A 56,818-nucleotide genomic window follows, 5' to 3' on the forward strand; every position below is an offset into this window, starting at 1 on the left:
AGAACCCCAGATAGCTGTCCCATAGCAGTGCACCGGCAATCAGTGTGACCACCATCATCAACGGGAGTTCACGGCGAATAATCCCTGAACTGATGGATAAGGGTTTTAAAATCGCAGTCAGGCCCAGAATTAACGCAATATTGGCAATATTTGAACCCAACACGTTGCCGACGGCAGTATCAGTTTTGCCTGCCAGGGCTGCAGTGGCGGAAACCATCATTTCCGGGGCAGAGGAGCCCATTGCCAGAATCGTCATCCCGATAATCAGCGGGGCGACCCCCAGGTTTTTTGCCAAGGCTGCTGATCCAAAGACAAGACGATCTGCACTCCATACCAGTAACGCGAGTCCGATACAGAGCAACACGATGGCTTCAAGCATTATTATCCCTTATTTCATTTTTTCTGTGAGCGATTTTTAAGAGAGCAATTTTGACGTTTCACTGACGAAAATGGAAGGAAAAGCCTTGAGTATTTACGGCTCTGGTTGTGATCTTCGTGTGGGAATGGCGGACTTCCGCCGAAAATTACTGAAGTAAAAAATGAATTACGTCGGGTATTGGTTCTATTCAGGTCAGTTATGATATAAAAAACACGGTTCATAAAATGAGTTGTTGAACGGCAAGTGCAGCCAGTCCGACCGTTGGGCTGAAAAATCACAACGTTCTGACAGCCGTTGCCTTGAGTTGGCCGGGGATTCTACCTATGATCAACCCGACTCAGATAACTATTTAATAATATTCATTTATGCCTGTATTGCGGCTGATCCCGGATGGATTATCTCAGCAGGTGATTGGGAAGGTTATGACAGCAACCGAAGCGCTAATTCGAATTGATCACCTGACGTTCTCACGGGGTGAGCGCAACATCTTTGATGATGTGTCGCTGACTGTCCCGAAGGGGAAGATTACCGCCATTATGGGGCCGTCAGGAATCGGTAAAACGACACTGCTTCGTCTGATCGGTGGGCAACTGATGCCGGATCAGGGCGGAGTCTGGTTTGAAGACCAGAACATCCCTTCTTTATCGCGCCGTGCGCTGTATCAGGTACGCAAGCGGATGAGTATGCTGTTTCAGTCAGGCGCCTTATTTACCGATATGACGGTGTTTGACAATGTGGCATTTCCGCTGCGGGAGCACACCGACTTACCGGAAGATCTGCTGCGCACGCTGGTCTTGCTCAAGCTGGAAGCGGTCGGACTGCGCGGTGCCGCCAACCTGATGCCGAATGAGTTGTCCGGCGGGATGGCGCGTCGGGCGGCACTGGCAAGAGCCATAGCTCTGGACCCAGATCTCATTATGTATGACGAGCCTTTTGTCGGACAGGATCCCATTACCATGGGTGTTTTGGTGAAGCTGATCCACAGCCTGAACCATGCTCTGGGCATTACCTCTGTGATTGTGTCGCACGATGTGCCGGAGGTGATGAGCATTGCTGATCATGTGTATCTGCTGTCGGGCGGAAAGATCATCGGTAGCGGAACCCCGGACGAGCTGAATTCAAACCCGGATCCCAGAGTCCGGCAGTTTCTGGATGGCAATGCGGATGGCCCCGTTCCTTTCAAGTTTCCTGCTCAGTCACTGGAGCAGGATTTGTTCAGTCAGCCGGTCTCTTAACTGCGTGATGAACACGACATCGCAAATAAAGGTATTTTCATAATATGTTAACGGATTTTGTTGCTCGGCTGGGACATCGTTCACTGTCCCGCTGCCGGACCATGGGACGGGCAACCTTGTTGCTGTTTGGTGCGCTGGTGAGTAAGCCGCAGCCTGCCAAAATGTTTCCGCTGCTGATGAAACAGCTCTATACCGTTGGTGTGCTGTCCGTCGCAATCATTATGGTTTCCGGTTTATTTATCGGGATGGTGCTCAGCCTGCAGGGGTATATCGTCCTGGTGGATTTTGGTGCCGAAACCAGCCTGGGTCAGATGGTGGCTTTGTCTTTGCTGCGTGAGCTGGGACCTGTGGTCACCGCGCTGTTGTTTGCCGGCCGTGCCGGTTCGGCACTGACCGCTGAAATTGGTCTGATGAAAGCCACGGAGCAGATTTCCAGCATGGAAATGATGGCTGTCGACCCGCTGCGCCGTGTAGTTGCGCCGCGTTTCTGGGCCGGGGTAATTTCAATGCCGCTGCTGGCAATGCTGTTTATTGCCATCGGTATCTGGGGCGGCCAGTTGGTTGGTGTGAGCTGGAAAGGCATCGATCACGGCAGTTTCTGGTCTGTGATGCAGTCTTCCGTCGAATTGGGGTACGACATTGGCAACAGCCTGATCAAATCAATCTGTTTTGCGATAACCGTGACCTGGATTGCGGTGTTTAACGGGTTTGATGCCATACCGACATCTGAAGGGATCAGCCGGGCAACGACCCGGACCGTCGTGAATTCTTCACTGGCGGTACTAGGATTGGATTTTGTGCTGACAGCACTCATGTTTGGGAATTAATCATGCAACAGAACAGACAATTAGAATTATGGGTCGGCACCTTTGTCCTGGCAGGGATTGTTGCTTTGCTGGTGTTGATTTTTCAGGTCGCTGATGTGAAAAATCTGGGCGGCTCAGAAACGTATAACCTGAAGGCCCGGTTTGACAATATTGGCGGCCTGAAAGTGCGCTCTCCTGTGAAAGTGGGTGGGGTCACGATTGGCACCGTCAGTGATATTACGCTGGATACGACAACTTATGTTCCTGTCGTGACACTGGCGATTGATAAAAAGTTCGGTTACTTCCCAGAAACCAGTTCGGCTGCCATTCTTACATCAGGGCTGCTTGGAGAGCAGTATCTGGGAATGACGCCGGGCTTTGTTGATGAAGGCATTGTAATGCTGGAAGACGGCGACATCATTGAAGATACCAAATCCGCCCTGGTGCTGGAGGAGATGATTGGCCAGGTACTTTACAGCATTGGTAAAGATGGCGATGACTAAGGAATTCACAATGAAAGTATTCAAAATCTTCTGGCTTGCGATTCTTGCCAGTCTGCCGTTGTTTGCGAGTGCGGCGCTGGTTGATAAAACCGATCCGTATCGGATGATGGAAACCGTATCACAGCAGACATTTTCCCGTCTGAAAGCAGAGCAGGCGCAGATTCAGCGAAACCCTGAGCACCTGCGTACCGTGGTTCGCCAGGAACTGCTCCCTTACATCAATACCCGTTATGCTGCTTACAAGGTTCTTGGGCCGCAGTTGAAGCAGACCAGTAAAGAGCAGCGGAATGAGTTTGTGAATGCATTTACTGATTATCTGGTTGCTTCTTATGCACAGGTGCTGACGCAGTACACGGATCAGGAGATTCGGATCGAACCGGCCAAGAAAATACCGGCCAGCAGTTCGATCGTATCGATTCGCGTGGATATCCTGGATCCTCAGCGCCCGCCTATTCGTCTGAATTTTAAATTACGTAAGAATAAGCAAAGCAACGAGTGGCAGGGTTATGACATGGTGGCAGAGGGTGTCAGCATGATCACGACGCAGCAAAGTGAGTGGAGTGGCCGGTTGCGGACTGAAGGAATCGACAAAGTGACCCGGGATCTTCGGGCGATTTCAGCTAAGCCAATCAAGCCAGAGGGAAAATGAGCATGAATCATGGATCCGTCCATTGGCAAGTGCTGGAAAATGGCCATTATCGCTTGTCAGGGGCGCTGGAACGTGACACAGTGCCAGCCTTTTGGCAGCAAAGACGTGAATGGATGCCACAAGATGCTAAGGTCACGATCGATCTGTCTGACCTGTCTCGGGTAGACTCTGCAGGCATGGTGATGTTGCTGCACCTGCAAAGGGAACTCAGTCAGGCAGGACGTCACCTGGTGTTGCAAGGAGTGCCGGAACAATTGTTAACGCTGCTCCGCCTTAGTCATGTCGACACGGTGCTGGCTGCCTGTATGGAAGTGTAGTTGAGGATAGCTTGTGGAAACATCTGAAATTAAACAAATTCTTGAGAATGCATTGGCGCTGGACGAAGTCATTGTGAACGGCGAAGGCAGCCACTATCAGGTGATTGCTGTTGGCGCGATGTTTGAAGGGATGAGCCGGGTGAAAAAACAGCAGGCGGTTTATGCCCCCCTGATGTCGCATATCGCCAGTAATGCCATCCACGCCTTGTCCATTAAAGCTTACACTCCGGAAGAGTGGGCGCGCGACAAGAAGCTGATGTCTTTGTAAGAGAAAACCAATGCAGAAGTTTCGAATTCAGGGCAATGGCCCTTTACGCGGCGAAGTCGCGATATCAGGTGCTAAGAATGCAGCCCTGCCTATTTTATTTGCTTCGCTGTTAGCGGAGGAGCCGGTAGAAGTCGGCAACGTTCCTAAGCTGAAAGATATCGACACCACGATGGAGCTGCTGAGCCGTCTGGGTGCTAAAGTGGAACGCAATGGTTCTGTTTATGTCGATGCCAGCAATATTACTGAATATTGTGCGCCATATGATCTGGTGAAAACCATGCGCGCTTCTATCTGGGCGCTGGGCCCGCTGGTTGCTCGCTTTGGTCGGGGCCAGGTGTCTCTGCCGGGTGGTTGTGCCATTGGTGCACGTCCGGTGGATCTGCACATCCACGGGCTGGAGCAACTGGGCGCTAAAATCACCCTGGAAGAAGGTTACGTCAAAGCAGAAGTTGACGGCCGTCTGAAAGGCGCACATATCGTGATGGATAAAATCAGTGTCGGTGCGACCGTTACGATTATGTCGGCGGCGACGCTGGCTACCGGTAAAACCGTCATCGAAAATGCGGCCCGTGAGCCGGAAATCGTTGATACGGCTAATTTCCTAAATGCTATGGGTGCCAAAATCACCGGTGCAGGTTCCGACACTGTCGTCATTGAAGGTGTTGAACGTCTGGGTGGCGGTTATCATGAAGTGCTGCCAGATCGCATCGAAACCGGAACATTCCTGGTTGCTGCGGCTATCTCTGGTGGAAAAGTGGTCTGCCGTAATACCCGTCCGTCTCTGCTGGAAGCAGCACTGGCGAAACTGGAAGAAGCTGGCGCCCTGATTGAAACCGGTGAAGACTGGATCAGTCTGGATATGACCGATCGTGAACTGAAAGCTGTGAATATCCGCACTGCACCGCACCCGGGCTTTCCGACCGATATGCAGGCTCAGTTCTCATTGCTGAACCTGGTGGCGAAAGGCACAGGGATCATCACGGAAACGATTTTTGAAAACCGCTTCATGCATATTCCGGAACTGATCCGGATGGGTGCACACGCTGAGATCGAAGGAAACACCGTGATCTGTGGTGAAACTGAAGGTCTGAGCGGGGCACAGGTTATGGCGACGGATCTGCGGGCTTCAGCCAGCCTGGTGATTGCCGGCAACATTGCCAAAGGCGAAACCATCGTTGATCGGATTTATCATATCGACCGCGGTTATGAGCGGATTGAAGAGAAATTGCGTGGTCTGGGCATGCAGATCGAACGTTTCAGCGAATAAGTTACGTATCTTAATTTTCCAGGCACGGCACGCTGTGCCTGGACACTTCTGCTTCATACCTTGAACACTTGCTGCCGCAGTATTCTCTTCACTTTTCTGCTTATCTGTCCGGCTCGTCGCCAATCAAAACCTTGAGCTTTTTAGGCTTACCGTTGCGCAGGACCGTCATTTCGACATAAGTCCCGGGGCGTAGTTCGGTGACAATATCCAGGACATTTCGCATGTCAGTCACTGGTTTATCGCCGATTTCCACCAGAATATCCTGGACCTTGAAGCCGGCCTTGTAAGCAGGCCCGTTGGGATCCATGCCCATCACGATAATCCCGCTGACCTGATCGGCATCATAAAGACGTGCCATCACCGGATTGATTTCCCGCCCGTCAATCCCGAGGTAGCCGCGGATCACCCGGCCGTCGGCAATCAGCTTGTTCATAATTTTCTGGGTCAGTTTGAACGGAATTGCAAAGGAGATCCCATAGGTTTCAATATCTGTCGCCTGCTGGAATGAAGCTGTATTGATTCCGACCAGTTCCCCGCGGGTATTGACCAGCGCACCGCCTGAGTTACCGTCATTGATGGCAGCATCGGTCTGCAGGAAGTCCTGGCGGCCGTAAAAGCTCATCCCGGATCGTCCGGTGGCCGAGATAATACCGTAAGTGGTGGTTTGGCCAAGGTTGTACGGGTTTCCGATCGCCAGCACCACGTCACCGACAGAAGGCATATAATCCGGATTGAGCGGAATGACGGGCAGGTTTTCCGCCTGAATCTTCAGTACGGCGATATCCGTGCGTTTGTCTTTCCCAATCAGCTGGGCGGTAAAAATCCGGCTGTCCTGCAGCGCGACAATCACCTGATCGGCTTCAGCGACGACATGATAATTCGTCACGATGTAGCCTTTTTCACTCATAATGACCCCGGAGCCCAGCCCCTGAGTACTGAGTTGCAGACGGTCTTCAGCGTTGTAGCGGCGGTTATAGATATTGACGACTGCTGGCGAGGCCCGGCGGACGGCATAGCTGAACGAAATTTGCTGAGGAACGGTGACCTGGCCGTTCAGTGCGGCTGTCGGGGAAAACATCTGGCTGCGCAGGCCCGGGAAAGCAAGTAGCAGTACTCCAGCCGTCAGTACGCCCAGTAAGGCGGATCGACCTAAAAATGCCAGCATTGATGCTCTCCTGATTGACCTGCACTTTGCTTTGATTGCAAAAAGTTAAAAAACCGCTTGAGAATAGCATTTACATCCAGTTTTCAACAAGTCGAAGCAGGCTGGAGTTGCGAGAAATGTAGAAATGTGAAAAGTCCGGGCAAAGGCCCGGACTGATGCTGAGTGCGGATGATTCATCGGATGATGAGGTAGAGCTCGTTATCGCCGCGTCTGATCTCCAGAGCCAGAACGGAAGGCTGTTTATCGAGTGCCTTACGCAGTTCTCCCAGATTCCGGATCGGCTGTCGGTTCAGACCGATAATGATGTCATCTTCTTTGAGTCCGTAGCGTGCAGCCATCGACTGAGGGTCGATGCGGGTGACTTTAACGCCTTTCACTTTGTCTGCAGACGTCGTGTTACTGAATTCAGCACCTTGCAGGCTTTGGTGCAGGTGGTCTGCTTTCAGGTTCGCCATTTCGGCTTCTTGCAGGGTGACATCAAAGGTCATCTCGTCCCCGTCCCGCAGAACGCCGAGTTTCACTTTTTTACCGGCACCAATGGTCGCAATTTTGGCGCGCAGTTCCCCAAAAGTACGAATTGCTTTGTCATTCACAGAAACAATAATATCACCAGCTTTCAGACCGGCTTTTTCAGCGGCGGAGCCTGGCATCACCTGATTGACGAAGGCGCCATGGTTTGTTTCGTAGCCAAAGGCTTCGGCAAGCTCGGAGGTGAGTTCTCCCCCCTGAACACCCAGTACGCCACGTTTGACTTCACCATATTCAAGGATCTGGCTGGTCAGGTTTTTCACCATGTTGACCGGAATAGCAAAACCAATACCGACGTTCCCGCCGTTCGGGCCGAGAATCGCAGTATTGATGCCAATCAGCTCACCATTCAGGTTCACCAGCGCGCCACCGGAGTTACCGCTGTTGATGGCAGCATCTGTCTGAATGAAGTTCTCGAAGTTCTCAATGTTCAGGCCGCTTCGCCCCAGGGCGGAAATAATCCCCGAAGTGACGGTCTGGCCCAGTCCGAACGGGTTTCCGATTGCGACAGAGAAATCACCGACGCGCAGCTTATCTGAGTCTGCCATTTTGATGGCTTTCAGATTTTTGGTGTTTTCCAGCCGAAGTAGGGCAATATCTGACATTTCGTCGCTGCCGATGAGTTCGGCTTTCAGTTCCCGGCCATCATGGAGCTGAACCATGATTTTATCCGCACCGTCAATCACGTGATGGTTGGTAACCACATATCCTTTATTTGCATCAATGATGACTCCCGAACCCAGGCCACGGAACGGACGTTCCTGCAACTGCTCGCTGGGAGCATTGGGCCCGAAGAAGTAGCGGAAGGGCTCAGGGATCTGTTGTTTGGAAACATGCTTGCCTTCGACGGCTATACTGACCACGGCTGGGGTGACTTGCTCCAGCATCGGGGCCAGGCTGGGTAGCTGCTGATCATTGACAGCCAGAGGAAGAGCGGCAGAGGCTGTGACAGGGGACATCACTGCGCTAATACTGAACGCCAGCGCACTCAATACAAGTAAAGGCTTTTTCATCGTGACTCAACTCCGGTTTAACAAGTGCTTATTACGACTGGTAAAATCGGGCAAAGTTCCGAGAATTATCAAGATTGAAACAAAATGTGAATCTCAGACTCTGACCGTGGCGTCTCAGACGTACGACACGGTCAGGCAGACAATCAGGACTCAGCTCGCTTTCGCTGGCTCTTCCAGCGCGCGTTCTTCAGCTTTCAACAGGCCCGATGCACCATTGGCATAATCACGTGGCTGTTGGGTTGATTCCTGTTCTTCCTGGCTGACCGGCTCAGAGGCTTCCGCCACAGCGGTCAGTGTGCTGATCCGTTGTGAGAAAGGGTTGTCCTGTTCAGGCAGGTTCGGCATCAGCTCGGCAGACGTTTTGGCCATGTGCTCGTAAAGTTTGCTGTAATCTTTTGCCAGATTGTCGAGCAGGTCGGAACTGCGGGCAAAATGATCGATAAGCTCCTGACGGTATTGCTCCAGCTGATACTTGGTTTTATCCAGTTCTTTCTGTAACTCTTTTTGCTGTTTCAGGTTTTTATTCCCCAAACGGGCGGCAAAGGCACCGACCAGCGCGCCTGCGACAAAAATCAAAATCGCGTAGATCCAAGCCATGAAAAACTCCTTGTGACTGTGAGTACAACAGGTAGACCTGTTTTTTTTATCTAATAAGCACATCTGCTTATTAGGGGGTTATTTAGTTACTATACATGCACATGAAGTGTCGTGGTACTATCTACGACTAAAGATGGAAATATTCAGAGGCATGGGTTGTGCTGAAAACCGATGCCTCCCAGCGACTGAGCAGGATGAGGATGACTCCGGAACAACGCTATCAAAACGATCTGAAAACCCCCGGCTTTTTGCCTGACGCCGCTCAGGCGATGGCGGTGGCTCACCTCAATGATCTTTATCATCGGATGCTGGCACCCAAGCCCGAATCAGAGAAGCCGACTTTACTCGGGCGCTTGTTCAAGCGTCAGACGCAGGAGCCAGTCAAACCAGTCAAAGGTTTGTATTTCTGGGGCGGGGTCGGTCGAGGCAAAACTTATCTGGTTGATACTTTCTTCGACTGTTTGCCGACAGAGCGCAAAATGCGGATGCACTTTCATCGATTCATGCACCGGGTCCATAAGGAAATGCAGTCTCTGGGTCACCAGACTGATCCGCTGGAAATTGTTGCGGACCGTTTTAAGCTGGAAACAGACATCATTTGTTTTGATGAGTTTTTTGTTTCAGATATCACGGATGCGATGATTCTGGGCACCCTGTTCCAGGCACTGTTCCGTCGCGGTATTACGCTGGTGGCAACGTCAAATATTCCGCCGGATGAGCTGTATCGTAATGGTTTGCAGCGTGCTCGTTTTCTGCCTGCGATTGATCTCATTAAAGAGCATTGTGAGATTGTCAATGTCGACTCCGGTGTGGATTATCGTCTCCGTACCCTGGAACAGGCTGAGATTTATCACTGGCCACTGGATGCAAGTGCGGCAGAGAACATGAAGCACTACTTTGTGCAGCTGTCGGTGGAGCCCCGTCGTGATGGCGGTGAGATCATTATTCATGACCGGCCGATTGCGACGTGCCATGAGGCTGAAGGCGTGGTTCATTTTACTTTTGATGCATTGTGTCGGGGCGCGCGCAGCCAGAGCGATTACATGGAAATTGCGCAGATGTATCACAGCGTACTGCTTTCAGATGTGCCGGTACTGACGGAAAAAGATGATGATGCGTCCCGCCGTTTTATTGCCATGGTTGATGAATTTTATGAGCGGCATGTCAAACTGATCATCTCCGCTGAAACCAGCATGGAGAAGCTGTACCAGAGCGGCCGTCTGAGTTTTGAGTTTAAGCGCTGCTGTTCCCGCTTAATTGAAATGCAGAGTCATGAGTATCTGGCACGACCGCATCTCGCTTAGCTGAATTTGCCGATTGATGCATAGGGGAAAAGACAGAACTTTTTTTGAAAAAAAGGTGATTTTTTCCCCATGCTTCCGTATAATCCTGCGACCCACCGTACCTGTGACGGCGTTATGCCGGGAGTGCCAACCACTCGAAGGGGTGATGACTGGGCTCTTTATACAGAGAGAGCGCTTTGCGTTCTTAGAAAGTGAAACTATTTAAATTTGGGTAAGAATTAGCATGAAAACTTTCGTTGCTAAACCAGAAACTGTAAAACGTGACTGGTATGTTGTAGACGCTGAAGGTAAAACACTGGGTCGTCTGGCAACAGAAATCGCATCTCGTCTGCGCGGTAAGCACAAGCCTGAGTATACTCCTCACGTTGACACTGGTGACTACATCGTTGTTATCAACGCTGAGAAAGTTGCAGTAACTGGCGCGAAGCGTACTGACAAGATGTACCATCGTCACACTGGTTACATCGGCGGTCTGAAAACTATCAGCTTTGACAAGCTGCTGGACAAAAAGCCAGAAGCTATCATTGAAATCGCTGTTAAAGGCATGCTTCCTAAAGGTCCTCTAGGCCGTGCTATGTACCGTAAACTGAAAGTTTACGCAGGTAGTGAGCACAACCACGCTGCACAGCAGCCACAAGTTCTAGACATCTAATTGGGGAAGATGACAATGGCAGAGAATCAATACTACGGCACTGGCCGCCGCAAAAGCTCAGCTGCTCGTGTTTTCATCAAACCGGGTACTGGCAACATCGTAATCAACAAGCGCAGCATCGAAGAATACTTCGGTCGTGAAACTGCTCGCATGGTTGTTCGTCAGCCACTGGAGCTGGTTGAAATGACTGAGAAGCTGGACCTGTACATCACTGTGAAAGGTGGTGGTATCACTGGTCAGTCTGGTGCGATCCGTCACGGTATCACTCGCGCTCTGATGGAGTACGATGAGACTCTACGTCCTGCTCTGCGTGCCGCTGGCTACGTGACTCGTGACGCTCGTCGCGTTGAACGTAAGAAAGTTGGTCTGCGTAAAGCACGTCGTCGTCCACAGTTCTCTAAGCGTTAATTCAACGCACCAGACTTCTGTCTGGTTACTGTGTACCGCAAAGCCCAGCCATTGGCTGGGCTTTTTGCATTTATTGTCAAAATTATTGAAAAACTGGCACGATTTTTTGCATTTTTTGCTCTTGACGAAAACGCAAATTATGCCCACAAATCTCTCACATTTGCGGTGTTTACCTTGTCTTAAAGTAGGGTTTTCTTTATCATTTGCCGCGATAAATAGCAGCATGAAAATTCTTAATCAATAAGCTGTTGAGTCTTTCCGTAGAAAGTTAGCCGTAAGCTCCAGGGACGCAGAAGGAAACTATAATCCTGAGCGGGAGCACATGGGAGAATGTTGGATGAGCAAAGCGCCAGTAAGTAACGGCCGACGCCGCTTCCTGACTGCGACGACCTCGGTTGTTGGAGGCTTAGGTGCAGTCGCTGTCGCCGTACCCTTTATCAAATCATGGAATCCGAGCGCCAAAGCCAAGGCCGCCGGTGCACCAGTTGAAGTTGATATCAGTAAACTCGAAGAAGGCCAGATGATCCGCGTAGAGTGGCGAGGCAAACCGGTGTGGGTAGTACGCCGGAGCCAGGCTATTCTGGATGAACTGCCGACTCACGACGACCGACTGCGTGATCCGCAGGCCGCTGAACCTCAGCAGCCTGCCTACGCCACGAACGAATACCGTTCACGTAAACCTGAAATCTTTATTGCCGTTGGTATTTGTACCCACCTTGGCTGTTCGCCAACTTATCTGCCAGACACGTTCAGTGAGCAGGTGAGTGGTGTTCCTGCCGGCTTCTTCTGCCCATGCCACGGCTCTAAATTCGACTTGGCTGGTCGGGTTTTCCAGGGCGTGCCTGCGCCGCTGAATCTGGTGGTTCCAAAGCACATGTTCCTGAACGACAACACTATTTTAGTGGGTCAAGATGAGGAGTCGGCATAATGGAAGCTTTTCTGGGTTGGATTGAAAAACGTCTGCCAGTGATGAATGCTTATAAAAAGCATATGTCTGAATACCCGATGCCGAAGAACTTCAACTTCTGGTATCTGTTTGGCTCGCTGGCCATGCTTGTACTGGTGAACCAGATCCTGACGGGGATCTGGCTGACCATGAACTATGTACCATCCGGTGATGGTGCTTTTGCCTCAGTTGAATACATCATGCGTGATGTCGATTACGGTTGGCTGCTGCGTTACATGCACTCGACCGGTGCATCAGCATTCTTCATCGTGGTTTATCTGCACATGTTCCGTGGTCTGATCTACGGTTCCTATAAAAAACCGCGTGAACTGCTGTGGCTGTTCGGTATGCTGATTTTCCTGGCACTGATGGCGGAAGCTTTCATGGGTTACCTGCTGCCATGGGGACAGATGTCTTACTGGGGTGCTCAGGTTATCATTTCTCTGTTTGGCGCAATCCCTGTGATTGGTGACGATCTGACCCTGTGGATCCGTGGTGACTACGTGATCTCTGGTGCGACACTGAACCGTTTCTTTGCGCTGCACGTGATTGCATTGCCTATCGTTCTGCTACTGCTGATCGTGCTGCACATTCTGGCGCTGCACGAAGTGGGTTCAAACAACCCGGACGGTATTGAAACCAAACTGCCAAAAGGCAGCAAGGGTGACAATTACTCACCGAGCTTTAAGTTCCACGAGTACTACACCAAGAAATACGACATTATTGACTCTGTGCCTTTCCACCCTTATGGGACGGTGAAGGACATGGTGGGCGTGGCGATTTTTGCCTTCCTGTTCAGTTATGTGATTTTCTTTAACCCTGAAATGGGCGGCTATTTCCTTGAGCCACCTAACTTTGAAGCGGCGAACCCGCTGAAGACGCCTGAACACATTGCACCTGTATGGTACTTCACGCCTTTCTATGCGATTTTGCGTGCGGTTCCGGATAAGTTGGTGGGTGTAATCGCGATGGGTCTGTCGATTGCAATGCTGTTTGTGTTGCCATGGCTGGATCGCTGTAAAGTGCGTTCTTACCGTTACCGCAGCAAGCTGCATCTTGCAAACATCGTTCAGTTCACTATCTGCTTCATTGCATTGGGTATTTTGGGTGCGTTGCCTGCGACGCCTGTATACACCCTGATGGCGCAGATCTTCAGTTTCGGTTACTTCATGTTCTTTGTTCTGCTGTTCTTCTACAGCAAGAATGAAGCAACCAAACCGCTACCAGAGAGGGTCACATACAAATGAAAAAGCTGATGGTTATGCTGCTTGCTCTGTTGCCGTCTCTGGCGATTGCGGCTGGCGGTCACAGTGTTCACCTGGATGCGGCAAATAATGATTTGTCGGATAAGGCTTCGCTGCAACGCGGTGCCCGTACCTTTGTTAACTATTGTTTCGGTTGTCACGCGACTCAGTATCAGCGCTACCAGCGTGTTGCCGAGGATCTGGATATTCCGCTGGAACTGATGAAAGAAAACCTGATTTTCGATCAGAATGCGAAGATTGGTTCTCTGATGACCAACGCGATTTCTAAAGATTACGCGGCCGCTTCATTCGGTGCACCAGCACCGGATTTGACACTGGTTGCCCGGGTTCGTGGTTCAGACTGGCTTTATACGTATCTGCGTTCATTCTATGCCGATCCAAACCGTCCGTTTGGTGTGAACAACCTGGTTTTCCCAAGCGTTGGTATGCCACATGTTCTGGAAGAGCTGCAGGGCACGCCACGACAAGTGTTTGAAACCCGTACGATTGACGGTCAGGAAGTCCAGGAGTTTGTCGGCCTGGAATCGGATGGCAACGGTGAGCTGAATACTGAAGAGTATGATGCGGTCGTGCGTGATCTGGTGAACTTCCTGGAGTACTCAGCAGAACCGATGAAGCTGGAACGCCAGCGCATGGGTCTGTGGGTGATGGGCTTTATCGTGATCTTCTTCGTTCTGACGTTGCTGCTGAAGAAAGAATATTGGCGCGATGTCCATTGATCGGGTAATCTAGTGCGTTAAGAAACTCGCAATGGGGGCAAGTGCCCCCGTTGCTTTTTGTGTATATGAGTATACTGGAGGGGTTGATGGCTGTAGCTGCCAATAAACGCTCTGTGATGACGCTGTATTCTGATGCTTCGGATATGTATAGCCATCAGGTGCGTATTGTACTTGCAGAAAAAGGCGTAAGTGTTGAGATTGAGCTGGTTGACCCAGACAACTTGCCTGAGGATCTGCTAGACCTGAATCCATACAATTCTGTTCCAACCCTGGTGGACCGTGAACTGGCTCTGTATCAGGCTGGTATCATCATGGAATACCTGGATGAGCGTTTTCCTCACCCACCTCTGATGCCAGTATATCCGGTTGCTCGTGGTAACAGCCGCCTGATGATGTATCGCATTGAGCGTAACTGGTATTCACTGGCTGAGAAGATCGAAAAAGGCTCAGCGGATGAAGCTGAGAAAGCCCGTAAACAACTGCGTGAAGAGCTGCTGGCTCTGTCGCCAGTGTTTGCTGAATTCCCATATTTCATGAGCGAAGAGTTCAGTCTGGTTGACTGCTACCTGGCACCACTGTTGTGGCGTTTGCCAGCGATGGGCATCGATTTGATCGGCCCTGGCTCTAAAGAAGTGAAAGCCTATATGAGTCGTGTATTTGAACGTGATTCATTCCTGGCGTCTCTGACTGAAGCTGAGCGCGAAATGCGCCTGGCAGGTCAGTAATGGATATGGCGGAGATGACCCCGCGCCGTCCTTATCTGGTGCGGGCTTTCTACGACTGGCTGGTGGATAATGATTTGACTCCCCATCTGGTTGTTGATGCAATGCTGCCAGGGGTGCAGGTTCCACAGGAGTTTGTCAGCAATGGTCAGATCGTCCTGAACCTGGCACCTCGCGCGGTGGGTAATCTCGAGCTGGGTGATGAAGTGATTCGCTTCAATGCCCGTTTCGGGGGACGGCCTCAAGTTGTGGCCGTGCCTCTGGCTGCAGTCATGGCGTTGTATGCACGTGAGAATGGTGCAGGCACGATGTTTGAGCCTGAACCGGCATACGAGCTGTCTTCCAGTGAGTCTGAAATTGCTGAAGTGATCGCCGAGGAAGAGCAACTGTCGGCTGTGACCAGCGATGGCATCGATCACGAAGAGTCTGTTTCGCCTGCGGAAGAAGCCCCACGTCCCCGTGGCCGCCCAAGCCTTCGGGTTGTGAAGTAGTTTTTCACATCTGTCAGCCATGAAAAAAGCAGTGCCTCCGAGGAAGCACTGCTTTTTTTATATCTTCATTTCGGAATCAGCGACCTGCTGGTTGCGATACATGAAGTTTAGTCTGTGTACTCAAAGGCTTTGATGACATGCTTCACGCCGTCAATATTTCGGGCGATATCAGCCGCGGTTTGTCCCTGCTCACGGGTGACAAACCCAAGCAGATACACGCGTTGGTTTTCCGTCGCGACGGTCACGGCGCTGTTTCTTAATTTTTTACTGGCGATCAGCTGGGCTTTGACTTTAGTGGTCAGCCAGCTGTCTCTGCCGACATCGGCCAGTGTTGGCAGCGGACCGATTTGCAGCTGGTTATAGACCGTTTTGACAGAACCCAACTGTTTGACGTCAGTAACCAGTTGTTCGGCTGTTGACTGATCGACAGCCTGACCGACCAGTAACACTTTTCCTTCAGTTGAAATGGCATTGACTCTGACTTTGTTCAGATAAGGGGCCTTATTGACCATACCGCCAATCTGCATTGCGACGTGTTGATCCTGCCAGTGCTGCTGGCCGCTGCGCGGGTCAGTTTGCAGCAAAGTGCCACAGCCCTGTAACAGGATCAGAAAGAGCAGGGCAATCCGAGAAATGCACTTCATAGCTTATCCTTCGTGCTGAGGAAACAGAATCTGGTCAATCAGATCGCACAGGCAGTGTACCGTGAGTAAATGACCTTCCTGGATCCGTGCCGTGCGCTGTGAAGGAATCCGAATTTCCACATCCTGTACACCCAGCAGGCCCGCCATTTCTCCGCCATCTTTCCCGGTCATCGCAATGATGTTCATGTCACGGGTCAGTGCAGCTTCCATGGCTTTGATAATGTTTTTGCTGTTGCCGCTGGTGGAAAACACCAACAGGATATCGCCGGGCTGACCTAAGGCGCGAATTTGTTTCGAGAACATTTCATCCTGATGATAGTCGTTCGCAACAGCGGTCAGCGTTGTGGTGTCTGCGGTCAGCGACAGGGCCGGCAGGCTGGGACGTTCTGTTTCAAAACGGTTAATCAGGCAGGAGGCAAAGTGCTGTGCGTTTGCCGCTGAACCGCCATTTCCGCAGCACAGAATTTTATTGCCATTCAGCAGGCTCTGAACCATGAGTTGCGCTGAACGTGAGATGGCATCCGGCAGCGCTTCTGCCGCGGCGATCTGGGTTTGAATACTTTCGGTAAAGCTTTCTTTGATGCTCTCTAGCATATGTCACTCTTCGACTAAGGTATTGGTCAGCCAGGTAATATGGCGGTCATTGCCCTGAATGGCGACTACATCAAACCGTAGCTGGCAGTGTTCGGCTGAGAGACCTTGTGAATGCAGCCAGTACAGCGCGGCACGTTTCACTCGTTGCTGCTTGCGCCAGTCGATGGCTTCAGCCGCTGAACCATAGCGGTCGTGGGCACGGAATTTGACTTCGATAAACACCCAGCAGCCGCCGTCTTTCATGATGAGATCCAGTTCGCCGCCCCGGCAATGGATATTGCGGGCGACACTGGTCAAACCCTGGCGTTGCAGGTACTGCTCCGCCAGAGATTCGTAATGGTACCCTTGCTGGCGCTTATTGAACAGGTTCAATGCCATTGGCGGTGAAAACAGCCCAGTCCAGCTGGCGCTGTACGACACAATGATCGTCAATACTCAACTGGCCGGTACGACCCTGTGTACTGTAACTGTCGACGACTTTCATCTGAGGCAGTTCGGTGATCATCCGGTACGCGTCCATACCAAAAGCATGCAGGCGGATCATGCCGTTCTTCTGTCCCGGCCAGAGCTGTTCAAATTTCTGCATAAACGGCTGATCCGGAGCAGCGAGCAGTGGGATGTCACTGAATTCAATGCCAGACAGTTCATTCATACCGGCTTTGTTATCCGGGTTGGCACGTGAACTGGCATAAAGCTTCGGTGGTGTGACATCCGGATTAATCGCGACCTGTATGAAGGGCTTCAGCAGCGTGACTTCATTCCGGTTCGCAATCAGGTAGACCGCATCTGTATCTCTGCGGCTGCGGGCCTGGGTTTCAAGTGACATACCCAGCACTTGCTGCATCTGGTCATTCCGGGCCCGGCTGTCGGTCAACCCGAATACAGTTGCAATCTGGTTTTGAATGTCACGGCTGGAACCGAAGGTCTGCAGTTCTGCCTGTTTACCCGTCAGGGTTTGCCATTTATCGACAAATGCCTGGCTGACCCGGCGGCCAAAGTCGTTGGCTGGTGCCATCACCATCGGATTGTGGTGACCCGCAGCATAGAGGTGTTGCGCGGCCTGTTCTGCTTCCTGTTCCGGCGAAAGAGAGAAATAGCAGGTATTTGGCTGGCTGAGATCCAGATTCTGCGGTTCATTCAGCGCCAGCTGCGTCATGTTGCCCCCTTCAGCAGACTGAAATTCCGTGATGAATTCTTTCCGGAGCGGACCGATAACCAGTTGGATACCGCCCTGCTGAAGTTTATTGACGATACTGAACATCGGTTCGGATTCGGTATCGTAAATCGACAGTTCAGTGCTTGGGTCACGTTCGCCATCTTCGAGCATCGCATTGAGGAAGCCGTCGCGAACGGCTTTCCCCTGGCTTTCAAATTTACCAGAGAGCGGCAGCAGCAGCGCCACTTTTTCCAGCTCAATGACTTCCAGACTCATGATGGCCTGCAACTCGGCGGGCAGATAAGTACTGGCCGGATGATCCGGGTGGGTCGAGAGCCAGTTTTCAACTTCAGACTTCAGCCGGACCGGGCGCTGGGCATAAGCGTTCTTCAGCATGCTCAGTTCGACCCAGCCCTGCAGCACCGTTTCATTGGCCGCAATTTTTGCACTCTGGAGCTGGTGAGTATTGTATTGCGATAAGTCTTGCCACAGGTTCTGCCAGTTCACCGCTTTTTCACTTGTGTTGAGGTACTGAGCCAGGGAGGTGCGCTCACGGGCAGCCTCGAAGTATTGCTCTGTCTGGTTCAGCAGCTCGGCACGCAGCAAGTGGTAGCGACGGTACTGGTTATCGGACAGCGGCCACCATGGCAGGAAATTCAGGGTTTCCAGTGCGGCTTTGGGCTGTCCTTGCTGGTATCGCAGCGTCGCGCGGGCCAGTTGCCATTCCGCCATCTGCACCGGAGACATGTTCAGACCTGCCAGTTTGTTTGCTTGCTGCTCGGCCTGCGACCATCGGCCTTCTTTGATCAGGGCTTTCAGCGCCAGAATGTGCCAGTCGATACTGACGGCACCTTCGGAGGCTTCCGCTTTCAGCAGATAATTGGTCGCCGAGTCCGTTGCAGGTGCAGTGATATCCGCACCATAGGATGACGATTGTGTGCCCGGCGCTGAACAGCCTGCCAGGATCACGGCAAGGGCCACAGGGGCCAGAATACGTGATACACTTTTGCGCTTATGGGTAAAATTAAGCATTGAATTCATTCAACTGTGACAAATTACTCTCTATATTAATTGCAGATGAGATCATAGACAAATGAGTGAGACCAATTCGTGTTCGGTGGATGTCGCAACTTTGTACATCGTTCCGACCCCGATCGGCAATTTAGCCGATATCACCCAACGCGCGCTGGAAGTTCTTGCCAATGTGGACTTAATTGCCGCTGAGGACACGCGCCATACCTCTCGCCTGTTGTCCCATTTTGCCATTTCTACCCGGACTTTCGCGCTGCATGATCACAATGAACAGCAGAAAGCGGATGTACTGATAGACAAATTACGTCAGGGCAGCAGTATCGCGCTGGTCTCTGATGCCGGTACACCTCTCATCAGTGATCCAGGATACCATCTGGTGACGCGCTGTCGTCAGGCGGGTGTTAAAGTTGTGCCGCTGCCGGGAGCCTGTGCGGTGGTGACAGCCTTAAGTGCTTCAGGGTTGCCATCAGACCGCTTCAGTTTTGAAGGCTTTCTGCCGGCCAAGAGCAAAGGACGCCAGGATACCTTTCGTGCCTTGATGGAAGATCCGCGCACTCTGATTTTTTACGAATCACCGCACCGTATTCTGGATTCCCTGGCTGATATGCTGGCTGTGCTGGGACCGGAACGGCAGGTAGTGCTGGCCCGGGAACTGACCAAGACGTTTGAAACGATCCATGGCGCTCCTTTGGGTGAACTGATCCCCTGGCTGAATGAAGACAGCAACCGGATCCGGGGGGAAATGGTTCTGCTGGTGGCCGGTCATCGTGCAGATAAAGACGATCTGCCTGCGGAGGCGCTGCGTACCCTGAAGATTCTGGCGGCTGAGCTGCCGCTGAAGAAAGCCTCTGCGATGGCCGCAGAGATTCACGGTGTGAAAAAGAACGCGCTTTACAAGTGGGGACTGGAACACCTGGATTAAGCCAGAATTACCTGAGACTGATTACTTTCACGTCAGTTTCCGGGCAAAGGTGATCTTTCTCTGGTATCCGGGCCGGGAGTTTTATACAATCCGCGGTCTGAGTTGACCAGGTAACCGCTGCTTCGTTGATGTCCTTTGGGAGACTGACGAGGGGGAGGAAAGTCCGGGCTCCACAGGACAGGGTGCCAGATAACGTCTGGGGGGCGTAAGCCTACGACCAGTGCAGCAGAGAGCAAACCGCCGATGACTCGCTTGCGAGAACAGGTAAGGGTGAAAGGGTGCGGTAAGAGCGCACCGCGCGACTGGCAACAGTTCGTGGCACGGTAAACTCCACCCGGAGCAAGACCAAATAGGTCCCTAATGGCGTGGTCCGCGCTGGGGACGGGTAGGTTGCTTGAGCCTGCGAGCGATTTCAGGCCTAGAGGAATGGTTACCGCCGCGCAAGCGGAACAGAACCCGGCTTATCGGTTGACTCACTTCATTTTAGAAAGGTGATGTTTGCATTCGTGCGGGCATCACCTTTTATCGTTTCTGGGGGAGCAAACCGAAACGTTTATCCCGGGCAATGCCCCAAAGCCGGCGGCGATGCAGGGCAAAACAAGGCAACCGCATCAAATGTTTGTCAGAACCGCTGTCGCTGTCTTGACAACATTTTTGCCGCCTTCGTACACTTCGTGTTGGTTTTTTGCGGTGAAAATGCGGATTCTGTGGCAAGAATTTCATTTTCCCTGTTGCCTGCATTCAATGGGCAGGTATAAATACTGTTGTGTGTACTGACTGGGGCATGGAAACATTGCCCGGTTGGTGACCGATGACTGTCCTGAACAGTTCAGGCAGTGCAGCAGACAACCAACGCCCAGTGTTTTCTGGAGAGGGCATCCGGCCGGTGCCTTCAGTACGCTTTTTATTCAGCTGAATCAACAATTATGTCCGAACAATTTGCACATGTTTCTGTGCTGCTCCATGAGTCTGTCGATGGCCTGGCCATCAAACCAGACGGCATCTATATCGATGGCACTTTTGGCCGTGGCGGCCACAGTCGCCTGATCCTGTCCCAACTTGGTGAAGATGGCCGGTTATATGCCATCGACCGCGATCCGCAGGCGATTGCGGAAGCGGCTAAGATTGACGATCCGCGCTTTTCCATTATCCATGGCCCTTTTTCCGGTATGGCGGGTTATATGGCTGACCTGGGTCTGGCCGGCAAAATTGACGGTGTGCTGCTGGATCTTGGCGTTTCCTCGCCTCAGCTTGATGATGCCGAGCGTGGCTTCAGCTTCATGCGTGACGGCCCGCTGGACATGCGAATGGATCCGACTTCCGGTGTGTCTGCGGCAGAATGGCTGGCGACAGCTGATGCTGACGATATTGCCTGGGTACTGAAAGAGTTCGGGGAAGAACGTTTTGCCAAGCGAATTGCCCGCGGCATCGTGGAATACCGGACGAACCCGGACAATCAGCCGCTGGAGCGAACGACCCAGCTGGCGAAACTGATCGCGGATGTGTCACCGTTTAAAGACAAGCACAAACATCCGGCAACCCGCAGTTTTCAGGCAATCCGCATTTATATCAACAGTGAACTGGAAGAAATTGATACCGCCCTGCATGGTGCCCTTGAGGTGCTGGCTCCGGGAGGCCGTCTGTCCGTGATCAGCTTCCATTCACTGGAAGATCGTATGGTGAAGCGTTTTATCCGGAAGCAGAGCAAAGGACCGGAGATCCCGGCAGGTCTGCCGCTTACTGAAGACCAGATTAAAGCGCTGGGCAGTGCCGATCTGAAGGCTGTTGGTAAGGCGATTAAGCCAACGGCAGCGGAAACGCAGCATAATCCGCGAGCTCGCAGCTCGGTATTGCGACTGGCAGAGCGACTATGAGTATTCAGCCAACACCTGCAGACAGTCTGATCCGTCAGATCGGTCGCGATTTGGCGACAGTCGGCCGTGTGCCGCTGGTACTCATGGTGTTGGTGCTGATCTCGGCACTCGGAGTGGTGTATATCACTCACCAGTCACGTCAGCTGGTGGCGCAGCAGGAGCAGTTACTGATTGAGCGGGATGACCTCGACATTGAGTGGCGTAACCAGCTGCTGGAGGAAAACTCGCTGGCAGAACACAGCCGTATTGAAACTCAGGCTGAGAAGGCGCTTGAAATGAAGCGCCCGAATGCAAATAACGAAGTTGTTGTGCAGTGATGAAAAAAGACACGTCTGCTCCTGAACCGCAAACCCCACGCCCTGCATCTGCCTCATCCGCCTTTATTCCGTGGCGCTTCGGGTTAATCTGCGTAATTATCGCACTGGCTCTGCTCGCTTTGATTGGCAGGGCTGCGTATATCCAGGTTCTGGAGCCGGGCAAGCTGATTCAGGAAGGAGACCTCCGCTCGTTACGTGTCAAAGCGATGCCTTCTGCACGGGGCATTATTTCCGATCGCAATGATGAGCAACTGGCTGTCAGTGTACCGGTACAGGCGGTCTGGGCTGATCCTGTTGATATCTATAAGCATGGCGGCATTACCGAACCGGCCCGCTGGCATGCGCTGGCCGATGTTCTCGGGCTGGATCGCAAAGAGATGCTGTCCCGACTGGAAGAGAACAAAGCACGTCGGTTTATCTATCTGCAACGTCAGGTCAGCCCGGCGATGGCGGCTTATGTCAGCCGTCTGAAACTGCCCGGTATCGGACTGAAAGATGAGTCCCGCCGTTTTTATCCGGCTGGAGAAGTCAGTGCGCACCTGATCGGGGTGACCGGTATTGACGGACGCGGTCTGGAAGGAGTGGAACGCACCTACGACGGCTGGTTGACCGGAGAACCGGGACGCCGCACCGTCCGAAAAGACCGTTACGGCAGGGTGGTCGAAAACATTTCCCTCAAACAGCGGGAGCCGGGTAAACCGCTGACCCTGAGTATCGATCAGCGCCTGCAGGCCGTCGCCTATCGTGCCGTGAAGCAGGCTGTGGTGGATTACAACGCAACTTCTGCATCGATTGTCATGGTGGATGTCCGAACCGGCGAGGTTCTGGCAATGGTCAATGCCCCGTCTTACAACCCGAACAATCGCGATCAGCTGCAAAGCTTCCGGATGCGTAACCGGGCCATTACCGATGCAATGGAGCCGGGTTCTACGATCAAACCTTTTGTGGTGCTGGCAGCACTGGAAAACGGTGTTGCTGATGAGCAAACTATCATTGATACCGGCAACGGCATTATGCAGGTCGGCGGCAGCCGGGTCCGGGACGTGTCCCGGGTCGGCAAGGCGGATCTGGCGAAAATCCTGAAAAAGTCCAGTAACATCGGGGTCAGCAAATTATCACTGGCAATGCCGGTTGATGCCGTGCTTGGCATGTACAGCGGGATGGGATTGGGAGAAGCCTCGGGGATTAACCTGATTGGTGAAGCCCAGGGGTTGTTTCCGGATCGCCGTCGCTGGTCTGATTTTGAACGCGCAACACTGGCATTTGGATACGGTATTTCGGTAACACCGATTCAGTTAGTGCGCGCTTACGCAACTCTGGGAGCGATGGGCGTAAACCGGCCATTGTCGATCCTGAAAACTGAAGCTGTGGTACCTGGTCGCCAGGTGGTCTCTGCAGCGAATACCCGTAAAGTTCTGAATATGCTGGAAGGCGTGACTCACGCGGACGGCAGTGCCAAGCGGGCTGCGGTGCCGGGTTACCGGGTTGGCGCCAAAACGGGGACCGCGAAAAAAGCGGCTGCCGGGGGCTACAGTGATGAATATGTTGCCATGACCGCAGGTCTGGCACCGATCAGTGAGCCGCGGATTGCCATGGTTGTCGTGGTAAATGAGCCGCAGGGCGATGCGTATTATGGGGGTCAGGTTGCGGCACCGATTTTTTCAGAAGTGATGGGCAGTGCCTTGCAGATTCTGAATGTCAAACCTGATGCCGGAAAGGGTGATCAATTAAATATCGTACACAACAGAGGCAAATCTGATGCCGGAACCTGATGTTTCACTTTCTCTGGGGGAGCTGCTGGCTCCCTGGTTTGATCCAGCCGTCCTGACACCATCTGTCGCGGCACTGGCTGTGCGTGAGCTGACAATGGACAGCCGGGCGGTGTCGCCGGGCTGTATTTTTGTGGCCATTAAGGGCCATGCCGTGGATGGTCGCCAGTATATTGCTGCTGCAATTGCTGCAGGAGCCGCAGTGGTGCTGGCTCAGGCCGAAGAGAATCAGTCAGACGGACAGGTGGATTATCTGGACGATGTTCCGGTGATTGCGATTCAGGACCTGCCGGACCGGTTGTCCGAGGCGGCGGGAAGGGCCTATGGCCAGCCGGATCAGAAATTTCAGCTGGTCTCGGTGACCGGCACCAACGGTAAAACTACGGTCAGTCAGCTGCTGGCCCAATGGGCAACATTGCTGGGACGTACTTCCGGGGTGATGGGCACCACAGGAAATGGTTTGCTCGGCAGCCTGGTTCCCGCGGTGAATACGACCGGGAACGCCATCGATATTCAGCGGACGCTGGCTGATCTGGCTTATCAGGGGGCGGACTTTGCCGCCATGGAAGTTTCCTCGCATGGTTTGGTGCAGGGGCGGGTCAAGGCTGTGCATTTTGCTGCCAGTATTTTCACCAACCTGAGCCGGGATCACCTTGACTACCATGGTGATATGGATGCGTACGCAGCTGCGAAACAAAGCCTGTTTACCCAGCATCATGCAGGTATTGCTGTGATCAATGCCGATGATGCCGTTGGGCGGGTTTGGCTCATGACCTTATCTGATGCCGTGGCAGTTGCCACAGACCAGCAGTGTCTGGCGGCACACAGCGGACCGAAACTGTGGCTGACCGCTGTCAGTTACTCTACTCAGGGCGTGGCAGTATCGTTTGACTCCAGCTGGGGGGCAGGTGAATTCACTGCACCTCTCGTAGGCGCCTTTAATGTGTCGAACCTGCTGCTCTCGCTGGCAACGATGTTATCGCTCGGCTATCCGCTGGATGCGCTGCTAGCGGCGGCACCACGTCTGCAGGCCGTGACCGGCCGGATGGAAGTTTTTCAGACCGCTGACAAACCTATGATGGTGGTTGATTATGCTCACACCCCGGACGCGCTTGAGAAAGCGCTGGCGGCCCTGCGCCACCATTGCGAAGGGCAATTGTGGTGTCTGGTGGGCTGCGGTGGCGAGCGGGATCGCGGTAAACGACCGATGATGGCGTCCGTGGCCGAACAATTGGCAGACCATGTGATTTTGACCGACGACAATCCGCGCAGTGAATCACCGCAACAGATTGTCGCCGATATGCTGGCTGGCCTGACGCACCCAGAACGGGTCCAGGTCATCCATGACAGGGCCGAAGCCTGTAAACAGGCATTCATTCAGGCCGGCACCGATGACATTGTGCTGGTGGCCGGAAAAGGGCACGAGGATTATCAGGTCCTGGCGGGGAAAACAATTCACTACTCCGATCGTGAAACCGTTCAGGCCTTGTTGGAGACACACGCATGATTCAGGTGACACTGAACGAGCTGACGAGGGCGCTGGACGCCCGTCTGATTGGTCAGGACGTCAGTATCGGGATGGTATCAACCGATACCCGGACGATTGAGCCGGGGACACTCTTTATTGCGCTCAAAGGTGAGCGTTTTGATGCCCATGATTTCGCCACACAGGCTCAGGCGCAGGGAGCAGCAGCACTGCTGGTCAGCCGACCGCTGGACGTAGCGTTGCCGCAGCTGCTGGTCGACGATACCCGGCTGGCTTTGGGGCAACTGGGGGCCTGGCTGAAAGCGAAGATGACCCGTGAGCACGGACTGAAGACGGTGGCTCTGACGGGCAGCTGCGGTAAAACCACGGTGAAGGAAATGGTTGCGGCGATTCTGGGTCAGTGCGGTGAGGTGCTGGCCACTGCCGGAAACTTCAATAATGACATCGGTGTGCCGCTGACGCTGCTGCGTCTGACACCGGAGCATGATTTTGCCGTGATTGAGCTGGGTGCGAATCATGAGAAAGAAATCGCCTATACCACGGCGCTGGTTCAGCCAGAGGCGGCGCTGGTCAACAATCTGGCGGCTTCTCATCTGGAAGGCTTCGGCTCGATGGATGGCGTGGCAAGAGCCAAAGGCGAGATTTTTGAAGGGCTGGTGCCGGGCGGCACGGCTGTAATCAACCTTGATTCCAACGCTCTTGAAATCTGGCAGCCAGTACTTGCTGACAAGCAGGTTGTCAGCTTTGGCATGCCGGAAGCGGCGGCTGAAACGGCTCAGAAAACTGTCGCAGGGCTCTCAGCCAGCGGGATTAGCATTAACCCTCAGGGCTGCCCTTGCTTTACAATGCATACCCCTGCCGGTGATGTGACACTCACGCTGCCGGTAGCCGGACGCCACAATGTTGCCAACGCGCTGGCGGCCACAGCTTTGGCTCTGGCAATGGGGGCGACGCTGACGCAGGTCGTGGCGGGACTGGAACAGATGACGGCAGTGAAAGGCCGTGCTCTGATCCTGAAACCCAGAACCGGACTGCGTCTGATTGACGATACTTATAATGCCAGTGTGGCATCTGTGAAAGCTGCGATAGATCTGCTGGCTGATTTCGAGGGACAACGCTGGCTGGTCTTTGGCGACATGGCTGAGATGGGACTGGAAAGTGAGCGGATGCATCGTGAGATTGCGGATTACGCCCGGCAAAAACAGCTGGACCGTGTGATGACATTCGGCAAAGACAGTGCCATTGTCAGTGCGCTGAATCAGGGACAGCATTTCAGTGATAAACCAGCTCTGCTGGACGAACTGACAACACTGGTACAGCTGCATCTTCATCAGGAATCCTTGAAGGATCCTCAACAACAACAAGAGATAACAGTGCTGGCAAAAGGGGCGCGCAGCGCCCGGATGGAAGATGTGATTGCCGCATTGCAGGACTTATAAGAATGATTTTTTGGTTAGCAGACTTACTTGAGTCGACTTTTCCTTTTTTCCGTTTGTTTGAATACCTGACGTTTCGCGCCATTATCAGCGTGCTGACCGCGTTGATTCTTTCCCTGTGGATGGGACCTCGCCTGATCGCCCGTTTGCAGATGATGCAGATTGGACAGGTTGTTCGTCATGATGGTCCGGAGTCTCATTTCAGCAAGCGCGGAACACCGACGATGGGCGGGATTATGATCCTGGCCGCCATCACTTTGACCGTGCTGCTCTGGTCTGATCTCAGTAACCCTTATGTCTGGGCCGTGCTGACGGTGATGCTGGGTTACGGCGTTGTGGGTTTCATCGATGACTATCGTAAGGTTGTCCGTAAAAACACCGACGGCCTGGTCGCCCGCTGGAAGTATTTCTGGCAGTCAGTGATTGCGCTGGTTGTGGCGTTTGCTCTGTATGTGCACGGAAAAGACACGGCGGCAACACAGCTGGTGGTGCCGTTCTTCAAGGAAGTGATGCCACAACTGGGTTTGCTGTATATCGTCCTGACCTATTTCGTGATTGTGGGTACCAGTAATGCTGTGAACCTGACGGATGGCCTGGATGGACTGGCCATTATGCCAACCGTGATGGTTGCGGCAGGGATGGCGTTTATTGCCTGGGCAACCGGCAACGTGAACTTCGCCAGCTACCTGAATATTCCTTATATCAGCGATGCCAGTGAACTGGTGGTCGTCTGCGCCGCGATTGTCGGGGCCGGGCTGGGTTTCCTGTGGTTCAATACCTATCCGGCTCAGGTCTTTATGGGTGATGTGGGTTCACTGGCGCTGGGTGGCGCATTGGGAACCATCGCGGTTCTGGTTCGTCAGGAATTGCTGCTGGTGATCATGGGCGGTGTGTTCGTGATGGAAACCGTGTCTGTGATCCTGCAGGTGGGCTCTTATAAACTGCGTGGTCAGCGGATTTTCCGGATGGCACCAATTCATCACCACTATGAACTGAAAGGCTGGCCGGAGCCGCGCGTCATCGTGCGTTTCTGGATCATTACTCTGATGCTGGTGCTGTTTGCGCTGGCAACCCTGAAGGTACGTTAAGATGGATCGCTTGGCACTGGCAAAAAATGTCGTTGTCGTGGGGCTGGGCGTGACCGGGCTGTCTGTGGTGAATTATCTGAAAAGACAGCCTGTGGCACCGCAGATCCGGGTGATTGATACCCGTGCCAATCCGCCGGGTCAGGATCAGTTACCAGCGGATGTCGTGCTGAGTGCCGGTGCGTGGCAGATGGACTGGTTGCTGGCGGCCGATCTGATTGTCACCAATCCTGGTGTGGCATTAGCGACACCGCAATTGAAAACGGCTGCCGACGCAGGAATCCCGATTGTCGGCGATATCGAACTCTTTGCCTGGGCGGCGGATAAACCTGTCGTCGCCATTACCGGTTCAAACGGAAAAAGTACGGTCACCAGCCTGGTGGGTGAAATGGCAGCGGAAGCTGGCATTAAAGCTGGTGTCGGCGGCAATATCGGCCTGGCGGCACTCAATATGCTGGGACAACAGAATGCGCTGTATGTTCTGGAACTGTCGAGCTTCCAGCTGGAAACGACAAGCTCGCTGGATCTGGTTGCGGCGGCCTATCTGAATCTGTCTGAAGATCATATGGACCGATACGACAGCTTTGCGGATTACGGCCTGGCAAAGCAGCGGATTTTCCGTCATGCCCGGCTGGCGATCAGCAACCGGGACGATGCAGCGACACAGCCCGCTGAATTTGTAGGTAAACAGACCAGTTTTGGTTTTGATGACCGGGATTACGGTCTGATCCAATATCAGCAGGAAGAATACCTTGCCGTCAACGGTGAACCGGTTTTGCCGAGCCGGGAGCTGGCGCTGGTAGGCCGTCATAATGTTGCCAACAGTCTGGCTGCGCTGGCACTGGCCGATGCGGCCGGCATTGACCGTGAAGCATCCTGCCGGGTACTGCGCCGGTATACCGGCCTAGCACACCGTTGCCAGCGTGTGGTTCAGGCCCACGGCGTAGACTGGGTCAACGATTCTAAAGCAACAAATCTCGCCAGTACGCTGGCGGCGCTGAACGGACTCTCGATCCCGGGCCGTTTGCATCTGTTGGTTGGCGGAGACAGCAAAGGCGCAGATTTTGCGCCGTTGAAAGCCATTCTTGAAACACTGAACGTGCAGCTGTACTGCTTCGGTCGTGACGGTCACCGGTTTGTTTCTCTGACTGCCAATCCGGTCGTGGTGGAAACGCTGGATCAGGCGATGGCAATGGCCGCGGCCGATGCAACAGCCGGAGACATGGTTCTGTTGTCACCGGCTTGCGCCAGCCTGGACCAGTACCCGAACTTTATGGCTCGCGGGGATGCCTTTGCGGAACTGGCGCAAAGCCTGAAAGATCAGGTGCGGGGAGCGCACGTATGCTGAAAGGGGTCACAGAAGCCCTGTTCGAAATCAGCCAGTGGTTCAGCCGGCCGGCACCGCCATGTCAGTATGACCGGCAACTGGTGTGGATCAGCCTGTCTCTGATGGTGACCGGGCTGGTAGTGGTGAGCTCGGCTTCTGTCCCGGTTGCCACCCGACTGACTGATATTCCTTTCTATTTTGCTCTGCGCCATGCCTTCTTTCTGGTTTGCGCGTTGCTGATTGCAGCGCTGATGGTCCAGGTTCCGCTGGCGCGCTGGCGACAGCTCAGTGTCCCGATGCTGTTCGTCTCACTGGCGTTACTGGTGATCGTGCTGGTGCTGGGGCGCTCGGTCAACGGTGCGGTGCGCTGGATCCCGCTGGGGATTTTTAACTTGCAGCCAGCCGAAGTTGCCAAGCTGTCGCTTTTTGTCTTTCTGTCAGGATATCTGGTGCGTCAGTATCAGCAGGTCCGACAGAGTTTTTACGGTTTTATCAAACCCCTGGCAGTTCTGGCGCTGATGGCGATTCTGCTGTTGCAACAGCCGGATCTGGGTTCTTTCGTGGTGATGTTTGTGACCACGGTTGGCATGCTGTTTATTGCCGGGGCCAGGTTGTGGCAGTTTCTTGCGATGCTGTCGATGGCTCTGGTCGGCATTGTGATGCTGATTGTTTTTGAGCCTTACCGGATGCGACGGGTGACAGCGTTCCTGGATCCCTGGGAAGATCCCTTCGGCAGTGGCTATCAGCTGACCCAGTCGCTGATGGCTTTTGGCCGGGGTGACTGGCTGGGGCAAGGGCTGGGAAATTCAATTCAGAAACTTGAGTATCTGCCGGAAGCCCATACGGACTTCGTTTTTGCCGTTCTGGCTGAAGAGCTGGGACTGGCGGGAGTGACTGTTGTATTACTGCTGATTTTTGCGCTGGTCTTTAAGGCACTGCTGATTGGCCGGAAAAGTTTGCAGTCCGGTCAGTTGTTCGGTGGCTTTCTGGCGTTCGGGATAGGCTTTTGGTTTGCCTTTCAGACGCTGGTTAATGTGGGAGCCGCGGCCGGCATGGTGCCGACCAAAGGTCTGACTTTGCCGCTGATCAGTTATGGTGGCTCCAGCTTATTCATAATGTCGACCGCAGTGGCAATCTTACTGCGTATAGATCATGAGCAGCGCCATCAGGCACGCTTCGGCCATGCTCAATCAAGTGATGAAAATGACAATGACGAAAAATAAACGCCTGTTGATCATGGCAGGCGGTACAGGCGGCCACGTATTTCCGGCGCTGGCTGTGGCCCGACAGCTCCAGCAGCAAGGCTGGGAAATTCGCTGGCTGGGCACCGCGGACCGGATGGAAGCCGAGCTGGTACCTAAGCATGGTATTGAGATTGATTTTATTCAGGTCAAAGGATTACGTGGTCAGGGACTGAAGAAGCTGCTGGCTGCACCGTTCCAGATTCTGGGCGCCATTGCGCAGGCCCGTCGTTATATCAAGGCCTGGCAGCCGGATGCTGTGCTGGGGATGGGCGGATATGTCAGCGGACCGGGTGGCGTGGCTGCCTGGCTCAGCGGAATTCCGGTGATTTTGCATGAGCAGAATGCCGTGGCGGGTTTGACCAACCGCTGGCTTTCCCGAATTGCAGCCAGTGTATTGCAGGCGTTTCCGGGTGCGTTTCCGGGAAAAACGGTGGTCGGAAATCCGGTTCGCCGTGACGTGACTGAACTGGCCGGGCCTGAATTACGGCTGGCCGGACGGCAAGGTCCGACCCGTATTTTGGTGATGGGCGGAAGCCAGGGCGCGCGGATTCTTAATCAGACGCTGCCACAGGCTGCGGCAATTCTGGGCGAGACCGTTGATATCTGGCATCAGGCCGGAAAAGGCAATCAGATGGTGACCGAACAGGCATATGCCGATGCCGGTGCGTCTCAGTACAAAGTGACTGAATTTATTGATGATGTGGCATCCGCTTACGACTGGGCTGATTTGGTGGTCTGTCGCTCCGGTGCTCTGACCGTTTCAGAACTGTCAGCAGCCGGTGTCGGTGCGATTTTCGTTCCTTTTATGCATAAGGACCGCCAGCAGGCTCTTAACGCCGACCATTTAGTCGCTTGCGGCGCCGCTTATATGATTGAGCAGCCGGAACTGACGGCAGATAAACTGGCTCAGCTGATTGTCACATTGGACCGCCCTGCATTGCTGAATATGGCCGGGGCGGCGAGAAAAGCTGCAATACTTGACGCAGATGTCCGGGTGGCAGATGTGATCAAGGCGCAGGCAAAGTAACAGATAAGAGAACAGAGTGATGAATAAACTGGATAACCAGCAAATAGCCAAAATCAGAACGATGGTGCCAGAAATGCGCCGGGTTGAGCGCATTCACTTTGTTGGAATAGGCGGTGCCGGTATGAGTGGTATCGCTGAGGTACTGCTGAACGAAGGTTATCGGATCAGCGGCTCAGATATCACGCCGAATTCTGTGACTGAACGTCTTTCAGAGCGCGGTGCAGAGCTGTTTTTCGGCCATGCCAGCAGTAACGTGGAAGGCGCCAGCGTCGTGGTCGTTTCGACGGCGATTGCTGCGGATAACCCGGAGCTGAAAGCCGCGCGTGCATTGCGTATTCCTGTGGTACGCCGCGCTGAGATGCTGGCAGAGCTGATGCGTTATCGTCATGGTATTGCCATTGCCGGTACGCACGGAAAAACCACCACCACAGCACTGACAACTCAGATTTACTCAGAGGCTGGCCTGGATCCAACGTTTGTGAACGGCGGTCTGGTGAAAAGTGCCGGAACCAATGCCCGTCTGGGATCCAGCCGTTATCTGATTGCTGAAGCGGATGAAAGTGATGCGTCGTTTATCCACCTGCAACCGATGGTGTCGGTGGTGACGAACATTGAAGCAGACCACATGGATACCTATGGTGGTGACTTCGAAAACCTCAAACAGACCTTTATTGATTTTCTGCATAATCTGCCGTTCTACGGTCTGGCGGTGATGTGTATTGATGATCCGGTCGTGCGTGAACTGTTGCCGCGCGTCGGCCGCCAGGTGATCACTTACGGTTTTTCTGAAGATGCGGATGTACGTCTTGTTGATTACCGTCAGCAGGGGCAGCAGGGCCATTTTTCGATCCTGCGAAAAGGCAAGCCAGCTTTGTCGGTGACGCTGAATATCCCGGGTCGCCATAATGCTCTGAATGCGACCGCTGCTGTGGCTGTTGCGACGGAAGAAGGCGTAGAAGATGACGCGATTCTGCGTGCGCTGGCTGAGTTCGAAGGAACGGGTCGCCGATTTGACCACCTGGGCGAGTTTGAAACCGGAAAAGGGAAAGTCATGCTGGTGGATGACTACGGTCATCACCCGAGTGAAGTTGATGTGACAATCCAGGCGGCTCGTGCCGGTTGGCCGGACAAACGGCTGGTGATGATCTTCCAGCCACACCGCTACAGCCGGACGCGTGATCTTTATGATGATTTTGCCAATGTGCTGGAGCAGGTGGATGTCCTGCTGATGCTGGATGTTTACAGTGCGGGTGAAGCTCCGATTCCGGGCGCTGATGGCCGCTCATTGTGCCGGACCATTCGTGGCCGGGGTAAGATCGATCCGATTTTTGTTCCGAATGCAGCCGCATTACCTGCCGCTCTGGCGAATGTTATGCAAGAGAATGACCTGGTCCTGACGCAAGGTGCTGGTGATGTTGGTAAAATTGCACGTCAACTGGCTGCACTGGGGCTGGATGAGAAAGAAATGAAGAAATAATGTGCTCCAGAGCCAGCCTGTCGTTAAAATCTGGGATATTTTGTGTCACTTTCTTGCGCTTTTTCGCTAAGCTTGTGGAAAAAGGCTGAAAAATCCTGTCGATGAATATGCAATGATGTTTCACGGCAGGAAATTGCGGACAATAGTTGGAGAGCTTCGTGTTGGTCGGTATAATCGGCCAACTTTTTTGCTGTCCTCGCCTGGATCTGGTGAAATTTTATGACAGGTAAGTCTTCACTTCGCTTGTCTGGTGATCAAAATAACGGCAGACTGATATGGTTCAGGAAATGAAGTGTTAAATCATGACTGAGGCAGCCTTAAAGCAGAATCATTGGGTTTCCGGCCCATGGTCCCAGTGGCGCGGCCTGAGCTTTCTGGCTTTGGTGATTGCCGGGATGATCTGGCTCTTTGTATCCGTGATGCACTGGATGACAGATGCCAACCGGATGCCGCTGTCGCAACTGATCATTCAGGGCGATCTGGAACATCTGACAACGGAGCAGGTGAGACAGGGAATCCTGAAGATGGGGGCATTAAGCAGCTTTATGCTGCAGGATGTTGATGAAATTCAGTATACACTGGAATCGCTTCCCTGGGTTGCGCAGGCATCGGTCCGCAAACAATGGCCGGATACGGTAAAAGTTTATCTGGTCGAGCACCGGCCTGCGGCGGTCTGGAATGACAAGTTTCTGGTCAATCAGCAGGGACAGGTGTTTGAGGCGCCTGCGTCGGACGTATCCGGTGAATCTCTGGTAACGCTGGAAGGTCCGGACGGTAGTAGCGAAGAAATGCTTAAAACGTGGCGCGAAATGCAACCTGAGTTGCAGCGTGGCGGATTGGAAATTGTTAGGCTGTCATTGAATCAACGGCGGTCCTGGCGAATTTGGCTCAGTAACGGCATTCGGCTGGAGCTGGGGCGGGAAGCGCGACTGGAACGAATCAAGCGCTTTTTATGGCTTTACCCCGAGCTGGAACAGCAGGGCAAAGCAATAGATTATGTCGATCTGCGTTACGATACGGGTGTCGCCGTAGGTTGGCAGCAGAATAATGAAGAAGTGGTTCAGGAATAGAGCGTGCGCTAATGACGAAGGCTATAGATAAAAAACTCATCGTTGGCCTTGATATCGGTACCTCTAAAGTTTGTGCTTTGGTGGGTGAGGCATTGCCGGACGGCCTGGTGAATGTCATTGGTGTGGGCAGCAGCCCGTCTAAAGGCATGGATAAAGGTGGCGTCAACGATCTCGAATCTGTCGTCAAATCCGTGCAACGGGCGGTTGACCAGGCGGAACTTATGGCAGATTGTCAGATTGCCTCTGTATATCTGTCTCTGTCCGGGAAACATATTCGTTGCCAGACCGAGAAAGGGATGGTGCCGATTTCCGACAAAGAAGTGACTCAGGATGACGTGGATAACGTCATTCACACGGCAAAGTCGGTCAAAATCAGTGACGAGCACAGAACGTTGCACGTTATCCCGCAAGAATTTGCCATTGACTACCAGGAGGGGATTAAAAACCCGGTTGGTTTGTCTGGTGTGCGAATGGAAGCCAGCGTGCATCTGATCACTTGCCATAATGACATGGCAAGAAACATCGTGAAAGCGGTTGAACGCTGTGGCCTGAAAGTGGATCAGTTGATCTTTTCAGGGCTGGCTGCCAGCTATGCGGTGTTAACGGCGGATGAGCGTGAACTGGGTGTCTGTGTGGTCGATATCGGTGGCGGAACCATGGATATGGCTGTATGGACAGGCGGTGCACTCCGGCACGCGGAAGTGATTCCTTATGCAGGTAATGTGGTCACCAGCGACATTGCTTATGCCTTTGGCACCCCTCCGGGGGATGCTGAGGAAATCAAAGTGAAGTACGGCTGCGCACTGAGCGAATTGGTCAGTAAAGACGCCAAAGTCGACGTTCCCAGTGTGGGCGGACGACCGTCGCGCAGCCTGCAAAGCCAGACACTCGCGGAAGTGATTGAACCGCGTTACAGCGAATTGCTGGGTCTGGTGAATCAAAAGTTGGTGGAAATACAAGAACAACTGCGTAATACGGGTGTCAAACACCAGCTGGCAGCTGGTATCGTGTTAACCGGCGGAGCCTCACAAATGGAAGGGCTGGTAGAATGTGCTGAACGGGTATTCCGCAATCAGGTACGTTTGGGCCGACCGCTGGCATTAAGTGGCTTAACGGACTATGTCCAGGCCCCGCATTACGCAACGGCAGTAGGCTTACTGCATTACGGAAAGGACAGTCAGACATTTGAAGATAGTGAGTTGGAGCCCAAGCGTTCAGTGGCAGGCTTGTTCACTAAAATTAGTGGTTGGCTACGAAAAGAATTTTAAACCTGATGCGAACAGGAAAAACGGAGAGAACACATGTTTGAACCGATGATGGAATTGTCTGATGAAGCGGTAATTAAAGTCATTGGCGTTGGCGGTGGCGGTGGTAACGCTGTTGATCACATGGTCCGTGAGTCGATTGAAGGCGTACACTTCATCAGTGTGAATACTGATGCTCAGGCGCTGCGTAAAAGCAACGTTGGCACAGTGATCCAGATTGGCGGTGACATCACGAAAGGTTTGGGTGCAGGTGCTAACCCTCAGGTTGGCCGTGACTCAGCGCTGGAAGATCGTGAAGCGATTCGTGAAGCACTGGACGGTTCAGATATGGTCTTTATCGCGGCTGGTATGGGCGGTGGTACCGGAACCGGTGCTGCACCGATTATTGCTGAAGTTGCGAAAGAGCTGGGTATTCTGACCGTTGCTGTGGTGACCAAGCCTTTTAGTTTCGAAGGTAAAAAACGCATGGCGTTTGCGGAGCAGGGTATTGAGGAGCTGTCTAAGCACGTCGATTCTCTGATCACGATTCCGAATGAAAAACTGCTGAAAGTGCTGGGCCGTGGCATCACATTGTTGGACGCCTTTGCAAAAGCCAATGATGTACTGAAGAACGCGGTACAGGGCATTGCAGAGCTGATCACCCGTCCGGGCATGATCAACGTCGACTTTGCGGACGTACGTACCGTGATGTCTGAGATGGGTCATGCCATGATGGGCAGCGGTGTTGCGACCGGTGAAGACCGTGCGGAAGAAGCTGCTGAAATGGCGATTTCCAGCCCGCTGCTGGAAGATATCGATCTGGCTGGTGCTCGTGGTGTTCTGGTCAACATTACCGCAGGTCTGGATATGCGTCTGGATGAGTTCGAAACTGTCGGTAATACAGTGAAAGCATTCGCTTCTGATAATGCGACTGTGGTGATTGGTACTTCACTGGATCCGGACATGAGCGATGAGCTGCGTGTCACAGTTGTTGCGACCGGTATTGGCAAAGAAACGAAGCCTGATATTACGCTGGTTACGAACACGGCTAAACCTGCAGTGCAGGAAAAGCCAGTGGTTCAGCAAGAGCCGCAGGAAGAAACGATCAAGCCTCAGACCGTGCAACCAGCGGCGGAGAAAAATGTCCAGTCAGGTGCGGCAGCAACAGCGGCAAAGCCGAAGCAGCAAGCCGACCATGACTACCTGGATATCCCTGCGTTTTTACGCAAGCAGGCAGACTAATTTTAAAAAGTTTGGGTTAGATCACAATTGATGGTAAGATGACCGCCTGGCCGCATTAAAGTTTGCACCATGGCGGTCGATATATAATCATCAGTCAGTTGAGACGAGTAAGCAGATGATCAGACAACGTACACTAAAAAGCATCGTGAAAACGATTGGGGTGGGTCTTCACTCTGGTCGTAAAGTGACGCTTATTCTGCGCCCGGCCGCAGCAAATACTGGTGTTATCTATCGTCGTACGGATCTGAATCCGCCGGTGGATTTTCCGGCAAATGCTGATTCTGTGCGAGATACAATGTTGTGCACCGCGCTGGTGAACGATCAGGGCGTACGCATCTCAACTGTTGAGCACCTGAATGCCGCGCTGGCTGGTATGGGCATTGATAATGTGATTGTGGAAGTGGATGCACCGGAAATTCCGATTATGGACGGTAGCGCCAGCCCATTCATTTATCTGCTGCAATCTGCCGGGATTGAGACACTGAATGCGCCGAAGCGTTTTCTGCGTCTGAAAAAAACTGTTCGTGTTGAAGATGGCGACAAGTGGGCAGAGCTGAGACCTTACAATGGTTTCCGTCTGGACTTCGCGATTGAATTTAATCATCCGGCGATCGATGCAGATCAGCAACGTCTGGTTCTGGACTTTTCCAGTCAGTCGTTTGTGAAAGATATCAGCCGCGCCCGAACTTTTGGTTTCATGCGTGATATCGAATATCTGCAGTCACAGAATCTGTGCCTGGGTGGTAGCTTCGATAACGCCATTGTTCTTGATGACTACCGCATCCTGAATGATGAAGGTCTGCGTTTTGACAATGAGCTGGTGACACATAAAGTACTGGACGCTATTGGTGATCTGTACATGTGCGGTCACAATATCATTGGTGAAATGGTCGCTTATAAGTCCGGCCATGCCCTGAACAATAAATTGCTCCGTGCTGTTTTGGCTGACCAGGAAGCTTATGAGTGGTCGACCTTCCAGGATGAAGCGGACGTGCCTGTTACTTTTGCTCAACCGGGTATGGTACTGGCCTAAGCTCTTTTTCTTCTGCTCGCGACCGGCCCTGCAAGGACATCACTTGCGTGAAATAGGTTGGTCCTGCGGGCAGAACATCTCCTATCCTTTTTGATACTGCCCTCCATTGACACTTAGTCTTTTCAATCTCTCATTGAACACCTCAAAGAACATCTGCATCTGATCCGTAAAGATAATCCCTTGATTTTCAACGATCTGATAGTCACTTTCTTCAACTATTATTGATAAGTGCATGAAAAAATAAGCTTTTACTGGATGGGAAGCGCAGCCATTGTTCTGAAAAGCTGTTGACGGCGTGATGGCGCCAGACGCAATCCTCTGAAATCAGTGAGGGATAAATAGGCTTCTGTAGTTTGATATCACATCGCTCAACGAGCGTTTGAGAGATGTGAAGAAACCGAGCAGATTATTTATTTTTGTTTGCCAGTGCAGCCAGTCGTTCCAGGCGGGCTTTAATCTTTGCCGGGGCATCCTGAGCAGTTTCCATGAGTGACTGGGCGGCACGTTCGGAAATGGGTTTGCGTTTCAGAACTGGCGTTTTATCGGCTTGGATCGGTTCTGCAGCCAGTGAAGGATTGATACTGATTTGAATATCCTGCAATTTGGGCAAGGTGTGCTCACGCAGCCGGTTGATGAGTTGATTGCGCTCATAATTCAATCGCATCGACCAAGCGGCAGATGCAACCTCGATCACCAATATGCCCTGACGATAGTTACTGACACGGCATGCCTGGGCGCAGCTGAGATATTGCTGTACCTGGCTGTTGAGTTTGTGAAGTGCCATCGCTCGTTGCTGGATATTGCCCAGGGCACTGTCATCATCGAGCAAACTGGCTGTCGTCTGGGGACGGTGATCTCTCATAGAAATGCCGAAAACCTCAATTAAATGAATGCGAAGAACCCACGGAACGGAGTGAGATCTAAGTTTTTGTATCTGGTTGCGAAGTTATTGTGATAAGTCTAGGCGTTCCTGCAATTATTTTTTTATCATAACAAATTCGGAGCTGTTCGGGGCCGGCTTGGTGAATGGTTCCATTTCACAAAGCATGTTATTGTGCCTGATGCCCTTGAAATTCCGTTCGGGAAACACAATATCACCGTTACTGACATTTGTTTTCATCCCGGCGACAGTCATGATTGTCTGTCTGGAGAGGGGCGGAGCAAGGAAATGCTTCGTTATGATGGCAATTTTTGAGTCCTCAGCCTGCGCCTGTGCTGGGATCTGATATCACAAAGAGTAAAACGGCACCGCCATGTTATCAAAACTACTGACTAAAGTTATCGGCAGCCGCAACGACCGTACCATTCGACGTTTGCGTAAAATTGTTGATCAGATCAACAAGCTAGAACCTGAATTTGAGAGCCTGCAGGATGAAGAACTGAAGGCAAAAACAGCTGAGTTTCGTCAGCGGCTGGATCAGGGTGAAACCCTGGACCAATTGTTGCCTGAAGCCTTTGCGACTGTTCGTGAAGCCTCCAAACGTGTCTTCGGCATGCGTCATTTCGATGTTCAGATGATTGGTGGTATGGTTCTGAACAATCGCCAGATTGCTGAAATGCGTACCGGTGAGGGTAAAACCCTGACGGCGACCCTGCCTGCTTATCTGAATGCGTTGACCGGTAAAGGTGTTCACATTGTTACGGTGAACGATTATCTGGCGAGCCGGGATGCAGAGACGAACCGTCCGCTGTTCGAATTCCTGGGAATGACTGTAGGTGTGAACCTGTCCCAGATGCCGCCACAGGTGAAGAAAGAAGCTTACGCCTGTGACATTCTGTACGGAACCAACAACGAATTCGGTTTCGATTATCTGCGCGATAACATGGCTTTCCGTCCGGAAGACCGGGTCCAGCGTGAGCGTTTCTTTGCCGTAGTGGATGAAGTGGACTCCATTCTGATTGACGAAGCCCGTACCCCACTGATTATTTCCGGTCCGGCAGAAGACAGCTCTGAGCTTTATACCAAGATTAATACGTTGATCCCTGAACTGGTCAGACAGGACAAAGAGGACAGCGAAGAATACCGTGGTGAAGGGCACTACACGGTCGATGAAAAATCCAAACAGGTTCACCTGACAGAAAACGGTCAGGAGTTTGTTGAAGAACTGCTGAAGCAGCATGCGCTGATGCAGGAAGAAGACACCCTGTACTCTCCGGCCAATATCTCTCTGCTGCACCATGTCAATGCAGCGCTGCGTGCACATGTCCTATTTGAGCGCGATGTTGACTACATCGTGAAGGACAACGAGGTCATCATTGTTGATGAGCACACCGGCCGTACGATGCCGGGACGTCGCTGGTCTGAAGGTCTGCATCAGGCTGTTGAAGCCAAAGAAGGTGTGAAGATTCAGAACGAAAACCAGACGCTGGCTTCGATCACCTTCCAGAACTATTTCCGTCTGTATGAAAAACTGTCTGGTATGACAGGTACAGCAGACACTGAAGCCTTCGAATTCCAGTCGATTTATGGTCTGGAAACAGTCGTGGTTCCGACCAATAAGCCAATGATCCGTGATGATATGGGTGATCTGGTTTACATGACGGAACGCGAGAAGTTCGAAGCGATTATTGAAGATATCAAGGCGCGTGTCGCCAATGGTCAGCCGGTGCTGGTCGGTACGGTCTCGATTGAGAAATCTGAGCTGTTGTCAAATGCGCTGAAGAAATCCGGAATTGCGCATCAGGTGCTGAATGCCAAGTTCCATGAAAAAGAAGCCGAGATTATTGCCCAGGCGGGTAAGCCGGGCACAGTGACGATTGCGACCAACATGGCCGGTCGTGGTACGGATATCGTGCTGGGTGGCAGCTGGCAAAGTGAAGTCGAGCTGCTGGAAAACCCGACTGAAGAACAGATTGCGTCGATCAAAGCCGCGTGGAAAGAGCGTCATGAAGCGGTTCTGACATCCGGTGGTTTGCATATTATCGGTACTGAGCGTCATGAATCCCGTCGTATCGATAACCAGCTGCGTGGTCGTGCCGGTCGCCAGGGCGATGCCGGTTCTTCCCGTTTCTATCTGTCGATGGATGACGGTCTGATGCGTATCTTCGCCTCTGAACGTGTTTCTGCCATGATGAAGAAACTGGGTATGGAAGAAGGCGAAGCCATTGAGCACCCATGGGTGACCAAGGCTATTGAAAATGCCCAGCGTAAGGTTGAAGGCCGTAACTTCGATATCCGTAAACAGCTGCTTGAATTTGATGATGTCGCGAACGATCAGCGTAAAGTGGTTTATGAGCTGCGTGATGAACTGATGTTTGCTGAAGACATCAGTGACATGATGGTCCAGAACCGTGAAGATGTTCTGAACAGCGTGATTGATACTTATATTCCGCCGCAGTCCCTGGATGAAATGTGGGATATCCCGGGACTGGAAGAACGACTGAGAGTCGACTTCGATCTGGATCTGCCGATTCAGGATTGGCTGGATAAAGATGACAAGCTTTATGAAGAAGCGCTGCGTGAGCGTGTCATTTCGGAAGCCGTGCGTGTTTACGATGAGAAAGAAGCGGCAGTGGGTGCGCCAGTCCTGCGTAACTTTGAAAAAACTGTGATGCTGCAGAATCTGGATACTCTGTGGAAAGAGCATCTGGCAGCGATGGATCACCTGCGTCAGGGAATCCATCTGCGTGGCTATGCGCAGAAGAACCCGAAACAGGAATACAAGCGTGAGTCTTTCGAGTTGTTCCAGGATATGCTGGAAAACCTGAAATCTGATGTTATCGCGATCCTGAGCAAGGTGCGGGTGCAGCAGCAGGAAGAAGTAGACCGGGTTGAAGCTGAGCGTCAGCGTATGGCTGAAGAAATGGCCCGCCGTCAGCAGTTTAACCATCAGGAAGCAACCAGTGCTGTGGCTGAAACCAGTCAGGGTGGCGAAGACAGCTTCTCGGGTGGTGAGCGCAAAGTTGGCCGAAATGAGCCGTGTCCTTGTGGGTCAGGTAAAAAATATAAGCAGTGCCACGGTCGTATCAGCTGATAGAATCGGGTGAAGCTTTGTTCGAAGGCCGCTATTGCGGCCTTTGTTTTGTTCTGACTCAGGTTAAAATTGTATTCGGATTAACATCCTGGAGTTCAGGGTGTAAGTAAAGATTGAAACAGGTAAGCAGCGTGGAAAAAAAACGAGTCTGGATATCAGCTGGCATTATTCTGAACAGCCAGCAGGATAAAGTATTTATTACCCGTCGTCCGGAAACCTCCCATAAAGGCGGGTTCTGGGAATTTGCCGGCGGTAAGGTCGAACTCGGTGAAACAGCGGAACAAGCGGTCATCCGGGAGCTGAATGAAGAAGTGGGCATTGTGGCAACCGAGCTGGAGCACTTTATTGCACTGGAGCACGATTATCCGGAGAAGGCCCTGAAATTCGACTTTTTTCTGATCAAAGCTTTTGACGGCGAAGCTTATGGCCGGGAGGGTCAGCCGGGGCAATGGGTTGCGCTGGAAGCACTCCGGGATTTCGCTTTCCCTGAAGCGAATTATCCCGTGATTGACAAGCTGCTGGCCCGGTAAGCCTGTCGGGTTATTGGTGCGGGTCTCTGAAAACAGAGAACCGCACATCCGCATTACATCTCTTCAGACCAGCCGTCGGAATCCGACAGATCCGGTGCACCGGGAATGGCTTTTTCTTCCGCTGCCCATTCACCTAAATCAATCAGTTGACAGCGTTTGGAGCAGAAAGGCCGGAAAGGGCTTTGCTCACCCCAGACCACGTCTGTTTGGCAGGTGGGACATTTGACGATTGTCGGTGTTCTTGATTGCGACACGTTAACCTCAGCAAATCGCTAGTGTGAATTCAATGCATTCGGCAACCGGGTTGCCTGTTGTTGCCTGCCCTTCATCAAACGGCAGGAAACGAACAGCGAACCGGCTGCGATGTCCGGATATCATAGGATAAACCCCATAACTCGGGCAAACCTGCAGACGCAGCAGGCTGGCATTGTCGGCATCATGCTGGAAAAATCCGTTGCGGGCAACCCGGGGTTTAAACTGACCCGACTCGCGTGTCACTCTCAGCCACAGCTGAAGTGCCCGGGCCATGGGCTGAAGCTGTTCATACCAGGCGGCCATATCGGCCTGTTTTCTGTCAAAAGACAGGTGCAGCCAGTGGTGCAGGCTGGGCAGGTCAAAGCAGCAACTGCCTCCCGGCAGCGAAAATCGCTGCTTGATTCCGGCCAGAAACCGATCTTCCCGGAGGTGCTGACCCAGCCGGGGCGCAGTGATCAGGTGGTGATGTACCGATGTCATCTGATCCAGCAGGGCAAGGACAGCGGTTTGATCAACGCCATCAACATCCAGCCACTGTTTGATTTGCAGCTGTTGTTTATCAAGATCTTTGGCCAGTTCACTTTTGACCTGTACTTGATCGAGAATATCGAGAATGTCGAAAAGGGCGCGGAAAAAGACCTGATATTGCCAGGGATCATCAGAATCACGGGCATGGTTGATCTGGAGCATCAGGTACTCCAGTCGCAGGTAAATACGGACTTTTTCGTTTAACGGGTGCTCAAAACGGGTTGTCTGCATAGTTGCGGGCCTGTTTGTTGATCTCTGGTGTAGGTTCAGTTGCGACCGGGTTTTTCGCTCAGGCGCAGGTATTGCTGGTGCAGCCTGGCCACTTCGCCGCGCAGCTTGTGGCTGTCGCCATTGTTGTCGATGACATCATCTGCGGCAGCGAGACGTTGCTCCCGGGTCGCCTGTGCGGCCAGAATCTTACGGACCTGAATGCCATCGACTTGATCCCTGCTGGTGGTACGGGCGATCTGAACGTCTTCGCTTACATCAACAACCAGGAGCCGATCGGTCATCTTCTGGAGCTGGTTTTCTACCATTAAGGGTACAACCAGTAGGCAATAAGGCGAGTTGGCCTGGCTGATCTCCTGTTGCATTTGCTGACGAATCATTGGATGGAGCAGGCTATCCAGCCAGGCTTTTAAGGCTGGCTCATTGAAGATCGCCTCTCTGAGTTTACTGCGGTTGAGCTGGCCATCTGTCAGCAGGATGTCAGCACCCAAACGAGTTACGATTGCTTTCAGGCCTTCTGAACCGGGAGCCACAACTGCCCGGGCAATCACATCAGCATCAATGATATCAATCCCATAGTTGGCAAACAGATTGGCGACAGTTGTTTTTCCGCTGCCGATACCCCCGGTCAGGCCGATCACCAGAGTCATAGCGCATATCCTAAATAAGTGCCGACATACCACGTCAGAACCGGAGAGCCCCACAGTAAGGCTGCCCAGCCGGCAAGTGCGAGGTAGGGGCCAAATGAAAACGGTGTCTGTGCAGTTTTTTCGGATTCACTGCGTTGCATACGTAATAAAATGATGCCACAGACAGTGCCAAGCAAGGAAGAGAGCAGCACGATAAAAGGCAGTAACTGCCATCCTGCCCAGGCGCCCAGAGCCGCCAGAAGTTTGAAATCGCCGTATCCCATGCCTTCTTTGCCGGTCAGCAGTTTGAAGAGCCAGTATAGGCTCCAGAGTGACAGGTAACCGGCCATAGCGCCAATGACCGCAGATTCCAGACTGACCGGTCCGACTCCCAGCAATGCCAGCAGCAGTCCCCCCCAGAGCAGGGGAAGAGTGAGCTGATCCGGCAGCAGCATTTTGTCGATGTCGATAAACGTCAGAGCAATCAGCACAAAACTGGCAGCGATCACGGCCAGACTCCAGACTGATGGAGGCAGGACCAGTGCAACCGTCAGCGCTGCCAGAGAAGATAAGAACTCAATCGCAGGGTAGCGGGCGCTGATTTTCTGTTTGCAGTGACTGCACCGGCCGCGTAGCACTAACCAACTGATGACAGGGATATTTTCCCATGCCCGGATGCGGTGCTGGCAATGCGGACAGTGTGACGCCGGTACGCTGAGATTGAAGGCTGGCTGCGTCTCGACAGGACCGTATTCAGGAAAGCAGGCTGCACAGTCTGCACGCCACTGTCTTTCCATCATGATCGGCAGGCGGTGAATGACCACATTCAGAAAACTGCCGATGATCAGGCCCAGAAGGGCGGCAGCAAGAGGATAAAGCCAGGGATAGTCGATCAGCAGTGCCATGAGAAGACTCAATTTCCGTCAAGTTATCGCAACAAAAGGCTATTTTAGCCTGAATATATTGCCGGTAGCGAGTTATCCCACCACTTTCATTAAATCGAAGACAGGTAAGTACATGGCCAGCAGTAATGTCCCGACCAGTGCACCAATCAACAAAATGAGTAATGGCTCTGTCAGGGTGGTGAGTGTTTTGAGCTGGTGGGACAGCGCACTGTCATCCTGATCCGCCAGCCGGAGCAGCAGTGTATCGAGCTGACCGGTTTCTTCTCCGACCATGACCATGTGAACCAGACGATCAGAAACGCAGGCCTGCTGTCGGAGGGCCTGATGGAGTGGTTGTCCGGCAGAGACCTGACGGGAAGCCTGGCGATAGGCTTGTTCTAAAGCCCGGTTTCCGCAGGTAGCGGAGGCAAGTTTTAACCCGCTCAGCAGGGGCAGACCTGCCTGAAAGGTAATTCCCAGTGTGCGGGTGAATCTGGCTTGTGCGGCCAGCTGCCAGAGCGGGCCGAGTAACGGACAGCGGAGGCCGTACCGGTGAATGCGGGCCTGCCATAGGGGGCTCCGCTGATATAAAAGCCGGCTACACCCTATCAGGAATACAAGAGCTGTGACTGCAGGCAGCCCGATTTCTCTGAAGCGGTCGGAGAGAGCCAGAACGGTCCGGGTCAGCCAGGGAAGCTGATTGCCCATACTGGCAAACAGGCTGGCGAATTGAGGGATCACCCAGGCAAGCATCAGTGTGGTGACAGCTGCAGCTACCAGACATACCGCCGCCGGGTAGACCAGAGCCTGTTTCAGGTTGCGTTGTAATGCCTGGGATTGCTCCCGGTAAGTCGCGATCTGAGCCAGCATCTGAGGCAGTTGTCCAGCCTGCTCTCCGGCGGTGAGCAGACTGCAGAGCGTCGTGTCCGGAAAGGGCAGAGAGTCAGCCAGCGCATCAGACAGCGGGCGCCCTGACGCCACCTGCGTCCCTAAGCGGCGGAGGAGTGCGGCAGGTGCCATCCGTGACTGTTCACGAGCCAGCAGAGTCAGTGCGCTGGAAAGCGGCAGCGATGCGTGGAGCAGAAGACTCAGTTGGCGCAGGAGCTGTGTCAGATCCTGTTGCCGGAGGTCATGGCGACGGCGGGTTAACCAGCCCGGCCTTCGACGTCGCATTGCCAGCAGGGTTATCTTTTCAGCTTTCAGCCGCTGAACGATCTCTTCGGGATCATAGGCGGCGGCCAGTCCCTGAGTGCGCTGCCCGTTCTGATGTCGTCCGCGCCAGAAGAAATAACGCAGCTGTACTGACAGCTTCATCATGCCGTCTTCATCAATTGGGTGAGCGGATCAGATGCGAGGACGCGCCGTAACTCACTCAGGCTGGTGATCCCCTGACGCAGCAGCCGGATACCGGCGGTTTCCAGAGACAGGCCATCGACCGGGGTCTGGGTCATGGTGAGGGTATTGTCTGCCGTTGGTGCGGATGAATTTGACATACAGAGCTCGAACAGGCCGGTCCGGCCAAGATAGCCCTGATTGCAGTATTCGCAGCCTTGCGGGCTGGCTTCGTACAGGGTAATCGGGAGCTCAGGATGGTTTTGCAATGAATCCGGCAGGGAAACAGCTTGCCGGCAATGGGGGCACAGACAGCGCACCAGACGCTGGGAAATAATCAGGCTCAGTGATGCGCCGAGTTCATAAGGCGCGATGCCAAGATGCCCCAGCCGGGTCAGGGTTTCGGCAGCAGAATTGGTATGCAGCGTCGAAAGTACCAGATGTCCGGTTTGTGCAGCTCTGACGGCCATGGCTGCGGTTTCCTGATCACGGATCTCGCCGATCATGATGACATCCGGATCCTGGCGGAGAAAAGTACGTAAGGCGGATGAAAAATCGAGCCCGATGACCGGGTTGATCTGGAGCTGATTGATCCCCGGCAACTGGATCTCTACCGGATCTTCCGCAGTACAGATATTCCGGTGTTCCTGGTTCAGCCAGCTCAGTCCGGCATAGAGCGACAGTGTTTTCCCGCTGCCTGTGGGGCCGGTGACCAGAATCAGTCCTTGCGGCTTTCGCAGGGCATTTTCGAAGGCTTCCCGCTGGGAGTCCGGGTAACCCAGATGTTCAAGGGAGAGTGGAATGTGGTTGTTATCGAGCAGTCTCAGAACGATTTTTTCTCCCCATTGTGCCGGGAGCGTGGACACTCGCATATCGACGGTCATGTTCTGGTTCAGTGCCAGTCTGAAACGGCCATCTTGTGGCAGACGGCGTTCGGCAATATTGAGCCGGGCAAGAATTTTCAGCCGGGCAGTCAGCCGGACGGCTAAATCCGTTGGCTGGTTGGCATAGATCAGCAGCAATCCATCACACCGAAAGCGGATCCGGCAGGATTGCTCGAAAGGTTCGATGTGAATGTCGGAAGCCTGTCGTCGGATTGCATCCAGCAGAAGCTGGTTCAAATAACGGCTGAGCGGCGCGTCATCGTCTTCCGGAGTGGCATCGGATCGTACCGGTGACTCGGTCAGCGGCATCAGATCCTGTTCACTGACGGGAGTCATATTGAGAGTACTGGCAACCTGCTGACCATACACGCGACGGATCGCATTCTCCAACTGTTGCCGGGGCAGCAGCACGGGCTGAATGGTCAGTCCGGTTGCGAACCTGCACTCATCCAGGCTGCTGGTTTCCGTGGGATCTGCAATCCCCAGAGTTAAAATATTGTTGTCGATGGCCAGCGGCAGAATCCGGTGTCTTTCGATCAGCGGCCGGATAGCCAGCTGCTGGCACAAGCTCTGATAGTCAAACTGGTGGACATCTGCCACAGACAATGAAAACAGGTGAGCCAGGTGCCGGGCCAGATCTTTGTCGGTAAACACGCCAGTCCGGATGAGTGCTTCGGGATACCCGATATGGTGTTGCCGGACTTCGTGCTGAACCTTGTCGATTTCGGTTAGGGAGATCAGGCTGGCCTGATGCAGCGCAGAGAGGAGGGAGCGGGTCATTTTCAGCTCCCCGGACAGAAGTTTGAGTGATCGTCTCCGGCACATTCCGTTTTCCAGACTAGACCGTGTTCACTATTGTCCGGCAGCAGCCGGATTTCTGCATTGGCGGGCAGGCTGCCTTTGCTGTGACCATCCGGAATACTGCTGATCACCCCGGTGCCCGTGCGAACGCTCAGGCTGTTGCCGGTGTGGGTTGCCGTGACGGTGGAACGGATTTCAAAACTGTCACCATTCCCCTTATCGAAGCGCTGGGAATCCGGCACGCCGTTGCGACCGCTCTGGCAATCAATGGTGCGGGATGCGCCGGAGACCTGACGCGTCATCAGGCACAGGCTGACGGCTGTTTTCATGGCGGTGGTTGCGTGGAGCATTTCGGTTGCATGCGCTCGCTGGGTGTAGCCCTGATAAGCCGGCATAGCAAAAGCGCTCAGTATGCTGATGATTGCCACGACAATCATGAGCTCAATTAAGGTAAATCCTCGGGATCGGGTCATTGCAGTCTGCCTTTCACTGAAAAAATCGCAGTCAGCATAGGGAGCGGGGATGCACTGAAAAGCATGACCGAAGAATTTTCCGGTCCTCTTCAAACGAGCGGGTGAAAGCCTGGGTTATTACATATGAGTGCTGGAGATGTCTCGACAGCATAAAGGGATGAATCGGGGGATAGAAAGTAAAGAAAACCGGCATTTTTCGTCTTATTGAGATGGGGTGAAAGGTAAGTAACTGTGTGCATATCTCTCAAAATCGAAAGTAAAGCCTTTGAAAAACATTACTTTTTATGTGTGTTCTTGAATATCAAACTCAGATCACAGATAGGGGGTGAGCAAAAACGAAAATATTTACTTTCGTCATCTCAGTTAATACGCTCACTCGCTCAAAAAATACCATCGCAATAATGATAATAATGAGGTTACCTCTGAATGTTTGGAATATTTCAACCTAAAGCGCATCAGCCTCGGCTTCCGGCCGATAAGCTTGATAGCACCTATACCCGCCTCCGGTGGCAGCTCTTCATCGGTATCTTTTTCGGATACGCCGGTTATTACCTGGTTCGTAAGAACTTCAGTCTGGCGATGCCTTACCTGATCGAGCAGGGGTTCAGCCGTGGTGATCTGGGTGTTGCCCTGGCCGCAGTGTCAATCTCTTATGGTCTGTCCAAGTTCCTGATGGGCAGTGTATCTGACCGCTCAGATCCGCGTTATTTCCTGAGTGCCGGTCTGCTGATGTCGGCTCTGGTCATGTTCTGTTTTGGTTTCATGCCGTGGGCAACGGGCAGTATTACGGCCATGTTTATCCTGTTGTTCCTGAACGGCTGGTTCCAGGGCATGGGCTGGCCTGCCTGTGGCCGGACGATGGTGCACTGGTGGTCCCGGAAAGAACGGGGAGAAATCGTCTCAGTCTGGAATGTGGCTCATAACGTCGGTGGGGGTCTGATTGGTCCGCTGTTCCTGCTGGGTCTGTGGGCTTTCCAGGACGACTGGCGCGCAGCCTTTTATGTGCCTGCTTTTTTTGCCGCGCTGGTTGCTGTCTTCATCTGGATGACTGTCCGCGATACACCTCAGTCCTGCGGATTGCCGCCGATTGAAGAATACAAGAATGATTATCCGGATGATTACGACAAGTCGCATGAAACCGAGATGACCGCGAAGGAAATCTTCTTCAAGTATGTGTTCTCGAACAAGCTGCTGTGGTCCATTGCAATTGCGAATGCCTTTGTTTACCTGATCCGCTACGGTGTACTGGACTGGGCACCGGTTTACCTGAAAGAAGCCAAAGAATTTACCGTGGATAAATCGTCCTGGGCTTATTTCCTGTACGAGTGGGCCGGGATCCCGGGTACCCTGCTGTGTGGCTGGATCTCTGACAAACTGTTCAAAGGCCGTCGTGCACCGGCTGGTATCCTCTTCATGGCGCTGGTTCTGGTGGCTGTGCTGGTTTACTGGTTTAACCCGGCAGGTAATCCGACAGTGGATATGCTGGCGCTGATCGCCATCGGCTTCCTGATCTACGGTCCGGTGATGCTGATCGGTCTGTATGCGCTGGAACTGGCACCAAAGAAAGCTGCGGGGACAGCGGCAGGTCTGACAGGTCTGTTCGGCTACCTGGGTGGCGCTGTGGCAGCGAATGCCATCCTGGGTTATACCGTGGATCACTTTGGCTGGGATGGCGGCTTCATCGTTCTGGTCGGCTCTTGTGTCGCATCAATCGTCTTCCTGTTGTATGCCTTTGTGGGCGAACGCGCACATCATGAGCAAAAAGCCCGTGAACAAGCAGTTGCTTAAGGTTTTGCTTTAATTTTCAATATATACAGGCCGTTTCATACATGTGACGGCCTGTTGTTTTGTGGCGTCTGACAAACAAAATATGGATAAAAATATGAAACTAAACGTAATTGGCTTATCAATGGCTGCCCTGACACTTTCTTCTGCAGCTTTTGCAGATCCACTGGTGATTGCACACCGCGGTGCTTCAGGTTACCTGCCGGAACATACGCTGGAAGCGAAAGCGATGGCTTATGCCATGAAGCCTGACTACATCGAGCAGGATGTGGTCATGACGAAAGATGACCAGCTGGTGGTCCTGCACGATCATTTTCTGGATCGTGTGACTGATGTTGCGGAGCAATATCCGGATCGTGCCCGTGCTGACGGTCGTTATTACGCGATTGACTTCACGCTGGCTGAAATTAAAGGTCTGAAGCTGACCGAAGGTTTCAATATCGATAAAGATGGCAAGAAAGTAGCGGGTTTCCCACAGCGTTTCCCACTGTGGAAATCGTCTTTCACTGTCCCGACGCTGCAAGAGGAAATCGAGCTGATCCAGGGGCTGAACAAATCGCTGGGTTACAACATCGGTATTTATCCGGAAATCAAAGCGCCTTGGTTCCACCGTCATGAAGGGAAGGATATTTCGAAAGCCGTCCTGAAAGTACTGAAAGAATATGGCTACGACAGCAAAGATGACAAAGCTTTCGTTCAATGTTTTGACCCAATCGAGCTGAAGCGTATCAATGATGAGCTGATGCCGGCGATGAAGATGGATCTGAACCTGGTTCAGCTGATGGCCTACACCGACTGGAACGAAACCATGGTGTACAAAGGCGATAAAGCCACACCATACAACTACGACTGGATGTATGAAAAAGGCGGCATGAAAAAAGTGGCTCAGTATGCTGACGGCATCGGTCCATGGAAGCCAATGCTGGTGGATGACAAGTCAACCAAAGACAACCTGATCATCCTGCCGCTGATGAAAGATGCGAAATCTGCCGGTCTGGTAGTTCACCCGTATACTTTCCGTGCAGACGAAGGCCGCATTGCGCCTTACGCTGACAGCTTTGATGACATGCTGGACGTGTTCTACAACAAAGTGAAAGTGGACGGTGTGTTTACCGACTTCCCGGACAAAGCGGTGTCTTTCCTGCATCGCGGTTAATCACAACGATAAGTAAGACCGATTCAAAAGGGAGCGCATGGCGCTCCCTTTTATTTTGTTTTTGTTTTCTGCGTATCTTTGTTTTTGTTTTCTGCGTATCAATGAGCAAGCAATACTGAGTTGAAACGCTGAGTTGAAATGCTTACTTGAAACGCATCGACAGATCCATTGCCCGGACATGCTTGGTCAGGGCGCCAACAGAGATATAGTCGACACCGGTTTCAGCAAAAGTACGCAGGGTTTCATCGGTCACATTGCCGGACACTTCGAGCGCGACACGGCCCTGATTCAGTGCTACGGCTTCACGCATCATGTCGGTGGTGAAATTGTCCAGCATCACGATGTCGGCACCGGCCTCAATGGCTTGCTTGAGTTCATCCAGACTTTCGGTTTCCACTTCAACCGGTTTGCCCGGGTTCAGCTGCTTGGCTGTTTCTACGGCCTGTTGAATGCCACCGCAGGCAATGATGTGGTTTTCCTTGATCAGATAAGCATCGAATACACCGATACGGTGATTAAAACCACCGCCGCAGGCCACGGCATATTTCAGCGCATTGCGCAGGCCGGGAATGGTTTTCCGGGTATCCAGCAGCCGGGTTCCGGTGCCGTCGAGCAGGGCGGCATAATGCGCGACCTGAGTTGCACAGCCGGACAGGGTCTGAATGAAGTTCATGGCGTTCCGTTCTCCGGTCAGGAGAATCCGGGACGGGCCACGAAGAGTGCAAAGCACCTGATTGGGTTCAACCGGATCACCGTCGCTGACCTGCCAGTCGATACTGACTTCATCACCCAACTGACGAAACACTTCATCGGCCCACAGGCGGCCACAAAATACCCCGTGTTCTCGGGTAATAATGGTGGCTTCCCCCTGGCTGTCTGCCGGGATCAGGCTGGCTGTGATATCGCGGCCGGCATCAAGGTCGCCGCCGAGATCTTCACGCAGGGCATCGGCGACATTGCGTCGAATATCTTCAGGCAGTTGCTGACGCAGGTAGGCCAGGCGTGACTCAGAATCGTGTTTTTGTTCCGTAGGGCTCATCGTCGTTTTCCGTAATGGCTGAAGCAGAGATCGAAATGAGCCCGATCATACTGTGAGATGTTGGCAAGGGGAAGGCATTCTCGGGTTGAGTGGGAGGGGGAACAGGTTTTATGCTTGGCATCTGAATGACAGAGACATCACAGGTAACCTTATGGCATTTACCATCAATCAAGACCACTGGCTGGAGCAGGTGCGGCAGGTGCCTTCTTCGCATTGCGATATACGGGAAGATGAGCAGGATATCTCGTTACTGGTGATCCACAACATCAGCCTGCCGCCGGGCCAGTTTGGCGGGCCGTATATCGAGCAGTTGTTTACCGGTACCCTGGATCCGGCCGGGCATCCGTATTTTGCGGAAATTCATCAGCTGCGGGTTTCAGCCCATTGTTTGATCCGTCGAGATGGGGAAGTGGTGCAGTTTGTGCCTTTCAATGCCAGAGCCTGGCACGCCGGCATGTCTGAGTTTGGCGGCCGGGAGAAGTGTAATGATTTCTCGATCGGGATTGAACTGGAAGGAACGGACACGCTTCCTTACACCCCGGAGCAATATGACGCCCTGAAGGCACTGACACAGACTTTAATGCAGACGTATCCGGCGATTACCCGTTCTCGTATTACCGGTCATGAGTTTATCGCACCCGGCCGGAAAACTGATCCGGGCCTGGCCTTCGACTGGAGACGCTATAAAACTGCGCTGAAAGTTTAAAAAATTTTGGGGGTATTTTACAAAAAGTGACATATTTCCCATTGTGACAAAAATGTTAAATAATTGGTCTGACCATTAACCTTTTCCGTGAATCTTGTTCGCAACACACGGAAAACTAGTCTAAAGTTGCCATAATTTTTGGCTTTCAGTCTGCTGAAAGGGAATATTTGCTTCCATTTCGGCCATGACCTGAATCAAGTTGTCGGTAGACATCCTCAATTATTTCTGTAAAATTTCTGTATATAGTTAAATTGGTATGACCAATTAACCGGTCGCAGGGTCGAGTTGTAAGATAAAAAATTACAAGAAGCAGAACGATATAAATGACTTATAAGCGTATCCGCCAAGCGAAGCTCTCAGACGTCATTGAGCAGGAACTTGAGCGACTGATTCTGGAGGGGATCTGGTCCCCCGGACACCAACTGCCGCCTGAACGTGAGTTAGCGCGGCAGTTTGACGTTTCACGTCCGTCAGTCCGCGAAGCGATTCAACGCTTAGAAGTCAAGCATCTGCTGATCCGTCGTCAGGGCGGCGGTACCTTTGTCTCTGATCAGTTATGGCAAAGCTTTTCTGACCCGCTGCTGGACTTGCTGGCAGCCCACCCTGAAACACAACTCGATTTACTGGAATCACGCCACGCCCTGGAAGGGCTGGCCGCTTACTATGCTGCCCTGCGCGGAAATGAAGATGATTTTGACCGTATCCGTGACTGTCACAGCCGGATACAGGAAGCCCAGCAACAAGGGGATCTGAAGTCTGAAGCTGCCGCTGTGATGCAGTACCTGATTGCGGTGACCGAATCCGCACACAATCTGGTTCTGCTGCATATTATCCGCAGTCTCGCCCCATTGCTGGAGCAAAACGTATACCAAAACTTTGAACTCCTGAACCGTCGCCCTGAGGTGGTGGAGAAGGTGAGCAAGCACCGAGCCGACATTGTGCATGCGATCGTTTCCGGTCAGCCGGAAATGGCGCGAGAAGCATCGCATGCACATTTGGCTTATATCGAGGAAACATTGTTGGATTTAACTCTGGAAGACAGCAGACGTGAACGCTCTCTTCGCAGGATTCAACAACGCAAGGACGGGCTGGATTAATACCTCCCTCATATAAGCCGAGGTCGGTATCAAACAGTCGCGACATTGTTAGGGGCAAACCCAAGACCCTAGTTTTGTAGAATATCAACGAAAGGATAGATCGCATGTCTGAAGTCATGAAGAATGACGTGGACGCACTGGAGACCCAAGAGTGGCTAGCAGCCCTGGAGTCCGTCGTTCGTGAAGAAGGTGTAGAGCGCGCACAGTACCTGCTGGAGCAAGTGCTGGAAAAAGCTCGTCTGGATGGTGTCGACATGCCGACTGGCATCACCACCAACTACATCAATACCATTCCTTCGGCGCAAGAGCCGGCTTATCCGGGTGATACCACACTGGAACGCCGTATTCGTGCAATTATCCGTTGGAACGCCGTGATGATCGTACTGCGTGCTTCTAAGAAAGATCTGGAGCTGGGTGGCCACATGGCTTCTTTCCAGTCTTCTGCTGCTTTCTACGAAGTGTGCTTTAACCACTTCTTCCGCGCATCGAACGAGACCGATGGTGGCGACCTGGTTTACTATCAAGGTCACATCTCTCCGGGTATCTACTCCCGTGCCTTCGTTGAAGGTCGTCTGACTGAAGACCAGCTGGACAACTTCCGTCAGGAAGTGGACGGCAAAGGTCTGTCTTCTTATCCGCACCCGAAACTGATGCCTGAATTCTGGCAGTTCCCGACTGTATCTATGGGTCTGGGTCCAATCGCTTCTATCTATCAGGCACGTTTCCTGAAGTATCTGAACGGCCGTGGTCTGAAAGATACCTCTGCTCAGCGCGTTTACGCCTTCCTGGGCGACGGTGAGATGGATGAGCCGGAATCACGTGGTGCCATTTCTTTCGCTGCGCGTGAGAAACTGGACAACCTGTGCTTCCTGATCAACTGTAACCTGCAGCGTCTGGACGGCCCGGTTATGGGTAACGGCAAGATCATCCAGGAACTGGAAGGCCTGTTCAAGGGTGCTGGCTGGAACGTTGTGAAAGTGATCTGGGGTAACAACTGGGATTCTCTGCTGGCAAAAGATACCTCGGGTAAACTGCTGCAGCTGATGAACGAAACCATCGACGGTGACTACCAGACTTTCAAAGCGAAAGATGGTGCCTACGTTCGTGAGCATTTCTTCGGTAAATACCCAGAGACTGCAGCCCTGGTTGCTGACATGACTGACGACGAAGTGTTTGCACTGAAGCGTGGTGGTCACGAGTCTTCTAAACTGTACGCTGCGTTCAAGAACGCGCAAGACACCAAAGGCAAGCCAACTGTGATCCTGGCCAAGACCGTCAAAGGTTATGGTATGGGTGAAGCTGCCGAAGGTAAGAACATTGCGCACCAGGTGAAGAAAATGGACATGACACATGTTCTGCACCTGCGTGACCGCCTGGGTCTGCAAGACCTGGTTTCTGACGAAGCCGTGAAGGGCCTGCCTTACCTGAAGCTGGAAGAAGGTTCGAAAGAATTCGAATACCTGCACGCCCGTCGTCAGGCGCTGCACGGCTACACGCCGAAGCGTCTGCCAAACTTCACTGGCGAATTCGTATCTCCTGAGCTGGAAGAGTTCAAACCACTGCTGGAAGAGCAGAAGCGTGATATCTCAACCACGATGGGCTTCGTACGTGCGCTGAACGTGCTGCTGAAGAATAAGAACATTGGTAAGAACATCGTTCCTATCATTGCTGACGAAGCACGTACTTTCGGTATGGAAGGTCTGTTCCGTCAAATCGGTATCTACAACCCGCACGGCCAGAACTATACGCCGCAAGACCGTGACATCGTGTCTTACTACAAAGAAGACACTGCGGGTCAGGTTCTGCAGGAAGGGATTAACGAGCTGGGTGCGATGTCTTCGTGGGTTGCTGCTGCGACGTCTTACAGCACCAACGACCTGCCAATGATTCCGTTCTACATCTACTACTCGATGTTCGGCTTCCAGCGTGTTGGCGACATGGCGTGGATGGCGGGTGACCAACAGGCACGCGGCTTCCTGCTGGGTGCAACTGCGGGTCGTACAACGCTGAACGGTGAAGGTCTGCAGCACGAAGATGGTCACAGCCACATCATGGCAAACACCATCCCGAACTGTATTTCTTACGATCCGACTTTCGCATACGAAGTTGCAGTCATCATGCAAGACGGTATCCGTCGCATGTACGGCGAGCAGGAGAACGTGTTCTACTACCTGACGCTGATGAACGAAAACTATGCGATGCCAGCAATGCCGGAAGGTGCTGAAGAAGGTATCCGTAAGGGTATCTACAAGCTGGAATCTTACGCGGGCGATAAATCAAAAGTTCAGCTGATGAGCTCCGGTACCATCATGAACGAAGTGCGTAAAGCGGCTCAAATCCTGAGCGACGATTACGGCATCGCATCTGACGTCTACTCTGTAACCTCATTTAACGAACTGGCCCGTGACGGTCAGGACGCAGAGCGTTACAACATGCTGCACCCAGAAGCTGAGCAGAAAGTATCTTACATCGCTGAAGTGATGGGTACTGAGCCTGCGATTGCAGCAACTGACTACATGAAGAACTACGCGGATCAGGTTCGTGCCTTCATCCCAGCTGAATCTTACAAGGTTCTGGGTACTGATGGCTTTGGCCGTTCTGACAGCCGTGAAAACCTGCGCCGTCACTTCGAAGTGAACGCTGGTTACGTGGTTGTTGCGGCTCTGACCGAGCTGGCGAAGCGTGGTGATGTTGAGAAATCTGCAGTTGCTGAAGCAATCAAGAAATTCGACATCGACGCTGACAAGATCAACCCGCTATTCGCGTAAGAGGCAATAAATAATGGCAATCGAAATTAATGTACCTGACATCGGTGCTGATGAGGTTGAAGTAACTGAGATCCTGGTCAGCGTTGGTGACAAGGTCGAAGAAGAACAGTCGCTGATCACCGTAGAAGGTGACAAAGCTTCTATGGAAGTACCGGCTTCTCAGGCGGGTATCGTGAAAGAAATCAAAGTAGCGGAAGGCGACAAAGTGTCGACCGGTTCTTTGATCATGATTTTCGAAGCGGAAGGTGCAGCAGCGGCTGCACCAGCGCCTGCAGCTGAAGCGGCGCCAGCACCTGCAGCGGCTCCGGCAGCAGCAGAACTGAAAGAAGTTCATGTGCCGGATATCGGCGGTGACGAAGTTGAAGTGACTGAAATCATGGTTGCTGTCGGCGACAGCATCGCAGAAGAGCAGTCACTGATCACTGTGGAAGGCGACAAGGCTTCGATGGAAGTACCAGCACCATTCGCTGGCGTTCTGAAAGAAATCAAAGTTGCTGCGGGTGACAAAGTGTCTACCGGCTCTCTGATCATGGTCT

At 52.8% G+C, this 56,818-nt stretch carries 54 protein-coding genes, 1 other RNA gene and 1 pseudogene (2 of these 56 only partly in view); 39 read left to right on the forward strand and 17 right to left on the reverse strand.

The window, feature by feature from the left end; genetic code table 11:
* On the reverse strand, positions 1-379 hold the 5' portion of the coding sequence (locus ACYP03_RS17475) for a calcium/sodium antiporter (protein ID WP_330961439.1). The gene continues 596 nt to the left of window position 1, outside the view; 379 of the gene's 975 nt are visible here — the first part of the coding sequence; its start codon is at positions 377-379; the stop codon falls past the left edge of the window.
* Positions 380-801: 422 nt separating this feature from the next.
* Here ACYP03_RS17475 and mlaF point away from each other — a divergent pair, with 422 nt between their 5' ends.
* The 7 genes from mlaF to murA are packed head-to-tail and all read left to right on the forward strand — an operon-like array spanning position 802 to position 5,424.
* Complete coding sequence (gene mlaF / locus ACYP03_RS17480; RefSeq protein WP_248143890.1) at positions 802-1,614, forward strand: phospholipid ABC transporter ATP-binding protein MlaF; 813 nt, start codon at positions 802-804, stop codon at positions 1,612-1,614.
* A 44-nt stretch (positions 1,615-1,658) separates the two neighbouring features.
* A complete protein-coding gene (mlaE, locus tag ACYP03_RS17485) occupies positions 1,659-2,441 on the forward strand; it encodes a lipid asymmetry maintenance ABC transporter permease subunit MlaE (protein ID WP_248143891.1) in 783 nt (260 codons plus the stop codon).
* A 2-nt stretch (positions 2,442-2,443) separates the two neighbouring features.
* On the forward strand, positions 2,444-2,923 hold the full coding sequence (gene mlaD / locus ACYP03_RS17490) for an outer membrane lipid asymmetry maintenance protein MlaD (protein ID WP_248143892.1): 480 nt from the start codon (positions 2,444-2,446) through the stop codon (positions 2,921-2,923).
* A gap of 10 nt (positions 2,924-2,933) precedes the next feature.
* Entirely contained in the window at positions 2,934-3,572 is a 639-nt protein-coding gene (gene mlaC / locus ACYP03_RS17495) for a phospholipid-binding protein MlaC (protein ID WP_248143893.1), read from the forward strand.
* A 2-nt stretch (positions 3,573-3,574) separates the two neighbouring features.
* Positions 3,575-3,889 (forward strand): STAS domain-containing protein, encoded by a 315-nt coding sequence (locus ACYP03_RS17500; protein ID WP_371929368.1) that lies wholly within the window; start codon positions 3,575-3,577, stop codon positions 3,887-3,889.
* 13 nt (positions 3,890-3,902) lie between these two features.
* Positions 3,903-4,157: a BolA family protein gene (gene ibaG, locus ACYP03_RS17505; RefSeq protein WP_248143895.1), complete on the forward strand. Its 255-nt coding sequence runs from the start codon at positions 3,903-3,905 to the stop codon at positions 4,155-4,157.
* Positions 4,158-4,167: 10 nt separating this feature from the next.
* A complete protein-coding gene (gene murA / locus ACYP03_RS17510; RefSeq protein WP_248143896.1) occupies positions 4,168-5,424 on the forward strand; it encodes a UDP-N-acetylglucosamine 1-carboxyvinyltransferase in 1,257 nt (418 codons plus the stop codon).
* Positions 5,425-5,524: 100 nt separating this feature from the next.
* Here murA and degS read toward each other — a convergent pair whose 3' ends face one another.
* The 3 genes from degS to zapG form a co-directional block, all read right to left on the reverse strand.
* The gene (gene degS / locus ACYP03_RS17515) at positions 5,525-6,589 is read right to left on the reverse strand and encodes an outer membrane-stress sensor serine endopeptidase DegS (RefSeq protein ID WP_330961442.1); all 1,065 of its coding nucleotides are present in this window, start codon (positions 6,587-6,589) and stop codon (positions 5,525-5,527) included.
* Between the two features lie 173 nt (positions 6,590-6,762).
* On the reverse strand, positions 6,763-8,130 hold the full coding sequence (locus ACYP03_RS17520; protein WP_248143898.1) for a Do family serine endopeptidase: 1,368 nt from the start codon (positions 8,128-8,130) through the stop codon (positions 6,763-6,765).
* A 150-nt stretch (positions 8,131-8,280) separates the two neighbouring features.
* Entirely contained in the window at positions 8,281-8,727 is a 447-nt protein-coding gene (zapG, locus tag ACYP03_RS17525; RefSeq protein WP_248143899.1) for a Z-ring associated protein ZapG, read from the reverse strand.
* 200 nt (positions 8,728-8,927) lie between these two features.
* On the opposite strand from zapG, the gene zapE reads away from it, so the two are divergent.
* The 8 genes from zapE (at position 8,928) to sspB (ending at position 15,234) form a co-directional block, all read left to right on the forward strand.
* A complete protein-coding gene (zapE, locus tag ACYP03_RS17530) occupies positions 8,928-10,031 on the forward strand; it encodes a cell division protein ZapE (RefSeq protein WP_459781317.1) in 1,104 nt (367 codons plus the stop codon).
* 223 nt (positions 10,032-10,254) lie between these two features.
* Positions 10,255-10,683 carry a 50S ribosomal protein L13 gene (gene rplM / locus ACYP03_RS17535; protein ID WP_211646339.1) on the forward strand — a complete coding sequence of 143 codons (429 nt, stop codon included), beginning with the start codon at positions 10,255-10,257 and terminating at the stop codon, positions 10,681-10,683.
* A 15-nt stretch (positions 10,684-10,698) separates the two neighbouring features.
* Entirely contained in the window at positions 10,699-11,091 is a 393-nt protein-coding gene (rpsI, locus tag ACYP03_RS17540) for a 30S ribosomal protein S9 (RefSeq protein WP_007464367.1), read from the forward strand.
* Between the two features lie 337 nt (positions 11,092-11,428).
* Positions 11,429-12,019 (forward strand): ubiquinol-cytochrome c reductase iron-sulfur subunit, encoded by a 591-nt coding sequence (petA, locus tag ACYP03_RS17545; RefSeq protein WP_248143902.1) that lies wholly within the window; start codon positions 11,429-11,431, stop codon positions 12,017-12,019.
* A complete protein-coding gene (locus tag ACYP03_RS17550) occupies positions 12,019-13,284 on the forward strand; it encodes a cytochrome b (RefSeq protein WP_248143903.1) in 1,266 nt (421 codons plus the stop codon). Before petA ends, ACYP03_RS17550 begins: the two co-directional genes overlap by 1 nt.
* Entirely contained in the window at positions 13,281-14,021 is a 741-nt protein-coding gene (locus ACYP03_RS17555) for a cytochrome c1 (RefSeq protein ID WP_248143904.1), read from the forward strand. Before ACYP03_RS17550 ends, ACYP03_RS17555 begins: the two co-directional genes overlap by 4 nt.
* Before the next feature lie 86 nt (positions 14,022-14,107).
* Positions 14,108-14,746, forward strand: a complete 639-nt coding sequence (gene sspA / locus ACYP03_RS17560; RefSeq protein ID WP_248143905.1) for a stringent starvation protein SspA — start codon at positions 14,108-14,110, stop codon at positions 14,744-14,746.
* Positions 14,746-15,234, forward strand: a complete 489-nt coding sequence (gene sspB, locus ACYP03_RS17565) for a ClpXP protease specificity-enhancing factor (RefSeq protein ID WP_248143906.1) — start codon at positions 14,746-14,748, stop codon at positions 15,232-15,234. Before sspA ends, sspB begins: the two co-directional genes overlap by 1 nt.
* Before the next feature lie 107 nt (positions 15,235-15,341).
* On the opposite strand, the gene ACYP03_RS17570 is transcribed toward sspB, so the two are convergent.
* The 4 genes from ACYP03_RS17570 to ACYP03_RS17585 are packed head-to-tail and all read right to left on the reverse strand — an operon-like array spanning position 15,342 to position 18,660.
* Positions 15,342-15,878: a BON domain-containing protein gene (locus ACYP03_RS17570; RefSeq protein ID WP_459781321.1), complete on the reverse strand. Its 537-nt coding sequence runs from the start codon at positions 15,876-15,878 to the stop codon at positions 15,342-15,344.
* A gap of 3 nt (positions 15,879-15,881) precedes the next feature.
* Positions 15,882-16,472: a phosphoheptose isomerase gene (locus tag ACYP03_RS17575; RefSeq protein WP_248143908.1), complete on the reverse strand. Its 591-nt coding sequence runs from the start codon at positions 16,470-16,472 to the stop codon at positions 15,882-15,884.
* Positions 16,473-16,475: 3 nt separating this feature from the next.
* Positions 16,476-16,850, reverse strand: coding sequence for a YraN family protein (locus ACYP03_RS17580; RefSeq protein WP_459781324.1), 375 nt, complete (start codon positions 16,848-16,850; stop codon positions 16,476-16,478).
* Positions 16,828-18,660: a penicillin-binding protein activator gene (locus ACYP03_RS17585; RefSeq protein WP_459781326.1), complete on the reverse strand. Its 1,833-nt coding sequence runs from the start codon at positions 18,658-18,660 to the stop codon at positions 16,828-16,830. The genes ACYP03_RS17580 and ACYP03_RS17585 overlap by 23 nt, the downstream gene beginning before the upstream one ends.
* A gap of 61 nt (positions 18,661-18,721) precedes the next feature.
* Between ACYP03_RS17585 and rsmI the strand changes: the two genes are divergently transcribed.
* The 16 genes and pseudogenes from rsmI (at position 18,722) to lpxC (ending at position 37,213) form a co-directional block, all read left to right on the forward strand.
* On the forward strand, positions 18,722-19,582 hold the full coding sequence (gene rsmI / locus ACYP03_RS17590; protein ID WP_248143911.1) for a 16S rRNA (cytidine(1402)-2'-O)-methyltransferase: 861 nt from the start codon (positions 18,722-18,724) through the stop codon (positions 19,580-19,582).
* 98 nt (positions 19,583-19,680) lie between these two features.
* Positions 19,681-20,062, forward strand: an RNA gene (rnpB, locus tag ACYP03_RS17595) — RNase P RNA component class A.
* Positions 20,063-20,508: 446 nt separating this feature from the next.
* The gene (gene rsmH, locus ACYP03_RS17600; RefSeq protein WP_459781329.1) at positions 20,509-21,456 is read left to right on the forward strand and encodes a 16S rRNA (cytosine(1402)-N(4))-methyltransferase RsmH; all 948 of its coding nucleotides are present in this window, start codon (positions 20,509-20,511) and stop codon (positions 21,454-21,456) included.
* The gene (gene ftsL / locus ACYP03_RS17605; RefSeq protein ID WP_330961450.1) at positions 21,453-21,773 is read left to right on the forward strand and encodes a cell division protein FtsL; all 321 of its coding nucleotides are present in this window, start codon (positions 21,453-21,455) and stop codon (positions 21,771-21,773) included. The genes rsmH and ftsL overlap by 4 nt, the downstream gene beginning before the upstream one ends.
* A gap of 104 nt (positions 21,774-21,877) precedes the next feature.
* Positions 21,878-23,545 (forward strand): annotated as a pseudogene (locus tag ACYP03_RS17610) (penicillin-binding transpeptidase domain-containing protein); the annotation flags it as partial.
* The gene (gene murE, locus ACYP03_RS17615) at positions 23,532-25,049 is read left to right on the forward strand and encodes a UDP-N-acetylmuramoyl-L-alanyl-D-glutamate--2,6-diaminopimelate ligase (protein ID WP_459781332.1); all 1,518 of its coding nucleotides are present in this window, start codon (positions 23,532-23,534) and stop codon (positions 25,047-25,049) included. The pseudogene ACYP03_RS17610 and the gene murE, both read left to right, overlap by 14 nt.
* Positions 25,046-26,467: a UDP-N-acetylmuramoyl-tripeptide--D-alanyl-D-alanine ligase gene (murF, locus tag ACYP03_RS17620; protein WP_459781334.1), complete on the forward strand. Its 1,422-nt coding sequence runs from the start codon at positions 25,046-25,048 to the stop codon at positions 26,465-26,467. Before murE ends, murF begins: the two co-directional genes overlap by 4 nt.
* Positions 26,468-26,469: 2 nt before the next feature.
* Positions 26,470-27,552 carry a phospho-N-acetylmuramoyl-pentapeptide-transferase gene (gene mraY, locus ACYP03_RS17625; RefSeq protein WP_248143918.1) on the forward strand — a complete coding sequence of 361 codons (1,083 nt, stop codon included), beginning with the start codon at positions 26,470-26,472 and terminating at the stop codon, positions 27,550-27,552.
* Position 27,553: 1 nt separating this feature from the next.
* Positions 27,554-28,897: a UDP-N-acetylmuramoyl-L-alanine--D-glutamate ligase gene (murD, locus tag ACYP03_RS17630; RefSeq protein WP_459781336.1), complete on the forward strand. Its 1,344-nt coding sequence runs from the start codon at positions 27,554-27,556 to the stop codon at positions 28,895-28,897.
* On the forward strand, positions 28,891-30,099 hold the full coding sequence (gene ftsW, locus ACYP03_RS17635) for a cell division protein FtsW (RefSeq protein WP_459781338.1): 1,209 nt from the start codon (positions 28,891-28,893) through the stop codon (positions 30,097-30,099). Before murD ends, ftsW begins: the two co-directional genes overlap by 7 nt.
* A complete protein-coding gene (murG, locus tag ACYP03_RS17640; protein ID WP_459781340.1) occupies positions 30,086-31,147 on the forward strand; it encodes an undecaprenyldiphospho-muramoylpentapeptide beta-N-acetylglucosaminyltransferase in 1,062 nt (353 codons plus the stop codon). The genes ftsW and murG overlap by 14 nt, the downstream gene beginning before the upstream one ends.
* A gap of 19 nt (positions 31,148-31,166) precedes the next feature.
* Entirely contained in the window at positions 31,167-32,624 is a 1,458-nt protein-coding gene (gene murC, locus ACYP03_RS17645; protein WP_248143922.1) for a UDP-N-acetylmuramate--L-alanine ligase, read from the forward strand.
* A 302-nt stretch (positions 32,625-32,926) separates the two neighbouring features.
* Positions 32,927-33,694, forward strand: coding sequence for a cell division protein FtsQ/DivIB (locus ACYP03_RS17650; protein ID WP_459781342.1), 768 nt, complete (start codon positions 32,927-32,929; stop codon positions 33,692-33,694).
* Positions 33,695-33,705: 11 nt separating this feature from the next.
* Positions 33,706-34,962, forward strand: coding sequence for a cell division protein FtsA (ftsA, locus tag ACYP03_RS17655; RefSeq protein ID WP_248143924.1), 1,257 nt, complete (start codon positions 33,706-33,708; stop codon positions 34,960-34,962).
* A 33-nt stretch (positions 34,963-34,995) separates the two neighbouring features.
* Positions 34,996-36,180 carry a cell division protein FtsZ gene (gene ftsZ / locus ACYP03_RS17660; RefSeq protein WP_248143925.1) on the forward strand — a complete coding sequence of 395 codons (1,185 nt, stop codon included), beginning with the start codon at positions 34,996-34,998 and terminating at the stop codon, positions 36,178-36,180.
* A gap of 115 nt (positions 36,181-36,295) precedes the next feature.
* Positions 36,296-37,213, forward strand: coding sequence for a UDP-3-O-acyl-N-acetylglucosamine deacetylase (gene lpxC / locus ACYP03_RS17665; RefSeq protein WP_248143926.1), 918 nt, complete (start codon positions 36,296-36,298; stop codon positions 37,211-37,213).
* A 406-nt stretch (positions 37,214-37,619) separates the two neighbouring features.
* Here lpxC and ACYP03_RS17670 read toward each other — a convergent pair whose 3' ends face one another.
* A complete protein-coding gene (locus tag ACYP03_RS17670; protein ID WP_248143927.1) occupies positions 37,620-38,075 on the reverse strand; it encodes a DUF721 domain-containing protein in 456 nt (151 codons plus the stop codon).
* A gap of 391 nt (positions 38,076-38,466) precedes the next feature.
* Here ACYP03_RS17670 and secA point away from each other — a divergent pair, with 391 nt between their 5' ends.
* Positions 38,467-41,187 (forward strand): preprotein translocase subunit SecA, encoded by a 2,721-nt coding sequence (secA, locus tag ACYP03_RS17675; protein ID WP_459781345.1) that lies wholly within the window; start codon positions 38,467-38,469, stop codon positions 41,185-41,187.
* Positions 41,188-41,318: 131 nt separating this feature from the next.
* Positions 41,319-41,717 (forward strand): 8-oxo-dGTP diphosphatase MutT, encoded by a 399-nt coding sequence (gene mutT / locus ACYP03_RS17680; protein WP_248143929.1) that lies wholly within the window; start codon positions 41,319-41,321, stop codon positions 41,715-41,717.
* Between the two features lie 53 nt (positions 41,718-41,770).
* Here the strand turns inward: mutT and yacG are convergent, their stop codons facing one another.
* The 7 genes from yacG to ACYP03_RS17715 all read right to left on the reverse strand — a co-directional run bounded on the left by yacG (position 41,771) and on the right by ACYP03_RS17715 (position 47,731).
* Positions 41,771-41,971, reverse strand: coding sequence for a DNA gyrase inhibitor YacG (gene yacG, locus ACYP03_RS17685; protein ID WP_248143930.1), 201 nt, complete (start codon positions 41,969-41,971; stop codon positions 41,771-41,773).
* A 7-nt stretch (positions 41,972-41,978) separates the two neighbouring features.
* Complete coding sequence (zapD, locus tag ACYP03_RS17690) at positions 41,979-42,731, reverse strand: cell division protein ZapD (protein WP_330961460.1); 753 nt, start codon at positions 42,729-42,731, stop codon at positions 41,979-41,981.
* Positions 42,732-42,766: 35 nt separating this feature from the next.
* Positions 42,767-43,378 (reverse strand): dephospho-CoA kinase, encoded by a 612-nt coding sequence (gene coaE, locus ACYP03_RS17695; RefSeq protein WP_459781348.1) that lies wholly within the window; start codon positions 43,376-43,378, stop codon positions 42,767-42,769.
* A complete protein-coding gene (locus ACYP03_RS17700; protein WP_459781350.1) occupies positions 43,375-44,262 on the reverse strand; it encodes a prepilin peptidase in 888 nt (295 codons plus the stop codon). Before ACYP03_RS17700 ends, coaE begins: the two co-directional genes overlap by 4 nt.
* Before the next feature lie 72 nt (positions 44,263-44,334).
* On the reverse strand, positions 44,335-45,558 hold the full coding sequence (locus ACYP03_RS17705) for a type II secretion system F family protein (RefSeq protein WP_459781351.1): 1,224 nt from the start codon (positions 45,556-45,558) through the stop codon (positions 44,335-44,337).
* A complete protein-coding gene (locus ACYP03_RS17710) occupies positions 45,555-47,237 on the reverse strand; it encodes a GspE/PulE family protein (RefSeq protein WP_459781353.1) in 1,683 nt (560 codons plus the stop codon). Before ACYP03_RS17710 ends, ACYP03_RS17705 begins: the two co-directional genes overlap by 4 nt.
* A gap of 2 nt (positions 47,238-47,239) precedes the next feature.
* On the reverse strand, positions 47,240-47,731 hold the full coding sequence (locus ACYP03_RS17715) for a pilin (RefSeq protein WP_459781354.1): 492 nt from the start codon (positions 47,729-47,731) through the stop codon (positions 47,240-47,242).
* Between the two features lie 426 nt (positions 47,732-48,157).
* Here ACYP03_RS17715 and glpT point away from each other — a divergent pair, with 426 nt between their 5' ends.
* Both glpT and glpQ read left to right on the forward strand, forming a co-directional pair.
* A complete protein-coding gene (gene glpT / locus ACYP03_RS17720) occupies positions 48,158-49,519 on the forward strand; it encodes a glycerol-3-phosphate transporter (protein WP_248143936.1) in 1,362 nt (453 codons plus the stop codon).
* A gap of 94 nt (positions 49,520-49,613) precedes the next feature.
* Positions 49,614-50,672 (forward strand): glycerophosphodiester phosphodiesterase, encoded by a 1,059-nt coding sequence (gene glpQ / locus ACYP03_RS17725; protein WP_248143937.1) that lies wholly within the window; start codon positions 49,614-49,616, stop codon positions 50,670-50,672.
* Positions 50,673-50,814: 142 nt separating this feature from the next.
* On the opposite strand, the gene nadC is transcribed toward glpQ, so the two are convergent.
* Positions 50,815-51,711, reverse strand: coding sequence for a carboxylating nicotinate-nucleotide diphosphorylase (gene nadC / locus ACYP03_RS17730; RefSeq protein ID WP_459781357.1), 897 nt, complete (start codon positions 51,709-51,711; stop codon positions 50,815-50,817).
* Between the two features lie 151 nt (positions 51,712-51,862).
* Here nadC and ampD point away from each other — a divergent pair, with 151 nt between their 5' ends.
* From ampD to aceF, 4 genes are all read left to right on the forward strand, one after another.
* The gene (ampD, locus tag ACYP03_RS17735) at positions 51,863-52,417 is read left to right on the forward strand and encodes a 1,6-anhydro-N-acetylmuramyl-L-alanine amidase AmpD (RefSeq protein WP_459781359.1); all 555 of its coding nucleotides are present in this window, start codon (positions 51,863-51,865) and stop codon (positions 52,415-52,417) included.
* A 323-nt stretch (positions 52,418-52,740) separates the two neighbouring features.
* On the forward strand, positions 52,741-53,514 hold the full coding sequence (pdhR, locus tag ACYP03_RS17740) for a pyruvate dehydrogenase complex transcriptional repressor PdhR (protein WP_248143940.1): 774 nt from the start codon (positions 52,741-52,743) through the stop codon (positions 53,512-53,514).
* A 104-nt stretch (positions 53,515-53,618) separates the two neighbouring features.
* Positions 53,619-56,282, forward strand: a complete 2,664-nt coding sequence (aceE, locus tag ACYP03_RS17745; RefSeq protein ID WP_248143941.1) for a pyruvate dehydrogenase (acetyl-transferring), homodimeric type — start codon at positions 53,619-53,621, stop codon at positions 56,280-56,282.
* Positions 56,283-56,295: 13 nt separating this feature from the next.
* Positions 56,296-56,818: the 5' portion of a pyruvate dehydrogenase complex dihydrolipoyllysine-residue acetyltransferase gene (aceF, locus tag ACYP03_RS17750; RefSeq protein ID WP_459781360.1), read on the forward strand. 1,358 nt of this gene lie beyond the right edge of the window; 523 of the gene's 1,881 nt are visible here — the first part of the coding sequence; the start codon lies at positions 56,296-56,298; its stop codon lies off the right edge, out of view.

This window comes from Photobacterium sp. R1, from assembly GCF_054600795.1.

What these genes read in the sequence shown, in the direction of transcription:
- mlaF (WP_248143890.1), top strand. Translation starts at nt 802, where the DNA reads ATGACAGCAACCGAAGCGCTAATTCGAATTGATCACCTGACGTTCTCA.
- mlaE (WP_248143891.1), top strand. Translation starts at nt 1,659, where the DNA reads ATGTTAACGGATTTTGTTGCTCGGCTGGGACATCGTTCACTGTCCCGC.
- mlaD (WP_248143892.1), top strand. Translation starts at nt 2,444, where the DNA reads ATGCAACAGAACAGACAATTAGAATTATGGGTCGGCACCTTTGTCCTG.
- mlaC (WP_248143893.1), top strand. Translation starts at nt 2,934, where the DNA reads ATGAAAGTATTCAAAATCTTCTGGCTTGCGATTCTTGCCAGTCTGCCG.
- ACYP03_RS17500 (WP_371929368.1), top strand. Translation starts at nt 3,575, where the DNA reads ATGAATCATGGATCCGTCCATTGGCAAGTGCTGGAAAATGGCCATTAT.
- murA (WP_248143896.1), top strand. Translation starts at nt 4,168, where the DNA reads ATGCAGAAGTTTCGAATTCAGGGCAATGGCCCTTTACGCGGCGAAGTC.
- degS (WP_330961442.1), bottom strand. Translation starts at nt 6,589, where the DNA reads ATGCTGGCATTTTTAGGTCGATCCGCCTTACTGGGCGTACTGACGGCT.
- ACYP03_RS17520 (WP_248143898.1), bottom strand. Translation starts at nt 8,130, where the DNA reads ATGAAAAAGCCTTTACTTGTATTGAGTGCGCTGGCGTTCAGTATTAGC.
- zapG (WP_248143899.1), bottom strand. Translation starts at nt 8,727, where the DNA reads ATGGCTTGGATCTACGCGATTTTGATTTTTGTCGCAGGCGCGCTGGTC.
- zapE (WP_459781317.1), top strand. Translation starts at nt 8,928, where the DNA reads ATGACTCCGGAACAACGCTATCAAAACGATCTGAAAACCCCCGGCTTT.
- rplM (WP_211646339.1), top strand. Translation starts at nt 10,255, where the DNA reads ATGAAAACTTTCGTTGCTAAACCAGAAACTGTAAAACGTGACTGGTAT.
- rpsI (WP_007464367.1), top strand. Translation starts at nt 10,699, where the DNA reads ATGGCAGAGAATCAATACTACGGCACTGGCCGCCGCAAAAGCTCAGCT.
- petA (WP_248143902.1), top strand. Translation starts at nt 11,429, where the DNA reads ATGAGCAAAGCGCCAGTAAGTAACGGCCGACGCCGCTTCCTGACTGCG.
- ACYP03_RS17550 (WP_248143903.1), top strand. Translation starts at nt 12,019, where the DNA reads ATGGAAGCTTTTCTGGGTTGGATTGAAAAACGTCTGCCAGTGATGAAT.
- ACYP03_RS17555 (WP_248143904.1), top strand. Translation starts at nt 13,281, where the DNA reads ATGAAAAAGCTGATGGTTATGCTGCTTGCTCTGTTGCCGTCTCTGGCG.
- sspA (WP_248143905.1), top strand. Translation starts at nt 14,108, where the DNA reads ATGGCTGTAGCTGCCAATAAACGCTCTGTGATGACGCTGTATTCTGAT.
- sspB (WP_248143906.1), top strand. Translation starts at nt 14,746, where the DNA reads ATGGATATGGCGGAGATGACCCCGCGCCGTCCTTATCTGGTGCGGGCT.
- ACYP03_RS17570 (WP_459781321.1), bottom strand. Translation starts at nt 15,878, where the DNA reads ATGAAGTGCATTTCTCGGATTGCCCTGCTCTTTCTGATCCTGTTACAG.
- ACYP03_RS17575 (WP_248143908.1), bottom strand. Translation starts at nt 16,472, where the DNA reads ATGCTAGAGAGCATCAAAGAAAGCTTTACCGAAAGTATTCAAACCCAG.
- ACYP03_RS17580 (WP_459781324.1), bottom strand. Translation starts at nt 16,850, where the DNA reads ATGGCATTGAACCTGTTCAATAAGCGCCAGCAAGGGTACCATTACGAA.
- ACYP03_RS17585 (WP_459781326.1), bottom strand. Translation starts at nt 18,660, where the DNA reads ATGCTTAATTTTACCCATAAGCGCAAAAGTGTATCACGTATTCTGGCC.
- rsmI (WP_248143911.1), top strand. Translation starts at nt 18,722, where the DNA reads ATGAGTGAGACCAATTCGTGTTCGGTGGATGTCGCAACTTTGTACATC.
- rsmH (WP_459781329.1), top strand. Translation starts at nt 20,509, where the DNA reads ATGTCCGAACAATTTGCACATGTTTCTGTGCTGCTCCATGAGTCTGTC.
- ftsL (WP_330961450.1), top strand. Translation starts at nt 21,453, where the DNA reads ATGAGTATTCAGCCAACACCTGCAGACAGTCTGATCCGTCAGATCGGT.
- murE (WP_459781332.1), top strand. Translation starts at nt 23,532, where the DNA reads ATGCCGGAACCTGATGTTTCACTTTCTCTGGGGGAGCTGCTGGCTCCC.
- murF (WP_459781334.1), top strand. Translation starts at nt 25,046, where the DNA reads ATGATTCAGGTGACACTGAACGAGCTGACGAGGGCGCTGGACGCCCGT.
- mraY (WP_248143918.1), top strand. Translation starts at nt 26,470, where the DNA reads ATGATTTTTTGGTTAGCAGACTTACTTGAGTCGACTTTTCCTTTTTTC.
- murD (WP_459781336.1), top strand. Translation starts at nt 27,554, where the DNA reads ATGGATCGCTTGGCACTGGCAAAAAATGTCGTTGTCGTGGGGCTGGGC.
- ftsW (WP_459781338.1), top strand. Translation starts at nt 28,891, where the DNA reads ATGCTGAAAGGGGTCACAGAAGCCCTGTTCGAAATCAGCCAGTGGTTC.
- murG (WP_459781340.1), top strand. Translation starts at nt 30,086, where the DNA reads ATGACGAAAAATAAACGCCTGTTGATCATGGCAGGCGGTACAGGCGGC.
- murC (WP_248143922.1), top strand. Translation starts at nt 31,167, where the DNA reads ATGAATAAACTGGATAACCAGCAAATAGCCAAAATCAGAACGATGGTG.
- ACYP03_RS17650 (WP_459781342.1), top strand. Translation starts at nt 32,927, where the DNA reads ATGACTGAGGCAGCCTTAAAGCAGAATCATTGGGTTTCCGGCCCATGG.
- ftsA (WP_248143924.1), top strand. Translation starts at nt 33,706, where the DNA reads ATGACGAAGGCTATAGATAAAAAACTCATCGTTGGCCTTGATATCGGT.
- ftsZ (WP_248143925.1), top strand. Translation starts at nt 34,996, where the DNA reads ATGTTTGAACCGATGATGGAATTGTCTGATGAAGCGGTAATTAAAGTC.
- lpxC (WP_248143926.1), top strand. Translation starts at nt 36,296, where the DNA reads ATGATCAGACAACGTACACTAAAAAGCATCGTGAAAACGATTGGGGTG.
- ACYP03_RS17670 (WP_248143927.1), bottom strand. Translation starts at nt 38,075, where the DNA reads ATGAGAGATCACCGTCCCCAGACGACAGCCAGTTTGCTCGATGATGAC.
- secA (WP_459781345.1), top strand. Translation starts at nt 38,467, where the DNA reads ATGTTATCAAAACTACTGACTAAAGTTATCGGCAGCCGCAACGACCGT.
- zapD (WP_330961460.1), bottom strand. Translation starts at nt 42,731, where the DNA reads ATGCAGACAACCCGTTTTGAGCACCCGTTAAACGAAAAAGTCCGTATT.
- coaE (WP_459781348.1), bottom strand. Translation starts at nt 43,378, where the DNA reads ATGACTCTGGTGATCGGCCTGACCGGGGGTATCGGCAGCGGAAAAACA.
- ACYP03_RS17700 (WP_459781350.1), bottom strand. Translation starts at nt 44,262, where the DNA reads ATGGCACTGCTGATCGACTATCCCTGGCTTTATCCTCTTGCTGCCGCC.
- ACYP03_RS17705 (WP_459781351.1), bottom strand. Translation starts at nt 45,558, where the DNA reads ATGATGAAGCTGTCAGTACAGCTGCGTTATTTCTTCTGGCGCGGACGA.
- ACYP03_RS17710 (WP_459781353.1), bottom strand. Translation starts at nt 47,237, where the DNA reads ATGACCCGCTCCCTCCTCTCTGCGCTGCATCAGGCCAGCCTGATCTCC.
- ACYP03_RS17715 (WP_459781354.1), bottom strand. Translation starts at nt 47,731, where the DNA reads ATGACCCGATCCCGAGGATTTACCTTAATTGAGCTCATGATTGTCGTG.
- glpT (WP_248143936.1), top strand. Translation starts at nt 48,158, where the DNA reads ATGTTTGGAATATTTCAACCTAAAGCGCATCAGCCTCGGCTTCCGGCC.
- glpQ (WP_248143937.1), top strand. Translation starts at nt 49,614, where the DNA reads ATGAAACTAAACGTAATTGGCTTATCAATGGCTGCCCTGACACTTTCT.
- nadC (WP_459781357.1), bottom strand. Translation starts at nt 51,711, where the DNA reads ATGAGCCCTACGGAACAAAAACACGATTCTGAGTCACGCCTGGCCTAC.
- ampD (WP_459781359.1), top strand. Translation starts at nt 51,863, where the DNA reads ATGGCATTTACCATCAATCAAGACCACTGGCTGGAGCAGGTGCGGCAG.
- pdhR (WP_248143940.1), top strand. Translation starts at nt 52,741, where the DNA reads ATGACTTATAAGCGTATCCGCCAAGCGAAGCTCTCAGACGTCATTGAG.
- aceE (WP_248143941.1), top strand. Translation starts at nt 53,619, where the DNA reads ATGTCTGAAGTCATGAAGAATGACGTGGACGCACTGGAGACCCAAGAG.